Source organism: Rouxiella chamberiensis, from assembly GCF_026967475.1.
GTDB lineage: Bacteria > Pseudomonadota > Gammaproteobacteria > Enterobacterales > Enterobacteriaceae > Rouxiella > Rouxiella chamberiensis.
The window spans coordinates 1,554,748-1,612,418 of the sequence record NZ_CP114058.1 but is presented as its reverse complement, the minus strand read 5'-3'; the positions used below and the strand labels follow the sequence as shown (position 1 = coordinate 1,612,418).

The window sequence follows — 57,671 nt, the reverse complement described above, 5'->3', positions numbered from 1 at the left end:
CCAGAACGGCATCATTATTCCGGATGACTGGTTCAAAATCGTTTTCAATCCTTCCTTCCCGTTCCGTTTACTGCATATGTCGACGGCGGCATTCCTTGCCAGCGCCTTTTTCGTCGGCGCGTCGGGCGCCTGGCATTTATTGCGGGGCCATGATAATCCGGCCATTCGCAAAATGTTTTCCATGGCGTTGTGGATGGCGCTGATTGTCGCGCCCGTACAGGCGCTTATCGGCGATGCGCACGGATTAAATACCCTCGAACATCAGCCCGCCAAAATTGCCGCCATTGAAGGGCACTGGGAAAATAAACCCGGCGAAGCCTCACCGCTGATTCTGTTTGGTATTCCCGACATGGAAGAAGAGCGCACCAAATATGCTATTGAAGTGCCTTATCTGGGCAGTCTGATATTAACCCACAGCCTAGACCGGCAAATTCCGGCGCTGAAAAGCTTCCCGAAAGATGACCGGCCCAATTCGACCATCATCTTCTGGTCATTTCGCGTGATGGTCGCACTAGGCTTGCTGATGATTACGCTTGGCGTAGTCAGCCTGTGGCTGCGCTATAAAAAACGTTTATACCAGTCACGCCCCTTCCTGTGGTTTGCGCTGTTTATGGGACCGTCTGGCATCATTGCCATTCTGGCCGGTTGGTTCACCACCGAAATAGGCCGCCAGCCGTGGGTAGTGTACGGACTCCAGCGCACGCGCGATGCCGTCTCCGCGCATGGCACGCTGCAAATGAGCATCAGCCTGATCGTCTTTATTGTGGTGTATTCGTCCGTCTTCGGTGTGGGGTATCACTATATGATGCGCCTGATTAAGCAGGGTCCCGAAACGGGCGAAGGGAAAATCGTCGAGCATGGCGGTCCGGGTACCCGTAAAACCCCGGCTCGTCCACTTTCTGCGGCAACAGACAATCCCAACCCGCAAAATGAGGGGAATAAACATGTTTGATTACTCCATAATCTGGTTCGGCATCATCGTGTTCTCGACCCTGATGTATATCGTGATGGACGGCTTCGACCTGGGTATCGGCATCCTGTTTCCGTTTAATCAGGATCCCGACGAACGCGACATGATGGTCAATACGGTAGCGCCCGTGTGGGACGGCAATGAAACCTGGCTGGTGCTGGGCGGAGCCGGTCTGTATGGCGCGTTTCCGCTGGCGTATTCCGTGATTGCCGATGCGCTGACCATTCCCTTGACGGCGATGCTAATCGGCCTGATATTTCGCGGCGTCGCCTTCGAATTTCGTTTCAAGGCCGTGGAGGTTCACCGTCCGGTTCTGGGATAAATCCTTTGTGGCCGGTTCGATTCTGGCGACCTTCAGTCAGGGCATTGCGGTCGGCACCGTGTTGAATGGCTTTGAAGTCACCGGTCGTGAATATACCGGCTCGGCATTGAGCTGGTTGGCGCCGTTCCCGTTATTTTGCGGACTCGGCCTGGTGATTGCCTACGCATTGCTGGGCTGTACCTGGCTTATCATGAAAACCGAAAATGAGCTGCACGCCAAAATGTCGGCGCTCGCCACGCCGCTGGTGCTGTCGTTATTGGTGGTGGTCGGGATTATCAGCATCTGGACGCCGCTGAGTCATGCCGATATCGCCGACCGCTGGTTTACGCGGCCCAATATCTTCCTGTTCATGCCGGTGCCCATTCTGGTTCTGCTCTGTTCGTGGGGAATTATGCGCGGGGTAAAACGTCAGGCGCATTACACGCCATTCCTGCTGACTCTTGGTCTGGTGTTTCTCGGATTCTCGGGATTGGGCATCAGTATCTGGCCGAATATCATTCCGCCGTCGATTTCTATCTGGCAGGCCGCATCGCCGCCACAGAGTCAGGCCTTTATGCTGGTCGGCAGTCTGTTTATCATTCCGGTGATTCTGGCCTACACCGCGTGGAGCTATTACGTGTTCAGAGGGAAAATAAAAGTGGATGCCGGTTACCACTGAGAATAAATGTTATAAAAAACGCCGCCCTGAACACAGAGGCGGCGTTTTTATATGGGGATTGCAGGGCGTTTAACTGTCGATCAGTGCGTCAAACTTGCCGGCCTGATAATCCAGAATTGCCTGATCAATCTCCTCGACAGAATTCATGACAAAAGGTCCGTGTGAGACGATAGGCTCCCGGATTTTATCGGCGTGGCCAAACAGCAGCACGGCATCCTCCAGCGCCTTGACCGTCACGCTGTCTTCGCTGTCATCCAGTTCAATCAGATGCCACGCCTGCGCTTCCTGCCCGGCAATCTCGACGCGTCCTTTTACGGTATACAGGAACACTTCGCGCGTGGCTGGAGCAGGCAGGGTTATCTCGCTTCCTGCGGCCAGTTGAACCGTCATCATCGTCACGCCGGTCAACGTTTCGACAGGGCCTTTGATACCTGAAAGCTCTCCTGAAATCAGGCTGACGGAACCTTCACCCTGATTTAACGGAATCTGCGGAATATCGCCAGCCTGCAGCCCTACGTAACTCGGCGCACTCATTTTCAGATTGGCGGGCAGGTTGACCCATAACTGGAGGATCTCGAGCTCGCCGCCCTTTTTCTTGAAGGATTCCGGTGAAAGTTCCGAGTGAACCAGTCCTGAACCGGCCGTCATCCATTGCACGCCGCCTGCGCCAATGATGCTTTCATGGCCGCCGGTGTCGGCATGCGAGAGTTCGCCGCGAAGAATAAAGGTCACGGTTTCAAAGCCGCGATGCGGATGGGGGCCGAAAGGCAGGCCGAGATTGTCTGGAGCGTAGACCTGCGGGCCGTGATGATTCAGAAACAGAAACGGGTCGAGATGGTCAATCTCCGGACCCGGAACCGGCCTGCGCGTCTGTAAATCACGAATATCATCGCGATAGGCTTTGTACTGTTTTTTGATACGGCGGGACATAGCGTTCTCCATTTCCTGCGGGTGTAATGTTTAAAATTAGTTCAAAAAGGCCCCTTTCGCGAAGTTGAATGACAATCCCACATCACGCGAAGAGGCCATTAACCTGATTTTTGCCAATAATTTATCCGTGGCTTTCATGGCGTTGCACCAAAAAAGTGCGCGCTCGGGCGCAAGGCACCTTATTAACGCCTGATTTAGAGCTTCTTATCAAATTGTCATTGGTAAAACTTATGTCCGCCGCCTGATTTATCACCTAATTGCATGTTAAATCTGCACACGCCAGTGAATAAGTCATTGCTGGCCCGTTTATTGCTTTAACTCATCCTGAGAATTGTGCAAATGCAAGCGGGGCGACAATGAATTTAAGACGTTTGAAATATTACGTAAAAATCGTGGAAATCGGCAGCCTGACGCAGGCGGCGGAAGTGCTGCACATCGCGCAACCGGCGTTGAGTCAGCAGTTGGCGGCGCTTGAAAGTGAACTGGATCAGCAACTGCTTATTCGTACCAAGCGCGGCGTCACGCCCACCGAAGCCGGTAAAATTCTTTACACCCACGCGCAAACCATTCTGCGTCAGTGCGAGCAGGCGCAGAGTGCGGTCGACAACGCGGGCAGCGCGCTGAGCGGGCACGTGTCTGTCGGACTCGCGCCTTCCACCGCCGCCTCCATGCTGGCGATGCCGCTGATACAGGCCGTGAAAGCCCAGCATCCGGCCATTGTACTCTATCTCAACGAAAACTTTGGTTCGCCGATGAGCGAACAAATCATGAACGGGCGCATGGATATGGCGGTGATTTACGGCGATCGTCCCGTGCATGGCCTGTCATTTGTTCCGTTGATGAAAGAAGAACTGTTTCTTGTCGGCTCGGCGCAGGTGCCGAATCCGGGACCCGGCATTGAACTTGCCGAGGTCGTTAAGCGCGACCTCTTCATGCCGCGTCCTTATAACGTGGTTCGCCGACTGGTGGATGAAACCCTGTCGCGCGAGAAACTCAAGGCCAACATCATCGCCGAAATCGAATCGCCGTCGACCCTGAATGCCGCCGTGCTCAACGGGCTAGGGGTGACCATTCTGCCCGAATCCGCCGCCCGCGCGATGGCGGCGCAGACCGGCGTCTGGCTGTCGCGCGTGACATCGCCCGGCATTCAGGCCCCGCTGTCTTTCTGTATGTCCGATCATCTTTCCCTGTCGCCCCCGGCGCAGGCGGTGAAAGATATTCTGCTGTCGCTGATGGTTAAACGCACGCAGGATAATCGCCCGTTGATGCTGGTGCACTGAGTGCGGAATCACGAATAAGAGATGCTTATTACCACACACGGAAACCCTCTTTTGGGCTGATAAAACGGCAGGCTACAGTGGCCGTATTATCAGCCGAATACACTTGAGGGTGAGTTAAATGCATTCACAGCAGAACGAAACGACCGATTTCACCGCAGCAGAAGCCGTGCTTCGCATCGAGCGAACATCTCTGCGGGTTCAGCAGCCCGCGACGACCGCCGAAATGATCTCGCTTGCCGTGGGCGAGCCTGATTTCGCCACGCCGCCGCGCATTATTCAGGCCGCCGCCGATGCCCTGACACAGGGACTCACTCACTACTCTCCACAACGTGGGGAAAAACCCCTGTGTGAAGCGCTGGCAAAACGTGTGTCTGCACAGTCTGGCGTGGACGTGAGCGCCAACGAGATTCTGGTGACGCACGGCGGCACCGGCGGACTCTCGGCAGCCATCCTTTCTATCGTCAATCCGGGCGACCGCGTGGTGATCCCCGATCCTACCTATTCGCTGTACGCGGATTTGGTCAATATGGCGGGCGGGATCTGCGTGCCGGTGCCAAGCCGGGACGATCTGCACTGGGATATGGCGGCGCTGGCAGAGGCCATGCAGGGCGCACGACTGTTCGTGGTTCTGCAACCCAAGCAACCCGACCGGCATTGTGCACAGCCGCGAAGAGATGCAGGCGCTGGGCGATATTGTCAAAGAGAGCAATACGCTGGTGATTGCCGATGAGGCCTACAGTGACCTGGTCTTTACCGACAAACCGTTCACCTCGGCGCTGGAAATCCCTGCGCTGCGCGGTCGCACCCTCTATTGTCAAACCTTCTCGAAAAGCTACGCCATGACCGGCTGGCGCATTGGCTATCTCGCGGGTCCGGCGAAGATGATTGCCGCCGCTGCCCGCGTCCACAACTCGGTGAACAGCTCCGTCAATACTGCCGTGCAATATGCCGCGCTGACCGCTCTCGAGGAGTGCGAATCGGACGTGCTCGCGATGCATGCCGTCTATGCCGAGCGCCGCGCGCTGATGATTGCCGGTCTCAACGATATTCCCGGCTTAACCCTTAATGAACCGGAAGGCGCGTTTTACTGCTTCCCGTCCTACCGCGCCCAGGTTTCGTCAGTGGAAATGGTCGGCATCCTGCGCAGTTTCGGCATTGCCGTGCGTCCTGGCTCCGAGTTTGGCGCTGCGGGCGAATCGCATATTCGACTTTCCTATGCCGCCAGCAAGGAGGTTATCGCAGAAGGTCTTGTGCGCCTCAAGCAGGGGCTCGCCTCACTGTCCTGAGCGAGGTGAATCATGATGTCTATCGAGAGTTTGACGCACCCCGTAATCAGTCAGCTTGGCAGTCGCGCCATGCTGTTCGAGGCACCCGGCGAGCTGGGGCTTGCCAACCAGCAGCGCATCTGGGCGCTGTCGGCTCAGGTCGTTAACTGGCCGCTGGTGGCCGAAGCGGTGCCCGGCATGAATAACCTGATGCTGACGTTTCATCAGCCGCCGCAGGAGTTGGAGGCATTGTACGAGGCGCTGCGCCGTGAATGGCAACGCGGCGAGGCGCAAACATTGCAGGGCCGAGTCATTGAACTGCCGGTTTATTACGGCGGTGAATATGGACCACATATGACGGATGTTGCCGACCATACCGGCTTGAGTGTCGCCGAGATAGTGCGCCGTCACGCCGAACCGCTGTACCCGATTTATGCGCTCGGCAGCCATCCGGGGTACTGCTATCTGGGGGGAATGGACCCCTCGATTGCCACGCCGCGCCGTCAAACGCCGGTCATGAGCATTCCGGGCGGTGCTGTTTCTATCGGCGGCGTGCAAACCGGCGTCTCGGCATCGGCGGGGCCAAGCGGCTGGAACACCATCGGCCACACGGAATATGTGTTTTTCGATGCCAAGGCGTCGCCACCGGTCATGCTGCGCCCCGGCGACAGTCTGCAATTTCGCGTAGAGAAGGTGCTGTCATGATTGAAATTGAAAAAACGACGGCGCTGACCAGCGTGCAGGATCTTGGCCGCAGCGGTTGTCTCAACTATGGCGTGGGTCGCGCAGGGGCGATGGATCCGCTGGCGCTGCAACTCGGAAATCTGCTGCTGGGCAACGCGCCGGGGGCAGCGGCGGTAGAGATTCCGCTGTTTCCTTTTCGCGTGCGTTTTCTTGAAGACTGCGCCTTTGCCGTGAGCGGCAATGACGGCGATATTCTGCTCGATGACGAGGTGCTGCCGCCGTGGTGGGTGGCGCAGGCCAGAGCCGGACAGACACTGACGGTAAACGCATCGCGCTATTCGGCACGCGCCTATCTGCACTTGCCGGGCGGTGTCGATGTCCCCGAGGTGCTCGGCTCCCGCAGTACCCAGCTTCGCGGCGCATTTGGCGGTTTTGAAGGCCGTGGATTGCAGAAGGGCGATAGGCTGCGGGCCGCCGAACCGGCGCGGGCAATGAAAACCGACGTCGGGATTGCCTCGCCGTGGCTGCGTTTTGCCGACCTGTCTTCACAGGTGCAGCCGGTGCGCGTGCTGCCCGCCGGTGAACATCTGGCTTATACCGCCGACTCGCGCGCGCGATTCTGGCAGCAGGACTGGAAGATAACACCACAGAGCAACCGTTACGGCTATCGCCTCGAAGGAGAACCGCTGGTCGCGCGGCAAACGATGGAGATGCGCTCGCACGGCATTGTGCCCGGCGTGATTCAGGTGCCGCACAACGGCCAGCCGATTATCCAGATGAGTGATGCGCAGCCCAGCGGCGGGTATCCGAAGTTCGCGACCGTGATTGAGGCCGACCTGTGGTTGCTGGGGCAGATCCCGCCCGGACGACGCATTCGTTTTATCGAGTGCAACTTCGAACAGGCGCGTGAAGCCTGGCATGCGCAGCAGGCCTATCTGCAACAGGTCGATAAACAGATTAAACAGCTTCGTCAGGCTTGATCAGGGTGAAAAAAGATGATAGCCATTAACGATATACGCCAGATTGCGCGCCAAATGCAGAATTCTGGACTGGGCAAGATAGAGATTAACGGCAAGGACTTTTCACTGCGCCTTCGCTGTGAGGGCAAAGACTTTTCCGGCAGCGAAAATCAGCCACGCAGTCAGACCTCGTTCACCGTTAAAGCTGCGGTCAAGGGGCAGTTCTGGGCCTCGCACCCGATGCAGGAAAAGTCTGCTCTGGCCCGAGGTGCGCAGGTCAAGGCTGGGGATTGTCTCGGCTTTTTGCAAACGGGTGACCTGATGACGCCCATTCGCAGCCCGCAGGATGGCGAAATACGCGTGCTGAACGTGGCAAATGGCGAACAGGTTGGGCGCGGTCGCGTGCTTTTTACCCTGCAACCGGCGGCACAAACAGTGCGTCATGAGGAGGCGGAACATGCGCTTTATTGATTTAAATGCCGACCTCGGCGAAGGCTTTGGCGATTACCGCATCGCCGACGATGCCTCGCTGATGTCCGTCATCAGTTCGGCCAATATTGCCTGCGGTTTTCATGCGGGTGACGCCAGCATTATGGCGCAAAGCGTAGCGCGCGCAAAAGAAAAGGGCATTGATCTCGGCGCGCACGTCGGTTTTCCGGATTTATTGGGTTTTGGCCGCCGCCGGATGCAGATAGACACGGCGACGCTTGCAAATTATGTGATTTATCAACTGGGTGCGCTCGCTGCCTTTGCCCGTCTGGCCGATTATCCGCTGACCCATATGAGTTTTCACGGGGCGCTCGGCAATATGGCGGCAGAAGACGAGGCGATGGCCATGCCGCTGCTGCGCGCGGTACAGGCCTTTGATCCTGAGTTGATTATCAGTACCACCGCAGGCAATGCAGTCGAGCGTTGCGCCCGTGAACTGGGGATGACCGTTGCCTGTACGCTGCTGGCCGATCGCGCCTATCACGCCGATGGCATGCTGGTGAGTCGCCTGAAACCGGGCGCGGTTATCCATGATCCGCAGCAGGTTCGCGCCCGTGTTCGCCAATGGTTGCAGGAAGGCACCTTGACCAGCATCGAGGGCGAGCGCATCCCGATGCCTATTTCTTCGATTCTGCTGCACGGCGATACGGAAGGCGCAGTGGCGCTGGCAAGAGAGATTCGCCAGGAAATCGAAGACACGCCGGGCTGCGAAATCAGGCCGATTTCCCGTCAGCCATTAAATAAAAGCATTGATTAACAACAATATACTCAAGGTGGGAGTGTTTCATAAGCGGGCCTTATTGCCACACACCCTTTCTGTCTTATCCGTCACTGACATTACCCGATACATTCGATTTATACCGACCGCAAGCCGCGTTGACAAGCTTGCAGCAATATTGATGAGGAATCGTTATGCCGTTTTCAGATTATAAAACCGCGTTGGTTACCGGCGCTTCTGCCGGAATGGGTGAAGCTATCGTCGAACGTCTGTGCCGCGAAGGGCTGACCGTTCATGCCGTGGCGCGTCGCGAAAGCGAACTCAAGGCGCTGGCCGAGCGTACCGGCTGTATTCCTCACGTGATAGACGTCAGTGATATCGATGCACTGACTCGCCTTTGCAGCGAAATCGAAGTCGATGTGCTGGTCAACAATGCCGGTATCTCTCATCCCGGTTCGATTGCCAATGCCAAAGAAGAGTACATCGACCTGCAAATCGACGTGAACCTGCGTGCCGTGCTGCATCTGTGCCGCCTGACTGTGCCGGGCATGATGGCGCGTGACCGCGGCCACATCATCAACATCACTTCTATCGCGGCCATCTACAACTTTGGCGGCAACTCGATTTACCACGCAACCAAAGCCGGTGTTCATGCGCTGTCGCGCCAGTTGCGTGTCGACTGCTATGGCAAACGCGTGCGGGTCACGGAAATCTGTCCGGGGCGCGTGGCGACCGATATTTTCGGCAATGTGTCCGGTGACAAAGAGGGTGCAAAAAAACAGTTTATCGACGGTTTCGAGCTGCCGACCGCCAAAGATATCGCCGACACGGTGGCCTTTGCACTCGCCATGCCGGTGGCGGTCAATATCGGCAATATCGAGATAACGCCCACGCTACAGGTGCCGGGCGGACTTTCCACCATGCGCCCCGGCGAACCGCGTTAAGCATGACAACGGATTTCTGGTTGAGAGGAGAACCGCGATGGCGGTAACTAACGGCTTTGATATCGGTGCAGTGATGCAGGGTCAATATGGCGACCTGCTGATAAATGGCATCGAGCTGACCCTGAAACTGGCGGTGGGCGCATGGATTTTCGCCATGATTCTGGCATTGCTGCTGGTTGTCATCCGCCTGACGGACAGGCGCATTGCCTTCGCGCTTGTCAGTATCTATGTCTCCTATCATCGCAATGTCCCGACGTTGGTGCAGTTGATGATGTGGTATTTCGCCATCCCGACAATGCTTCCCGAGGCCCTGCAAGACTGGATAAACGACCAGAATGCGGAGTTTATTTTCGCATTGGTGGCCCTGAGTTTGTGTCAGGCCGCCTATTTCTCGGAAGATATTCGCAGCGGTTTGCGCGCCATTCCGGCGGGACAGACGGAAGCTTCGCGGGCGCTTGGCATGAGTTACGTGAAGTCGATGCGGCTCATCATTCTGCCGCAGGGTCTGCGTAATGCCTTGCCGTCACTTATCAACCACACGGTGTTGCTGTTCAAGAACACCAGTCTGGCCATGGTTATCGGCGTGGCGGAATTGACCTACGTCACCCGTGAAATTGAAAACCAGACCTTTAGAACTTTTGAAATCTATCTGGTGGCGTCGGTGGCCTATCTGTTCTTCTCTTTGCTGTTGATGGGCGGTGGCGCGTTGGTCGCCAGACGTTTTCAACGCGCGATGGCGAGGTAAGCGCTCATGTCTGATTTCTTCGACATTATTCATCAATACTGGATGCTGTTTCTCGTCGGCCAGTACCCGCATGGCGCACTCGGCGGGTTGGCCAACACGTTGCTGCTCTCCGTGGTTGCCATGCTGTTTGCCTTCCCGCTCGGGATTGCGCTGGCGATGGCGCGGATATCCCCGTTCCGGACGCTGCGTGTGGTGTCGGCGGTCTGGGTGTATGTATTCCGTGGCATTCCGCTGATGATGGTGGTGTTCTGGACCTACTTCTGCGTTCCGATGCTGCTGGGTCACGACATCAACGGATTCGCCACCATGGCCTGTACGCTGGTTATCTATGAAAGCGCATATATTGCCGAGATCGTGCGCGGCGGCATTCAGGCACTGCCTTCCGGCCAGTATGAGGCGTCCCGGGCACTTGGCATGAGCTACTTCAAGACCTTCCGGCTGATTATTCTGCCGCAGGCTCTTTACAACATGCTGCCCAGCCTCATCAGCCAGCTGGTTTCCATCATCAAGGACAGTACGCTCGGCTATGTCATCAATGTGCAGGAACTGACCTTTGCCGCCAATCAGGTGAGCAATCAGCTGCTGACCAAGCCGTTTCAGGTGTTTGCCATCGTCGCGCTGAGCTATTACGTGATCTGCTTCAGTCTGACCTGGCTTGCCAATACGCTGGAAAAACGGATTGCCCGCCAGCGTACTCGTCATCAAGGGGCGCAGGCATCGATACCAACCCCTGCATTAACCCCTGAAATTACACAATAAGGAGCCGTCATGACCCCGCTGATTATGTTTAACCAGGTCAATAAATGGTACGGCGATTATCAGGCCCTGACGGACCTGAGTGCCGAAATCCGCAGTGGAGAAGTGGTTGTCGTCTGCGGGCCCTCAGGTTCCGGTAAATCGACCCTGATCCGCACCGTAAATCGTCTCGAACCCATTCAGGACGGACAGATACTGTTTGAAGGCCTGGATATCAACGGCACCAGCACGCGACTGAATCAGCTGCGTACCCGCATCGGTTTCGTGTTTCAGAACTTCAATCTGTTCCCGCATATCTCGGTGCTGGAAAACGTGATGATTTCACCGATAAAAGTGCTCGGCGTGCGCAAGTCGCAGGCTCGCAAAGAGGCGATGGCGCTGCTCGAACGCGTTGGGCTGGCGCATAAGGCCGAGGCCTATCCGCTGCAACTTTCTGGCGGACAACAACAGCGAGTGGCGATTGCCCGGGCGCTTGCCATGAAACCGCCGGTGATGTTGTTTGATGAACCCACGAGTGCGCTTGACCCTGAAATGGTCGGGGAAGTGCTGAGTGTCATGCGCGGGCTGGCGCAGGAAGGGATGACCATGATGTGCGTGACGCACGAGATGAACTTTGCCCGTGAAGTCGCCGACACTATCTGGTTTATGGACGAGGGCAAAATCCTCGAAAAAGCGCCGCCGGAGCGCTTCTTTACGCAGCCCAGTCATGCGCGTGCTCAGCGATTCCTGAGTGATTTACGCCAGCACTGAATGTTTATACGGGTCACACTTTTTACCGTTTTTTGGCTCGACTTATGCGCACAGCGCGTGACGCTGTCACAATTATATTTGACAATTTTCGGGGTAAAGTTATGAAATTGAATAAATTCTCGTTAGCGCTGCTGTTAAGCCCCCTAGTGGCTTCAACCTTCGCCGCCCATGCCGATTCGCTGAGTGACATACAGGCGCGGGGTTCGCTGAACTGTGGCGTGTATTCAGACGTACCGCCGTTTTCTTCACCAGATCAGCAGACGCGTCAACTCGTCGGCATGGATGTCGACCTTTGTACTGCACTGGCCAAACAGATGGGATTAAAGCTGAATCTGATGCCCACCTCGGTTGAAGCCCGTATTCCCGTGCTGACGACCGGTCGTGTCGATGTGCTTATCGCAAACCTGGCCTACACCAAGTCCCGCGCCGCGCAGATTCAGTTCAGCGATCCGTATTATGTCGCGAAAGAGATGCTGGTGGTGAAAGACAAGAACGCCGCAGAGCCTATCACTTTCTTTAAAGGCAAGCGTTTGAGTGCGACCAAAGGCACGACGTCCGAGCAATCTATCTATCTGGCCGGTGCCAAGGCGATTACTTTCCAGGATACGGCATCCGCCTATCTGGCCTTGCAGCAGAACAAATCCGTCGGTTTTGTCACCAACACCATGACGGCCATCAAGATGATCGAGCAGGCCAAAAAGGGCGGGGTCAATCTGGCGATGACGTCGTTCCCGATGGCGCTGGAACCCATCGGCATCGGCATGAAGCAGGGCGAACCTGCGCTGCTGGCAAAAGTGAACACCAGCCTGAAGGCGATGGATGATGCCGGTGAAATCGACCAGATCTGGGACAAATGGATAGGCACCAAAACGGATTACAAGATGGTGCGCGAAGACAAGGTACAGCCCTTATCGAACCTGAAGTTCCAACCACTGGAGTAAGGGAGAGACGGCTCGGGCCGGTTTTAGATTTGAAAAATCTAAAGGCAAAGTTTGGTTTTGATTTCAAATTTGTTTTTAATTTCAAATCTAAGTTCAAGTTCAAAGGCATGCGCTGCGCTTAATGGGCGGCGGCCCAGAGGCGCGGCTTAAATGCCAATGTTCAGGGCAACAGGCTCCGAGGAATTTTTCCGGTTTCAAAGCTTCAATGGGCATTTAACCCACAGCGCCGGAACCGGGCAAGAGGTGGAAGGCGCCACCTCTTGCATCTCTGCGCCTTTTGTCCTCGCCAAGCTGTGCCATTCTCAAGTTTGTAGATCTTTCCAGACGCGCCCGCGCGTGGCGTAGGTCGCGCCGCGCCGCGGTCCCTTCACTTCGTTCGCAAGCCAAAAACGTCTTGCTCAACTTCACTCAGCGCCGCCCCGAATCCGCCAGTATCAGCTTCTACCCAAAATCGTGTTCATCCTTCCGCGTCGCCTGCCCACAAACGGCTTATTTCTGGAAGCGAAAATATGAAAGACCTTACTTACCCCCATTTCCAGAATAATTAAAACTCAAAAGGGTTAGGCCATCTCTGTTCAAAGAAAATAGGTTTCGCCTTTGGAGGGAACGGGTCTTGACCGCGGGCGGGTTGCCGGTTTTGGGGTAGAGGCTGTGATTGGCGGTATCAGGGCGGCTCGGAACGGCGTGAGCGAGACGTGTTTGGCTCGCGAGCGGAGTGACGGGAGCGCGGAGCGCCGCGACCCACGCCACACGGCGGGGGTAACTGAAACGATGTCGTTATTTTGCACTTATCGCGTCGCGAGGGCAAAGGGCGCGGGATTCCAAAGGGTGTGGGCCCAGGCACACCCTTTGGGCGGTCTGGGCCGCCGCCCAGTAAGCGCAGCGCATGCCGTTGAACTTGACCTTGACCTTGAATTTGTATTTAAAAAGTTGCCTTAGATTCCCAATCTAAAAAACCAAACTTTGCCTTTAGATTTCCCAAATCTAAAACCGCCTTGATCGGTCTATCCCAAAAAACCGGCTTGTTCCGCTCCCCGGTGGCGCGGCACGGTGGCATGGCAGGGCCGGGCTTTGGAAAAGCAGGGCGTGGCTTCGACATCGACCACGGGTTGAGTGGCTATCTCGCCCTCATGAATGTCGATTTTTGGGCAAAGACCCTGCACAGGCCAGTTCTCGAGACGTCGATACACCGCAGGCGTGGTTTTAAACTGCTTTTTAAAGGTGCGGGTAAAGGTCTGCTGAGAATCGAACTGATACTTGTCGGCGATGCGCAACACGGAGTTCTGGGTAAGACGCAGTTCGGTTGCGGCCATCGTCAATCGGCGCTGGCGCGTGTAAGTGCCTAATGTCTGGCCGGTAAATGATTTAAACAGGCGTTGCAGATGCCATTTCGAGTAGCCCGATTTCGCGGCAATGGTATCCAAGGTCAAGGATTGATCCAGGTTATCTTCAATCCAATCCAACAGTTCACTGACAATGCTTTCGTGATACATATTTTGATTCCCCCGTTAAGGCTGACATTTAGCCACCACTCGTGCTGGACTACAATGCGCAATTCAGCCATATTATTTATCAAACCAGCCAAATATTTAACGAGCCTTAAACAATTATGCCGATCATTCAATGTCACCCGGGAGATTGCAGTAAAGTTTCCATCGACGCTATCGATCGTCCCGTTATCGCGGTGGGCGCAGCGCGCGCCAACGGGGCATGGGAACTGGCGATGCACCGTCATCGCAAGGCACAGCTTATCTATACGCTCAAAGGCATCATCAGCTGCGAACTGGAGCAGGGCGTGTGGGTGGTTCCGCCGCAGTGCGCCGTCTGGATCCCGGGGGCGTGATGCATTCCGCACGCGGCACCGGCGTCAATCAGTGTTACAGCCTGTTTGTCGAACCGGATGCCAATCTGGCCTTGCCGACCACCTGCTGTACCTTGTCGGTCACGCCGCTGCTGCGCGAACTTTTACTGCATGCAGCCCACTTTCCGCTGCTCTATGACGAGCAGGGGCCGGAAGGCAATATCGTCAATGTGCTGCTCGACCAGTTGGCCGTGGCGCGTGTCGAAAACCTCTATCTTCCGTTACCGCGAGATGCTCGCCTGCGCCAGTTGACCGACGGCATGCTGCAAAATCCTGCCGATAAATCGACGCTGTCCGAATGGGCCGGGCGTATCGGCATGAGTGAGCGCAGCCTGAGCCGAACCTTTGCCAGTCAGGTTGGCGTGAGCGTACACCGTTGGCGCAAGCAGCTGCACGTGATCCTTGCGTTGCAGAAACTGTCGTCAGGGATTAGCGTGCAGACCGTCGCCCTAGATTTGGGCTATGAAAGCGCCAGCAGCTTTGTCACCATGTTCCGCAAGGCGCAGGGTAAACCCCCGGCGCGCTACCTTTCCGATTGCGCCAACAGTCCCGATTTTCCTATCCAGGGATTCTCGCTGACGGAAATTGTCGCCTGAGTGGTGTAAGCTGTAAAAACGTTATCTTTCAATTGGCAAGGAAAAGACCGCGCAATGTCTATCGGCAATATGGTATTGATTCCCGGTTACATGACTGACGACCGCCTGTGGGATAAAATCGCGGGGCCGCTGGAACAGCAGGGTGCCGTTCTGACGCTGGCGCAGCTTGACGAAGGCGAAACGATGGCCGAGATGGCCGAACGGATAATCGAGAGTTGCCCGCCACGCTTTGTGCTGCTGGGGTTCTCGATGGGCGGCTATATTGCCCGCCAGATTCTGCGCCGCATTCCCGAACGGGTGTCGTCGCTGATTCTGGTCGCCACCTCAAGCCGTGCAGACTCGGAAACGCAGCAGCGCATCAAGGCCGCCGCCGCGAAGGCGGTGACCGCAAAATCCTATAACGGCCTCGGTAATCAGTCGCTGGGCTATTCATTGCATCCCGATCGCAGCCATGATCCCGACCTGCTGCAACAGCTTAAAGGGATGGGCCAACGTCTGGGTTATGAGGTGTTTGTGCGCCAATCGCGTCTTGACCGCGACAGCGATACCCAGACCTTGTCGCAGATTACCTGCCCGACGCTCATCATTGCCGCGCAGGATGACAGAATGCGCAGTTTCGAAGAAGCCGCTGAATTACAGGAACATATCGCCGGTGCCATGTTGCGCGTTATCCCGGATTGCGGTCATATGATCCCGCTGGAACAACCGGCCGCACTGTGTCAGGAAATTATCGACTGGCTGGCAGACAGGCCGCAAGCGTAATCTTCACAAGGATTCTCAATTCAATGACCGATGTTGTTCGCTCCGCCGCCCGCGTTCTGGATTTACTGGAATATTTTGCCAATCAACCGCATAGCCTATCGCTGGCAACAGTCGCTGCCCGCTTCGAGCTGCCGAAAAGCAGCGCGCTGGGTTTGCTGCGAACCTTGACCAGCCGGGGATATCTTCTCAAGGATGCGCAGGGCCTGTATTACATCAATGACACCTTCAAGGCGCACGGTTTTGGCTGGGGCGGCAATGCCTTACGGCGACTTGCCGCCGTGGCGCGTCCTGTGATGGACGAGATGGCATTGACGTTGGGCGAGACTATCAGCATGGGCGTACTGAACGGCGAGGGGCAGATTACGCTGATTCTGCAATCCCTTTCTCATCAACCCATCCGCTATGAAGCACGCCTTGAACAAATCCTGCCGATTCATTGCACGGCAATGGGCAGAGTCTTGCTGGCACACCAATCCGAGGCGGAATGCCTTGAAACCCTGAAACGCCATCCGCTGACTCGTCATTCCGAGTTAACTATCATTGACCCGCAGGAAATCTTGAAGCGAATACGCGCTGCGCGTGACAACGGATATTGCAGCGTTATCGATGAATATGACGTGGGCGGAACCGGTATTTCTGCGCCGGTATACGATGCATACGGAAATCCTATCGCTGCGCTAAATGTTTCCTGTGTGACCGCGCGATTTGAAGACAAAAAAACGACGATTATTCAGACATTGCTTGCCGAAGCCGAAAAACTGACGGCCTACATGAAATTAACTGCCTGATAAACTGATTTTTTTCTGATTTCTTCTTAAATTGCGATCCTCCTCTTAGTTGTATCTCTGAACACCACACCTTTGGCGGGCATTGTTAAATCTTATGCCTCGCCAGCGAACACTTTTTGCTCCTCTGGACGATAAATAGCCGACATGCTAGGGTAAATTCATATATAAAAACATCGTTCATATATATGAACGACAGGCGTTTATTGAAAACACGACCCTTCAGGGAGACAAGATGACAAAAGATATTCTGGTTTGGGGCGCAGGGGCTATCGGCGGCACCTTGGGTGCGTATCTGTTGCGCGCCGGGTACGACGTGACCTTTGTAGATATCGACGAGGCGCATGTGGCTGCCATTCGAGATCCCCTTCAGGGGCTGACGATTTCCGGCCCGATTGATGAATTTACCGTTCAGGCCGAGGCCTTTACGCCAGCCGAACCGAACACGGCGCACTCGACAACGCGCTGGTCGCGCATTTTTCTGGCGGTGAAATCTCATCATACTCAGATCGCAAGCGAGGCACTTTTGCCGTTTCTGGCAGAAGAGGGTTTTGTGCTTTCCGTTCAAAACGGCCTGTGCGAACCCACCATAGCCGCCGTAGTGGGTGAAACGCGTACCCTCGGCTCTTTTGTCAACTTTGGCGCAGACTGGACCGAGCCGGGTCAGGTCACGTATTCCAACCGCGCCGCCGTGGTGGTCGGAGAACTCGACGGCGCAATCACGCCACGCGTCGTGACCTTGCATCAGGATGTGTGTCACTTCGAGCCGGATGCCATTCTGACTGCTGATATCAATGCCTATTTATGGGGAAAACTGGGCTACGCCTCGCTTCTGTTTGCGCAGGCAGTGGGTGAAGTCGGTATCGCCGACTCTCTGGCGCGCCGCGAGCTTTGGCCCCTGTGGAGGCAGTTGGCGGGTGAAGTGGTGGCGGTCGGTCGCGCCTGCGGCATCGCCATGAAAAGCTTTAACGGGTTCAATCCTGACGCGTTCGACCCGCAAGCTCCCATTGCGCTTACCGAGCAGAGCATTACTGACATGGTGGCGTTTAATCGACCCAATGTGAAAACCCACTCCGGCATCTGGCGTGATCTGGCGGTGCGTAAACGCGCCACCGAAGTCGAGGGGCAGCTGGGCGAAGTGGTGCGTATCGGCGCGGAAAAGGGCATTGCCTGCCCGAAGGTTTCGGGATTAATCACCCTTATCAAAGAGATTGAAGCGGGGAAACGCCCGTTGTCAGACAGCAATATTCTGGAGCTTGCCGACAAATGATGAATTTCAACAATATCAACGTCGTGGTCAGCGGAGCCGCCATAGGATTTGGTCGCGAAATCGCCAAACGGTTTTCTAGTGCCGGCGCTACCGTATTTGCCTGCGATATTCAGCAGGAAAGATTGGCCGAGTTGCAGGCTTTCGGCATTCATACCGCAAAGGTCGACTTATGCGACAGGCAGGCGGCACAGCGGTGGATTGAAAAGGTCGGCGCCGACACGGGCGGGCGCATCGACGTGCTGGTCAACAACGCGGGCGGCGTTGCCGGGCAGAGCGGCAAACCCATCGAGACAATCACGGACGAAGAGTGGGACAGAATAATCGCCATTAATCTCGGCGCGGCCTTTGCGTTGAGTCGTGCCGTGGCCCCGATGATGAAAAAGGCGGGTAAGGGGGCCATCATCAACATCAGTTCCGGTGCCGCCTTGAAGGCATCACTGACCGGTGTTCAGGCCTACTGCGCCTCGAAACATGCGGTATTGGGCCTGACGCGTCAACTGGCGCATGAACTTGGCCCGTTCGGCATACGCGTCAATTCGGTAGCGCCGGGTTTTGTTATCACCAACGAGGCGACACAAAAGCAGTGGGAGGCCATGGGCGAAGAGGTGCAAAAACGTCTGCTCGCAAGCATTGCGCTGCGCCGTCTCGGCACGCCCGCAGAAATCGCCAGCACCGCATTGTACCTGGCTTCGGAGCTTGCCAGCTTCGTTAACGGGCAAATCATTTCGGTCGACGGCGGCCAGTAAGGGCGTATTTATGACTTTCAAACGAGGCACCGTTGCTTCGTTTGAAATGCTTTAATTAGTTACAACATACTTATTAATTTAAACTTAACTTATTTGCACATTGTGCCTCGTGGCGTCTGGCAGGGATTCATGAGCGGAAATCCGTCTACAGCACACAATGGCACGTCCGACGCGCATTATCCCTTGACCTTGTGACTTGCTTCACGTTTTATAGCCACAAAATACCTGCCGGGAAATAAAAAAATGTCGCAATGCTCCACTTTGGGTGCAGAACCCACCACCTCGTCATTAAAACGCTGGTTAGGCGTGCTTTCACTCGCCTTTGGCACCTTTGCACTGGTGAACACCGAATTCCTGCCAATCGGCCTGCTTTCGCCCATTGCTCATGCGCTGAATGTCTCTGAAGGACAGGCGGGGTGGGCTATCATGCTGCCGGGTCTTATCGCCGCCATCGCGGCACCGCTTATCATGCTGCTCGCCCGTCAGCTTAATCGCAAGACGCTGCTGCTGATTCTGACCGGCTGCATCATTCTTTCCAATGCTATCGCGATGATGGCGCATACCTTTCCGGCGCTGCTGCTTGGCCGCCTGATTTTAGGCTTTGGCGTTGGCGGTTTCTGGGCCTTTGCCATTCCAGCGGGCAGACGGCTGGTTTCCGAAGCGCAAAGTGCGCGCGCCATCTCTTTGATAAGCGCAGGGGTGGCGGTCGGCACGGTCGCCGGTGTCCCTGCGGGCGCATTTATCGGCGAACTGTTTGGCTGGCGCATGGCGTTTACCGCCAATACGGTGCTTGCTATCGGTGTGTTTATCTTCCAGTGGCTGGCGCTGCCGTCTCTACCGGCGAAAAATTCACTCGGCCTTGGTTCGCTGCTTACCGTTGCTAAAATCAAGGGCGTGCGCCGTGGGTTGATTATCGGCATCTTTATGGCGGCCGCACAATTCTCGGCCTACACCTACCTTGAGCCGTGGCTGCGCTTTCAGGTCAGGCTTTCCGCCTCGGACATCTCTCTGCTGCTGATGGGCTATGGCATTGCAGGTTTGGCGGGGACTTTCCTGACCGAAATCACCGTGCGCGAATTTGGCGTCAAGCGCGCCTTCCTCGGCAACATCTTGATGCTGGCCTTATCCGTGTTGATTGCCTCGCAGTTGAGCAGCAACGTGGCGGCCGCCTCGACGTTGGTGGTGATTTGGGGACTCGCCTTCGGCGCGCTGCCGGTGTGCCTGAATATCTGGATTTACCAGGCGTCGCCCGCATTGTTTGAAAGCGGCTCTGCGTTGATGGTCAGCGTATTCCAGATTGCCCTGGCGTGCGGTGCCTTCTTTGGCGGCATGCTGGCGGATACGCAGGGCACCTCTGCCGCGTTTATTCTCGGCGGTGTGCTGGCGCTGCTGGCCGGGCTGAGCATTTTTATCTCCCGCCCCCAGTACAAGCAGGATCCTGCATAAGTAATGCATTTTAAATCCTTAAGGACGCCCGTTTAGCGGTGATAGAGTGGAATGAGATTAACTAGGGAGTCAGTTATGCCTCATTCTACAGCCACTTCAATTCCTGTTATTGACCTGTCCAAACTCGACGGGAGTCCTGAACAGCGCGCGGAGTTTCTAAAAGAACTCCGCGTTGCTGCGCGGGACATCGGATTTTTTTATCTTGTCAATCATGGTGTCGATTCGCAGTTGCTGGCCGACGTGCAAGAGACGTCGCGGCAGTTCTTTGCGCTGCCGGAGCAGGAAAAAGACCGCGTAGCGATGATTCATTCCCGCCATTTTCGCGGCTATAATCGCGCCGCCTCCGAGCGCACACGCGGTCAACCTGACTGGCGTGAACAGTTTGATCTTGGGGCCGAACGCCAGCCTATTCCGCAAACCGAGACATCGCCCGCATGGTCGCGTTTGCAGGGGCCTAACCAGTGGCCCGAGTCGTTGCCTGAACTTAAACCTCTGCTGCTGAACTGGCAGCAAACCATGACCGCCATGTCATTGAAAATCTTGCGCGCCTTTGCCGAAACGCTCTCCTTGCCCATTGATGCTTTCGACCCGCTGTACGGCGACAAGCCCAACGAGCATATCAAACTGATTCGCTATCCGGGCCGTGGCGACGGCGAGAGCAATCAGGGCGTGGGCGCTCACAAGGATTCCGGTTTTCTGAGCTTCCTGCTGCAGGACCGGCAAAAAGGGCTTCAGGTGGAAGTCGAAGAGGGGCATTGGGTCGATGCACTGCCGATTGAGGGGGCATTTGTCGTTAATATCGGCGAATTGCTGGAACTGGCCACCAATGGCTATCTACGCGCGACGGTGCACCGCGTAGTAGCGCCGCCTGCCGGGCAGGAACGCCTGTCGCTGGCCTTCTTCCTCGGCGCGAAACTCGACGCTGTGGTGCCGGTATTCCAGCTTCCCCAAGACCTGGCGGCGCAGGCCAACGGGCCGGAAAGCGATCCGCAGAATCCTCTGCTGCGCGACGTGGGCTGGAACTATCTCAAAGGCCGTCTGCGTTCGCATCCCGACGTGGCCGAGCGTTATTACGCCGATATTCTGGTGTCCTGACAAGCCCGTCCGAATCCGGCGGCGAAGTTAGATAATAAATGGCTTAGCTATGCGCTTTTAATTGTTTAGCTCCCGAAGGCCGATATGATTGGATAGCCCTTGACGATTAACAATCAAAAAGGGCTATTTTTTTATGTCGAAAGCTAACAAGACGTTATTGGCATCTTTATTAATCATGGCAGCGAGTTCTGCCGTTCATGCCGCGGACAATAATCAAAAAACCATTACGCTGGGCTTTAATCCGGGGCCTTATCAGGAGCAGTTTGCCAAAGGTGTCGGGCCGTTCCTCGAAGCAAAAGGGTACAAGCTGGTCTACAAGGATTTCAGCGACGGCATTCAGGTGAATAATGCAGTGGCGACCGGCGCGATTGACGGCAACATCATGCAGCATCCTATTTATCTGCAATCCATCAACGATCGTCTGGGCACAGACAATATCGGCATTGTTCAGGTTCCGACGCCGCCGATGGGACTCTATTCCAATAAACATAAAGCCGGTGATAAGCCGCAGCCCGGAGAAACTATTTCCGTGCCGAATCAGGCTTCCAATGAATATCGCGCCGCCTTGCTGCTTCAGGATCTCGGCTGGATAAAAATCTCGCCGAAATCCGATCCCGCCACTTTCTCGCAAAAAGATATCAGCGAAAACCCGTACAAACTGGTTTTCAAGGAAATGGACAATGCCCAGCAGGTTCGCGCCTTACCTGACGTCGACTACGGGGCGATTCAAGGTAATTTCGCCGTCTCGAGCGGTATGAAGTTAAACAGCGCTCTGAAGCTCGAGAATCCGGTCAAAGGCTTTATCAATGTGGTCACTATCGCAGGCAAAAATAAGGACGCGCAATTCGCCAAAGATATTATCGCAGGCTATCACTCCGCCGAATTCAAGCAATATATCCTTTCGAATGCACAGTATCAGGGCTATTTGTTGCCTGATTATCTGAAGTAATTCCCAACGTATAACGAGAATCCACCGACTCGTCGCCCTGGGCGGCGAGTCTTGAGCCAGATATTTTTTATCGGGGCAAGGCAATGATTGAACTTCAAGACGTTGATAAAATTTTTCAACGCAAAGGCAAAACCACCCGGGCACTCACTCATATCAATCTGAAAATCGAACAGGGCGATATTTACGGCATTATCGGCTACAGCGGCGCAGGTAAAAGCACGCTGGTCAGGCTTATCAATGCGCTGGAAACGCCCAGCTCGGGCAACGTGATTGTGAAGGGCAACACCATCAGTCAATTTAATGCCCGGCAATTAAGGGAGATGAAGAAAGACATCGGCATGATATTTCAGGGTTTCAATTTGCTGGAGTCTAAAACTGTCTGGAAAAATGTTGCCATTCCGCTGATTCTGGCCGGAAAGGATAAAGCCTTTATCGACAGCCGCGTCAACGAATTGCTGGAACTGGTCGGCCTCGCCGATCGCGGCGGCAGCTATCCTGCCGAGCTGTCGGGCGGGCAGAAACAGCGGGTCGGCATTGCGCGTGCGCTGGCGACGAATCCCTCCATTCTGCTTTGCGATGAAGCCACGTCGGCGCTGGATCCGCAAACGACGGTGCAAATCCTGATGCTGCTCAAGCGCATCAGCCTCGAGTTTAACGTCACGCTGGTCCTCATTACCCACGAGATGTCGGTGATTCAAAAAATCTGCAACAAGGTGGCGGTGATGGACAATGGCAGCATTGTCGAGCACGGCAATGTGCTTGAGGTGTTCGGCCAACCGCAGCATCCCACTACCCTGAATTTCGTGCGCACGCTTATTCGCGACAGCCTGCCGGAGAGTATCGACCGCGCATCGGATCATGACCGCCATGTCAGGCGCTATCGTCTGGAGTTTCTGGGGGAAACGGCAGGGCAGCCAGTGATATATCAGATGATGAAAACCTTTGATATCGAATTCAATATTCTGTTTGCCAGTATGTCGGAAGTGCAGGATACCGTGCTGGGCTTTATGATTATTCAGTTAACCGGCGACGGGGAGTTATTGGGGAATGCCATTGGTTTCCTGCAAAATTCCGGCGTGCGCGTCGAGGAGTTACACTAATGTTTGAAACCGCCATTACTCTGGACCAGTTTCTCGCCGCGATGCACGACACTCTGTTGATGGTCAGTATTTCGTTACTCCTTGGCTCGCTGCTCGGGATTCCACTTGGCATATTACTGGTCATTACCCGTCCGGGCGGCCTGGTGCATAACCGATTCTTTTATCGCGTCATCAATCCGATTATTAATGTCGTGCGTTCGCTGCCGTTTATTATTTTACTGATTTCCATTCTTCCCTTTACCCGCCTGGTAGTGCATACCACCATTGGCACAGCGGGCGCCATTGTTCCGCTGATTATTTATATTGCGCCGTATATTGCGCGACTGGTCGAGAGTTCATTACTGGAAATCAATCCCGGCATTATTGAAGCCGCCAAATCGATGGGCGCAACCCCGCTTCAGGCCATTTGGCATTTTCTGTTACCCGAAGCGCTGGCCTCTCTGGTTCTGGCGTTAACCACGGCGACCATTGGTCTGATTGGCGCGACGGCCATGGCCGGTACGGTGGGCGGCGGCGGGATAGGGGATTTGGCAATTACCTATGGCTATCAACGGTTTGACACCTTTGCGACTGTCTCGACCGCGTTGGTGCTCATTATTGTGGTGCAAGGCTTGCAGTCTTTGGGGAATGTTATTTCCCGGCGTCTTCGTCGCGAGTAATCCCTATTCATGCCGTTTTATACTTTTCGCGGGAATTGTGAAACCTCATTATTCACAGAGGGCGGCAAATGCACTTTTCCTGATAAGCAAAGATAAAAGGTTTAGTTCTGTAAGGGGCGGAATATTGGTTTACTGTCATCAGTCGACGGGGAATACGCCCCTAACGCAGACCGCAATAAGGAGTGAATGATGGCCAAAAACAGTTCCGCTAATTCCCTATGGCAACGTGTTAAACGTCGATGTTCGGCGACATTCTTTTCGCAGTCTACGGCGGACAGTTCACGTTTGGTCGAATCGCTTCTTGTAACAGGATCGTTATATGGCATCGAACTCGGAAATATTGACCCTTCCTGGTATCGCCAGAAGTAGTCAATATCAGCGGCTATTACGTCGCAGTTACTGGAATGAGCTGTGCTAGGTTACAGCGCGGTAAATGATTTTCTCCTGAAGTAAGAGCAGTAAAGTTGTAAAGATCTCCCCGGTCTTGTCGAATGTGATTTTTATCCCACTTGTGGAGCCTATGACTTTCCTGAGTCATAGGTTTTTTTATTTCATGCCTTCAGCCATTCACGCGCGGCAGACTTCCCATACATTTTGTCTTAACCGTCGAAAATAATTCAGGCCGCCGGGGATTACAGAATCTTGATGACCTGGGTCGCGTCGTCTCCCGGTGAGTCGGAAGTCTCGGGATCAAAGTTTTTATACACGCGGCGAACCAGACTCAGCAATTGTTGATGTTCTGCGTCGCTGAGGCCCGAAATGCCGAGCTGGGTGAGTCGCTGACCTTCGCATTTCATGATATTTCGGATATGTGCGCCCTCGTCGGTCAGGGTCAGGCGTGTGCTGCGACGGTCCTGCGGATCGATATCGCTTATCAGCAACGCCTTGTCACGCAGGCCTTTTATCAGCCGCGCCAACTGCGCCTTGTCGCGTTCCATAAAGCGCGACAAATCGCCCTGAGTCGCGCCCGGAAAGCGGCCGACGTAACTCAGCACCTTGGCTTCCATATGGGTGATGTCATAGTGGCCATCACGCAGCATTTCAAACTGCCTCGCGCGGTAGCGATGCATAATCATGTGCATTATCCAAAGTACATCATCGTTGTGCGAGTCGTTCATTAGTTGACAATGTCTCCTATAAAATTGTAGATTGTTGATATTATCAACTAAGCGGAAACATCTTACCATGACCGACAACACAACCACTAGCCGCGTACAGCTTATCCGCCATGAAATCGTGCGCCGCACGCTGGACGTGGTCCGCGTTGAAGACATCAGCCCAAGTTTCAGGCGCATCACACTCTCCGGCGACTCTCTGGATACCTTCATCAGCGCGTCTTTCGACGATCACATCAAATTCTTCTTCGACAACGGGTCCGACGAACCGGCAAAGCGTGATTACACGCCACGAAGCTACAGCAACGAGAAAAAAGAGCTGGTGGTCGAATTTGCGATGCATGGCGAAGGTCCCGCCAATGCGTGGGCCGAAAACGTCAAAGTGGGTGATATCGCCAAAATCGCCGGGCCGCGCGGCTCTCGCGTGATCCCGATGGATTATGACTGGCAACTGATGTTTGGCGACGAAACCGCGTTTCCGGCCATCTCGCGCCGTCTTGAAGAGTTGCCGCACGCGGCGCGCGTCACCGTGGTGGCGCTGGCCAGCAATGCTCAGGATCGCCGGGAATTCCCGACGCAGGCCAAGGCAGAAATTATCTGGGTCGAGACTGCCGAACAGCTGGTCGAATGGGCCAAAGCTCATCAGCTTGCTGCGGGAGAAGGTTTTGTGTGGTGTGCGGCCGAGGCCTCAATCATCAAGGCGCTGCGCGCGATTTTCGTCGACGAGAAAGGCCACGACGTGAATGCCATCCGCACTTCCGCCTACTGGAAAATGCGCACCGCCGCATTCCACGAAGAAGTGCAATAAAGCGAACGCCGCTCGAAAAAGAAGGGCGATTCGTGTTTCAAAGCCGATCGCCCACCTTATTCTCTAGCCCTCGAGCAGGCTGACCATCGCTTTCTGATTGGCTGATGCTGCGCCCTTGCGCCACATCAGCCAGATTTTGATTTTCCCCATCTCCTCGCTCAACGGATAAACTTTTACCCCGCGCTTACCGGGCATGCTGGCAAGCATGCTGGCGGGCACCAGCGCCAGTCCGGCACCTGCCGTCACGCAGGCGACTATGCCGTGATAAGACTCCATTTCATAGATTTTGCCGGGCACGGCGTTGTCCTGCGCAAACCAGTTTTCGAACAACCGTCGATAAGAGCAGTTGGCGCGAAAGGCGTAGATAGTTGCGCCGGAAATGTCCTGCGCGCGGGTAACGGCGGGATGGTTGAGCGCCGAAATCAGCACCATCTCTTCATCGAATGCGGGTACGCCTTCGAGTTCGGGATGCCTGGGCGGTCCGTCAACAAAGGCGGCGCTATAATCGCCAGCCAGAATGCCGTCAATCATATCGCCCGACGGACCGGTCGACAGGTCGAGTTCGACATCGGGATAAGCCTGATGATAACGCGCCAGCACGGGGGAATGTGCACGGCGGCGCAGCTTTCAATGGCTCCGAGGGTAAAAATGCCGTTGGGTTTCTGCCCGGAAACGCTCTGTTTTGCCTCGTCGGCCAGCGCAAGAATACGTTTGGCATAGCCAAGAAAGGTTTTGCCAGGATCAGAGATATGCAGCCGCAGCTTTTCACGATGAAATAGCGGTGTGCCCAATTCTTCTTCCAACTGTTTTATACGGGTAGAAATATTTGACGGCACACGATGCAGTCGGTCGGCGGCCGCCGTCACGCTGCCTTCATCGGCTACCGCGACAAAGACTTCAAGCTGGGTTAAATCCACTGTGCTCTCCTCATCCGTCTATCCGCTTAACCTTCTCAAATCGAGACGGTTATTTTCATTATTATTCATTTTTCAATAGGCTTTAACAAGTCTAGTATGAGCGGCAGATAGCATTCATCCTCATTGTTAAAAGGTGGCTTAGATGACGAATTCAGCAACAGCAGCGCCAGCGGGCGCATTCTCCCGCAATCCGACCAATGGCGAATGGGTAAAACAGTATCCTTTCGCTACCCCGGCAGAGGTGGACGCCGCACTGCAAGGAACGCGCGATGCCTTTGACGCGTGGAAAAACAGCGCGATGAGCGATCGCGTCGCCTTGCTGCGCAACATCGCACAGGGTTTGAGAAACAATGCCCGTGCGCTGGGCGAGATGATGACGCTGGAGATGGGCAAACCTATCACTCAGGCGTTGGCCGAAGTCGAGAAGAGCGCCAAACTCTGTGAATGGTATGCCGATCAGGGTCCGGCGATGCTGGCACCCGAGCCGACGCTGGTTGAAAACGATAAAGCCTGGGTCAACTATTTGCCGCTGGGTCCCGTGTTGTCTGTGATGCCGTGGAACTTCCCGATTTGGCAGGTGCTGCGCGGTGCGATTCCTATCCTCCTCGCCGGTAACAGCTATCTGTTGAAACCTGCGCCAAATGTGATGGGTTGCGCCTATCTTTTGCGTGACGTTGTCACCGAGGCGGGCTGTCCTAAAGGGTTGTTCAACGTTTACAACGCCGATAACGCCGCGGTAGCCGAGAGCATCAAAGATGACCGCATAGCGGCCATTACGCTTACCGGCAGCGTGCGCGCAGGTGCGGCGATTGCGGCGATGGCCGGTGCCGCATTGAAAAAATGCGTGATGGAACTGGGCGGCTCCGATGCGTTTATCGTGTTGGCCGACGCCGATATCGATGCCGCCGTACAGGGCGCGATAGCGGGTCGATTCATGAATAATGGTCAGATTTGTATCTCTGCCAAACGTATTATCGTTGAAGAGTCTGTGATGGCCGAATTCACCGAAAAATTCGTGGCGGCGGTAAAAGCGTTGAAAATCGGCGATCCGCGTGACGAAAGCACCTACCTTGGCCCAATGGCGCGTTTTGACCTGCGCGATGAGCTGGACGGGCAGGTTAAGGCGACGCTGGCAGAAGGTGCGACGCTGTTGCTCGGCGGCGAGCCGATTTCAGGCGAGGGCAATTACTACGCGCCTACCGTGCTGGGCAACGTCAAGCCGGGAATGACCAGCTTCAAGCAAGAGTTATTCGGTCCCGTCGCCTCGCTGATTGTGGCCAAAGACGCCGCAGAAGCCGTCAGCATGGCCAACGATTCCGAGTTTGGTTTAGGCGGCAGCCTGTGGAGCCGTGACCTCGATGCGGCCAAGGCATTGGCCAAACAGATTTACACGGGCGGCATGTTCATCAACGCGCCAAGCTTCTCCGACCCACGCGTGCCTATCGGCGGTGTGAAGAAGAGTGGTTTCGGACGTGAACTGTCACACTTCGGGATCCGCGAGTTTACCAACCCGCAGACCCTGTGGGTTGAAGGGTAATCGACCGCGAGGTCAGCCCGTTTCCGCCAAGTATTGATAGCGGGGCGCGGGCGTTTTAGGTCGATTTCTCAAGGGCTACGCGCGAGTCGCCCCCTGAAATGTAAAAAAGCGCGGTGTTCAGTCGAGCACCGCGCTTTTTATTTCACGTCGTTTTGCCTTTAATCACTAATGTACTGCCAGCCTCAAACCCCACCGCCTATGGATTCCCAAAGCGTAATGCGATTTTCGAAGTCGGTCTGTTGCAGCGCCACCAAATCGAGCTGAGTCGACCACAACGTGCGTTGATCGGTGAGAACCGGTGAGGTAGTCGCCGGTGCCCACTTCATAACTGCGTTTTGCAATGTCGAAACTGCGCTGGGCGGAGGCAACGGCCTGCTGCTGGGCGTCCATTTGCTCGTCGAGGGTATTGCGGCGGGCAAGGGCGTTGGCGACATCCTCGAAAGCCGTTTGAATGGCTTTCTGGTAGGCGGCAATCAGGCCCTTCTTCTCTGCCTGCGCATAATGCAGTTGCGCAAGGTTGCTGCCGCCGGTAAACAGCGGCAATGAGACGCTGGGTGCAAACGACCATACATTGGCCCCGTGACTGAACAGGCTGGACAGCGAACTGCTGCCGACGCCCGCACTGGCGGTGAGGGAGATGGTCGGGAAGAAGTTGGCGCGTGCGGCCCCGATATCGGCGTTTTCGCTTTTGAGATTGTGCTCTGCTTCGATAACATCCGGGCGGCGCAGCAACAGCGTCGACGAGGTTCCGGCGGGCACGATGGCGATTGCCTGCGGCGAAAGGCTTTCGAGGGTGCCCGGTAGCAGGTTGTCGGGTACCGTTTCGCCGACCAGCAAATTCAGCGCATTGGTGTCTTGCGCAACCAGCGTTTGATAGCTCGCCACGCTGGCGCGCGCCTGTTGGTAGGTCGTCATGGCTTCACTCACGTCGCCTGCCGCCGCCGTCCCTTCCTTGAGCTGTAACTGCGTGATGCGCAGCGTATCGGCGGCGCTCGCCATCGTCTCCTGACCCAGCGCCAGATTGCTTTTATCGGCGGCAAGCGTAATCCAGGCGGTAGTGGTCTCGGAAACCAGCGTAATGCGGGTGTTTTGCGCCGTGGCTTCGCTGGCAAGCCAGGTCTCTTTGGCGGCGCGTGCCAGACTGCGATTGCGCCCGAACAGGTCGAGTTCAAAGCTGCTTACCGCGCCGTCGGCTTCTGACGAACTGCTCACGCCTTCCGACGCAGTGCGGGCGCGGGTGTGCGTCAATTCGGCGTCAACGGTCGGGAACAGCGAGGCGCGCTGCTCGCCGTACAGCGCCCGCGCAGCCTCGATATCGGCAATCGCTTCCTGCAAATCGCGGTTGCTGACCAGCGCCCGTTTCACCACGGCGTTGAGTCGTTGATCGGTCAACACATGCTGCCAGTCGGTCAACACGGTGTCGGCCGCCGCCGTCTTGCCCTGCTGCGGCCAGACGGCGGGGACTGCCGGTGCAGGCCGCTGATAATGGGGATCCAGCGAAATACAGCCTGCCAGCAGCATCGACAGGCTGATAATACTCAGGCGACAAAAAGATTTAGGCTGAAACATCCATTACTCCTCGGAAACATCGCGGCGAGTGAAGAAATGTTTCACCAGCACAAAGAAAAGCGGAACAAAGAAAATCGCCAGCAAGGTGGCCGTTACGGTGCCGCCGATAATGCCGGTACCTATCGCGATACGGCTATTGGCCCCGGCCCCGGTCGACAACGCCAGCGGCATGACGCCTGCAATAAATGCAATCGAGGTCATCAGAATAGGGCGCAGACGGGTTTTGGCCGCCGAAATGGCCGCCGCAGACAGCGTCATGCCCTGTTTGACCGCCGCTTCGGCAAACTCGACGATCAGAATGGCGTTTTTCGACGACAGGCCAATCGTGGTCAACAACGCGACCTGGAAATAGATATCGTTGTTGAGTCCGCGCAATGAAGCCGCCAGCGACGCGCCCAGAATGCCGAGCGGAATAACCAGAATGACCGAAAACGGCACGGACCAGCTTTCATAAAGCGCGGCCAGACACAGGAACACCACCATGATGGAAATGGCATACAGCACAAGGGTTTGCCCGCTGGCGAGCTGTTCCTGCAAGGACAGGCCGCTCCACGCGAAGGTCGAGCCTTTGGGCAGTTTGGCGGCGAGGTCGGCCATTTTATTCATTGCCGCGCCGGAGCTGTAACCGCTGGTATTTTCACCATCGATTTCAAAGGCGGTGACGCCGTTGTAGCGGGTCAGCGTTTGCGGGCCGTAGGTCCAGTGCGTGGTGGCGAACGCGGAGAACCGGCGTCATGACGCTGTCACCGCTGCTGTTGGTGCCCCGCACAAACCATTTGCCGAGATCGCCAGGCTGGGAACGGAACTGACTGTCGCCCATGATATAGACCTCTTTGACGCGGCCGCGGTCGATAAAGTCATCGACATAGGTTCCCCCCAGGCACTGCTCAGCGTCGCCGTGACATCGCTGAGATCAAGGCCCAGCGCCACGGCTTTATTGTTGTCGATATCGACTTTCAGCTGCGGCGTTTCAGGCAGATCGGCGGCTCGCACCGATTCGAGTTCGGGGCTTTTATTGGCGGCGGCAATCAACTGGTTGCGCATTTTCAGCAGATCGTCACGCGAGGTGCCGCCCGCCGACAGCAGCTCGAACGTAAAGCCGTTGCTTTGACCCATGCCCGAAACGGCAGGCGGGGTCATGGCAATTACCTGCGCATCGGTGACTTTGGCAAGATCCTGATTGGCGCGCTGGACAATAGCCTGTGCCGTATTGGCGTTGCCCGGCCGCTTGTCCCAGTCTTTGAGCGCCACAAACGCCATGCCGACGTTGTCGCCGTTACCGCTGAAGTTAAAGCCGGTTATCGAGAATACCGCTTCGGTATTGGCTTTTTCATGGGTCAGGAACCAGTTGGTCACCTCGGAATTGACCTGATTGGTCCGATTAACGGTCGCGCCCGCCGGCAGAGTAAACTGCACCATGACCTGCCCCTGATCTTCATTGGGCAGGAAACTGGTCGGCAGGTGCATCATCAACATGCCCATGGTCGCGGCAAGCGCGGCATAGACCACCATCATGATTGCCGGACGACGCAAACCCTTTAAAACGCCGTGTTTATAGCGATGCTCAGTACGGGAATAACCCCGGTTGAACGCGCCAAAGAAGCCTTTTTCATGGGGTTTGCTGTGACGAAGCAGCGAGCCGCACAACGCAGGCGTCAGGGTCAGCGCCACCACCACCGACAGGGCCATGGCCGAAATCAGCGTCACGGAAAACTGGCGATAAATCACCCCCGTCGAGCCACCGAAGAACGCCATCGGCAGGAAGACGGCAGACAGCACCACGGCAATGGCGACCAGCGCGCCCGAAATTTCGCCCATCGATTTTTCGGTCGCTGCACGGGCCTTGAGGCCTTCCTCGCTCATGATGCGTTCGACGTTTTCGACCACCACAATGGCGTCATCAACCAGTAGCCCGATGGCCAGCACCATGGCAAACAGCGTCAGCGTGTTGATGGTATACCCCAGCGCCGAGAGGACGCCAAAGGTGCCGAGCAGCACGACAGGCACCGCCAGTGCAGGGATCAACGTTGCACGAATATTTTGTAAAAACAGGTACATGACGGCGATAACCAGCGCAATCGCAATCAGGAGCGTCTCGACGACATCCTGAATGGAGAGCTTGATGAATTCGGTCGTGTCCTTGGGATAGGCGACGTCATAACCGGCGGGCATGCTGCTGCGATATTTCTCGATAGTGGCTTTGACGGCATTGGCGGTGTCGAGCGCATTGGCCCCCGCCGCCAGCATCACGGCCACCCCTGCGGCCGGATGACCATTCAGTCGCGAAGAGGCCACGTAATCCTGACTGCCCATCTCGACGCGGGCAACATCCCCAATACGCACCACGGAGCCATCGGCCTGACTTTTAACGATAATATTGCGGAACTGTTCCGGCGTCTGCAAACGCGATTCGGCCTGTACCGTGGCGGTTATCTGCTGCTGGGAAGAGGTCGGCGACGAGCCGATGCTGCCCGCCGAAAGCTGAATGTTCTGCGACGTAATGGCCGTTTCGACATCGGAGGGCATAAGCGAATAGGAGGCAAGCTTGGTCGGGTTCAGCCAGATACGCATGGCGTACTGGTTGCCGAACACGTTGAGATTACCCACACCCGCCACGCGCGCCAGCGGATCCTGCATATTACTGACCAGCCAGTCGGCAATGTCATTGCTGGTCGCCTTGTTGGTCTTGTCGTAGAGCGCCATGATCATCAGGAAGTCGGACTGCGACTTGGTGACGGTCAACCCGGCTTCCTGCACCTCTTCGGGCAGACGGGATTCGGCCTGTTGCAGTTTATCCTGAACCTGAACCTGCGCGGTGTCGGGATTGGTACCGAGTTTAAAACTGACGGTTATCTGCACCGTGCCGGAGGAGGAGCTGGTGGACGTGAAGTACAGCAGGTTGTCGAGGCCGGTGAGCTGTTGCTCGATGACCTGCGTAACACTGTTTTCAATCGTCTGGGCAGACGCGCCCGTATAGGTCGCCTTGATCCTTACGGAGGGCGGAGCGACTTCGGGATACTGCGCAACGGCCATTGACTTGATGGCAATAACGCCCGCCATCATGATGAGCAGGGCAATCACCCATGCAAAGACCGGGCGGCGAACAAAGAAACGCGAAAACATCAGGCGGCTCCTTGTTTCGTGTCGGTTGCGGCAGGCGTGGAGGTCGACGCGTTACCCAGCCGGGTTTCAACCGGTTTGACCGTATCCCCGGCATTCACTTTGGTGGTGCCTTCGACGATAACGCGGTCGCCGGAATTCAGGCCGCTGACGATGAGATAATCCTGTCCCGAACCGGTGGCGGTCACCACATTTCTCAGCACCACTTTATTGGTCGCATCGACCACCATCGCGGTGGCGTTGCCCTTGGGATCGCGAATAATCGCCTGTTGCGGCGCGAGCACGGCATTCTCGATCACGCCTTCATCCACATTGGCATGCACAAACATGCCGGGCAGCAGCAGGTGTTGCGGGTTCGGGAACACGGCGCGTAACGTCACGGAACCGGTCGCTTCGTCGACAGAGACTTCCGTCAGCTCCAGTTTGCCTTTTTCGGCGTAAGTAGAGCCGTCTTCCAGCGTCAATGTCACGCTGAGCGTATTGCTGTTGGTGGCGAGGGCGCGTTTACGCAGTTCCAGCAGGTCGACGCTCGAACGGGTAAGGTCAACATACATGCTGTCGAGGGCGGTGATGGTCGTGAGCGCCGTGGTCTGATCGGCGGTCACCAGAGCGCCGGGCGTCACGGTAGAGATGCCGATACGGCCAGAAATAGGGGCTGCCACGCGCGTCCAGTCGAGATTGATTTTGTCGGACTCGAGCGCGGCGGTTTTCTCGGCGACGCTGGCCTTGTCTTCACCGCAGGTGGCAGCGGCGTCTTCCGCATCCTGCTGCGACACGCCTTGTTCCTTGACCAGTATCGAATAGCGACGGGCTTTCTGGCAGTCGGCAATCACCAGCGCCCTGGCACTTTGCAGCGCCGCCGCAGCCTGATCGTACGTTGCCCTGTAACTGGACGGGTCGATTTGATACAGCGCCTGACCAGCCTTGACCTCGTCGCCTTCCTTGAACAGGCGACGCTGAATAATGCCGCCGACCTGAGGTAATACGCTCGATGTCAGGGTGGCAGTGGTTCGCCCCGTCAGGTCACTGGAATAGGTAAAGGGCCGGGCTTTCAGGGTTACGATGCCCACCTGCGTCGGCGCGGGTTTCTCCTGGGAGGACGGGGTGTCGTGGCAAGCGGTCAACCCCAAAAAGGTCAAGACACAAAGAGTGCGTAATGGCATAGCAAGAGTCCAAATAAAAAGTGTGGATTATTTCGGTGTGCAGACATTCACGACAAAGTGCCGATGTGCCGCACGCGCCTTTATTTTTGAAAAGGGTGAGGAGCAACCGTTTATCGTTAACGCGCATAATGAGCAGGGAGATCTTTCCCTATGCCGCCAGCGACGGTCTAGAAACGTGACGTTAATTAGCCATTTCATTGAAACAGATCTGCTTAAAATAAGTTTTTCCACGTTGCGATGATTCAAAGCCTAAAGTTTTCATCAAATTAAGGGGCGACATCTGCTCTGTGTTGGCAAAAGCGTCTTTACCAGGGCAATCATGCCATTCAGGTTGAAGATATCTTTGGCACCACGGGTGGTCAAGTCGTTACATGGCGAGAAAAATTTTTATAAAATATTGATTTTAAATACTATTTATCAATTGTGAGAATACTGTGAGGCAAGTTTGACGAGGAAGAATAAAGACAGGTCAATGCGATGTATCATTATGATTTATATCGTTTTACTGGCGAGCATGTAAAAGCGCCCGTCGCTGACGCTTTATGAATAAATTGATATTGTAAGCACTTCGAAAAGATTGCGTCTTTTTATCATCAAGAATAAAGACAAACATTATTAACCGTGAATTAGCTTGCGGTGAAATTAATAATCTCTACACACTTTGTTGCATGCACTGTAATAAATATTACCGCCGTCTTATAAAAGACTATGATTACTTTGTTTCAAACATCATATAATTATCGACAAATAACATCGCCCATCAAGGAAGGGTAATTATGATTTTAAAAAGATTTAATGGCTTGTGGCGGGCGACCGCGATGGTCTCGATGCTGATGATAAGCGGAGCGTCTTTCGCTGCTGCGCAACAAGATAACAGCACTCAACCTGTAACAAACCGTACTTCATCAAATGTAACTGCCGCCACACAGTCCGCCGGCATTGACTTGCCCGTGGTGAAACCGGTGATTCAATGTGCGGCATTGGCGCAAAACAGTCTCTCCGCTATCGGGGGCGCTGGCAGTCGCGTGACGTCGGCAAAGGAGGTCAACTACAATGGCGCGACCTTCTGCCAGATTGATGGCGAATTAAAGCCGACCATCGGGTTCCAGGTGCTGTTGCCGAAAGACAGCTGGATCCAGCGCTATATGCAGATTGGCTGCGGCGGTTTGTGCGGCACTATTGGTCTGCAAATTGGTGCGGCAGCCGGATGCACTCCGCTCAATGCCAACGGATTTGCCATAGCCGCAACCGACATGGGGCACAAGATGCAGGAAGCCGATTTCGGCAATCAGCCGCAAAAGCGTGTCGACTTCGCCTATCGCAGTCAGCATTTAACTGCGCAGGTCGCCAAACAGCTGATAAAGGCCTATTACGGCCAGTCACCCCACTATGCCTATTTCAACGGCTGTTCCGACGGTGGACGCGAAGCCTTGATGGAAGCACAGCGTTTTCCGCAGGATTTCAACGGCGTGATTGCCGGTGCGGCGGCGATGAACTTCCAGGTGCAGAATGCGGTCTATCATGCCTGGCAGGCACTCTCCAATACGGGTCCCGATGGCAAGGCGGTGATTGTGGCTTCACGTCTGCCGCTCATTCACAAGGCCGTACTGGCGCAGTGTGACGCAAAAGACGGGCAGGTCGATGGCCTGATTGCCGACCCGCAGAGTTGCCACTTTGATCCCGGGGTTTTGCGCTGCAAAGCCGGAACTCAGGATACGCAGCAATGCCTTTCCGCTGCCGAAATGGAGACGCTACAACGCCTTTATGACGGACCTCGAGATCCGCAGACGGGCGAGAAACTCACCCTAAGCGGCCCGATGCCGGGTTCCGAGCTGGCGTGGGCCGGGGTTTTTGTGCCCGAAAAGGCGGATGACCCGATTTTCAGCCAGATGATTGCGCTTTCTTCACTGAAATATCTGAACTACGTGAAAAATCCTTCCAGTGCATTCAGCCTCAAGGATGTGCAATTTACCAAAACGGCCTTTGCCGAACTGGCGAAACTGCATCCTTTATATGACGCCACCAATCCCGACCTGAAAGCGTTCAAAGACGCCGGAGGCAAGCTGATTATCTGGCATGGCTGGGCAGACCCGCATATCTCGCCGTTGAACTCCGTAGCCTATCATCAGGCTGTGGGCAGCGTAATGGGTGCCGCGAATCGCGATGCCTTCGAGCGCCTGTACGTGGTGCCGGGCATGCATCACTGCTCGGGTGGAGAGGGGCCGAGTCAGCTTGACTTGCTGACGCCGATGATGAACTGGGTCGAGAAGGGGCAGGCTCCGGATGCTGTCATTACCTATCAGGCGGCCAAAGAGGCGTCGACAAGCTTTGGTCAGCCGGGCGGCGGCAAGCCGATGCAAAAAGGCGGGGCAGACGGCAAAGCTTTGGGCGCGCCACCGAAGGGCATGAAGCCGATGGCGCAAGGCCTCAAGCTTGAAACGCTTGCGCCGAATGCGGCATCGCGACCGGTATATCCTTACCCTGATTACGCCGTTTACAGCGGCAAGGGCGATGTCAATGCCGCCTCGAGCTATGTGCGTAAACGTCTCGGCACCGTGCCGGAGAGCTATCACTGGCTGGGTGAAGATTTCTACAAGCCTTATAAATTCATGAATTAATCCTCCCCCTGAGTGACGCCTTTCTTTGTTGTCGAACAAGAAAGGCGTCACTGTTTTATCCCACGTCATAAAACCGTCATCTCCGCTCGCTAGCTTAATCCTTTCATCCGTTGCAACGATGCCGAGCGCCAGCCATCTGGCAGGAGAATGATGATGACCCTTTCACTCACCCCCGAACAGCAGCAGGCTCTGGGTAAAGTCAGTACGCTTTACACCGTTCCGTCTGTCGCGCAAGCCTTACACTCTTCCACCACGCTGCGCTTCGGGCTGATTGCCGACCCGCAATATGCCGATGCCGAGCCCGGCACGCATCATCCCCGTTATTACCGCAACAGTCTGTGTAAGCTCGACAGGGCTATCGCAGAACTCAACGATCACCGGCTTGATTTTGTCGTCACGCTAGGTGATATGGTCGATCGCGACTGGGCCAGTTTTGATGCCGTATTGCCGCTTTATGAAAATCTGCGCCATCCTCATGCGATGGTTATCGGCAATCACGATGCCCAGGTCATCAGCGAACACCTCGCCACACGGACTCCGGCCATCGGACTGCCGAAAAGCTATTACCAGTTCAGCCTGCCGGGCTATCGATTTATTGTGATCGACGGTAATGACCTGAGTCTTTACTGCACGGCAGGTAATGGCGAACAACGCCAGCAGGCGCAGGCCATGCTGAATCTGCTTGAGCAGGAAAAGCGTCCGCAGGCGCAGCCGTGGAATGGCGCGGTAGGACTGCGTCAGCTTGAATGGCTGGAAAATACGTTGCATCACGCACGCCTGCACCATGAAACCGTACTGGTGTTCGGACATTATCCGTTGGCACCCGAAAACAGGCATAACCTGTGGAACTGCGAGCAACTGGTCGAAATGCTCTGCCGCTATCAGGTCAGGGCCTATTTTGCGGGTCATGATCATGAGGGAAACTACGCCAGAATAGGCAACACGGATTTCATTACTCTCAAGGGAATGGTGGATGGGGCTGACCGCCTGCCATTTGCCAGAGTAGAAGTGAAAAACGGTGAGTTGACGGTAAACGGTTATGGACCCGAAATCAGCCGCGTTTTACCGCTTGAGACGCCGATTAACGCCTATTAACGCCGTCGAGGTACCTAAAACATCTCGGCTAGCCATTTGACTTAAAACGAAGAATTCCTAAAGTTGAAATTTGTTTAAAAATTCGGCAAAAAAACGGCATGGTGCTATTGCGTATGTAGCAGTACAGGAGTACAAATTTATTAACGTGATAAGCATCACGTTTGTGAAGCTAACCCTCATGGCAATTGTGATCTGTCCTATACTTTCTTTAGGGCACAAATTGGCGCCAATCCAGTGTTTGAGCGCTTTCGTTGCCCCGGATTGTTTGTTTTAAGATGCCATATTGTATTTTAAAAGAGAGTGTATCAGGTGAAAAGGGCTGTAACGACATTCAATCAAATGCTAGGAGGAGGGAGAAATAATGTCTGAATATCATTATTTGCTTCTAGGCGGAAGCCGCCACGGACAAAAACATGTCGATGAAAATCACCAATTTTCCCTGTTCTTCCGCGGAGACGAAGCGGACGAGTTGGCGCAGGCAAAGGCAGAACTGTATGGCGTACAGAATGAACGCTATAAAGTCTGCCCCGAGAAATGTGCAGACGGTAATTGGTATCTGATTGGTTATTGCGGCTCGTGCCCCGAGATACCTATCGACGAGAAAACGAACTTGTTGATCGATAGAAACATCAAACCGATGATGTAAGTTCTAAAAGAAAGTGTTAAACGAAACCTCGCGACTGCGGGGTTTTTTGCTTTTTGGGTATCATGGAGTGAAGTGTCCCGCACTTTAAGAGTGCGGGATTAAAAGGTGCGGGAATCAGATAACATCAAGCAGTCACGTTCTCCACGCGCTGTGCCGTGGCCGAGGCGAACTGGTTTTCCGGTTCGCGCAGACCCAGGTGATCGCGAAGCGTCGTGCCGCTGTAGTCGGTGCGATAAAGCCCACGCTGTTGCAGAATCGGGATAACCTGCTCGACAAAATCGTCAAACGCCGTTGGCGTACCGCCGCGCACGATAAAACCATCGGTCGCGCCGAACGTGAACCAGTGCTCGAAACCGTCGGCGACATCCTCTGCCGTGCCCAGAAACGACGGCCGCGGCGTAGCGGCTTCCAGCGCCGCCTGACGCAGCGTCAAACCGCGCGCTCTGGCATTGTTCTTGATTTCGTCGGTGGTGCTGCGGAAACTGTTTTGCCCCAGATCACCGATTTCCGGGAAGGGCGCATCGAGGTCATGCTGGCTAAAATCGTAATGTTCGAAATAACGCCCCAGATACTCCAGCGCTTTCTCCACCGTAACCAACTGCGCGGTCTGCTGATATTGCTTCTCGGCGTCTTCCACGCTGTCGCCGATAATGACGCTGGTGCCCTGAAAAATGCGAATATCCTCTTCGCTGCGTCCACGCGCTACCAGCTGTCGTTTCACATCCTGATAGAAGGCGCGCGCCAGTTCCGGCGTTTCCTGACGTGTATAGATAGCGTCGGCCGCTTCGGCGGCAAAGGCTTTGCCCTGTTCGGAAGCACCGGCCTGAAACACAATTGGGCGACCCTGCGGCGACCGGCCGACATTCAGCGGGCCTTGTACCGAATAGTATTTCCCCTGATGGTTCAACGTATGCAGCTTGGTTGAGTCAAAAAACTCGCCGCTGGCCTTGTTGCGTACAAACGCATCTTTTTCCCAGGAATCCCACAGTCCTTTTGTCACCTGCAAGTATTCGCTGGCAATGCGGTAACGTTCGTCATGCTCCGGATGCTTGTCACGGGAGAAGTTTTTGGCCGAACCTTCAAGGGGGAAGTCACCACATTCCAGCCTGCGCGACCGCCGCTCAAATGGTCGAGGCTGGCAAACTGGCGGGCGACAGTGAAAGGCTCGCTGTAGGAGGTCGAAAGCGTCGCCACCAGACCTATCTTTTGAGTGACAAGCGACAGCGCCGACAGCAGGGTGAGTGGCTCGAAGCGATTAAGAAAATGCGGGATGGATTGCGCGGTGATGTAAAGCCCGTCCGCAACGAACAGGAAATCGAATTTGGCCTGCTCGGCCTTTTTCGCCAGTTGCTGGACAAACTCGACGTTGATGCTGGCGTCGGCGACGGCATCGGGGTGTCGCCACGCGGACATATTGCCCGACGGGCCTTGAATGATTGCGCCAAGACGCAGTTGTCTTTTGTTACTCATGATGTTTCCTTTGGCAAGGGTCAGGCGAATTAGACAAGCACACGAGAGTCGGCGAAAGTGCGCACAGATTCTTGCTGTTCGTGCTCCCCATAGACTTCCGCATTGAGGATTTTGCGCAGATAAACCAGCTCCACACCCAGCGGATTGATGGCGGTATGAAACGCCTCGTAGCCTCGACGCTGATAGAGGGCGGTCAACCACGGATGACGAATGGCGGTGGCAAGATACACGGCAGGCGCCTTGAGCGTGTCGCGCAGGACTGTCTCTTCGACGTAACCGATAATTTTTGCGCCGTAACCTTGCCCCTTGGCCTGCTCGTGAACGGCAAACCAGTGAATAAACGGCCAGGGGGCAGGCGAGGCGTGATGCGAGAGGGTCCACGGAAAACGCACGGTCGCAGTGGCCGTGATACCGAGTTCCGTTTCGAGCACAAAGGTGCTTTCCCTGCGCAGTACATCCCGCACCTCATCGACGCTGGCGCGGGTAATCGTAAAGTTGATATTGTGTTCCTGAAGCGAGGCGTAGGCCTTTTGCAGCATGGCGTGCAGTTCGGCGGCATCGGCTTCGGTAGCAAGACGAATGTTTTCGCTCATCGGCGACTCCTCAGGCCAGCGCAACGCTGGCGGTGGCAATCAGTTCCAGCGATCGCAGGCGGGCCTGCGGTTGCGTCACGGGTGAATCGATCACGAACTCTTCCACCCCATATCTGGCCTGTAGCGCTTCGAGTTGCTGGTGCACCTCTTCGCCGGTTCCGGCTATTACGGAAGACTTGCGCTCTTCAATCTGGTGCGAGGCGGCTTTCGACTGGCGAATATAGGCATCGGCCTGCTCCAGACTGCCCACATTGACCCGCTGACCGTCGCTTGCGACCACGCGGTAAAGCTGGCCTTCGCCTACTAGTTTCCTGGCCTGCGCGGTGGTATCGGCGGCAATGACCGGCACGGCGAGGATGGCGCGGCGGCCATTGCTGTCGTGCGTATAGGCGGAAAGCGCGCGGGAAATATCGCGTTCGTCGGCATTCAGATGAGCGGCAAAGACAAAGCTCCAGCCGAGTCGGGCTGCAAGACGCGCGCTCTCTTCGCTTGCGCCAAGCAGAAAGCGGGATGCCGTTTGCGGCGGTTGCGGGGTGACGGAAAGCGTGTCGCCGTTCTGTTCCCGAACCGGGACGGAAAGCCAGTCATCCAGCAGTTTCAGCTGTTCGGCAAACTCGCCCTTGCGCGCAGGATCGACGGCATACTGCAAGGCGTGTGTAGACAGCGGCAGGCCGCCCGGCGCTTTGCCGATACCCAAATCGACGCGGCCCGGCGCGAGTGACGCCAACTGATTAAAGTTTTCGGCCACTTTGAAGGGACTGTAATGTTGCAACATTACACCGCCCGAACCGACGCGCAATGTTCGGGTATGCGCCAGAATCCAGGCGATAACGATTTCGGGTGAGGAGATGGCCAGCTTGTCGGTATTATGATGCTCGGCAAGCCAGAAACGGTGATAACCCCATTTCTCGGCCTTTTGCGCCAGTTCCAGCGTACGTTTTAGTGCCCCGGCGGCGTCCTCGTTGTCGTCAATCGGGCTTTTATCCAGCAAACTTAAACGGTATCCCATCTTTTTTCCTTAATTAGGCTCGGGTAATACCGGCGATTATTGAGTTCGGGACAAGCCTAAGTAAAACAACAATAGTTGCTATCAAGTTGCGCAAAATGGATTAGCAAAAGGGCACGCGGTTTGCGGGGCGGGGGATTTACGATAAAGTTGTCGCCACTCTCCTTTAAGGGCTCAATGTTCAAGATGACGGATTCTCTCTTTGATGCGCTCGACAGCGCATTTGCACAGCAATTGCTGGCGCTCGCGCGCACCCTGAAGCTGGACCCGCAGGTGCCCGAAAATCAGGTGCTGGATCGCGTGGCATTAAGCTTTCGCAAACTGCTGAATTATCTGGCGCAGCATGAGGAGGCTACGGCGCGCGTATTGCTGGCTTACCCCGCACGTCACGATATCAGGGCGCAGCTTGTGGCCATCATGCAGGAAAACTGGCAGCAGGCACAGGAGACGTGCATCTTCCGTAAAGATATTCCTATCGCGCTACTGGCCGAACTGTTTACCGCAATGCTGCTGCAACTGGCGCAATTGCCCGCCGACGCGGCAACGCGCCACCAGCAAAGTCTGGCGGCAACGCGGCTATTTTGTGAAGGGGTCTGGCTGGGCGGCGAATAGGGGCTGCACGGCAAGAAGAGGTTGAAGCTTGACGTTGAACCCGAACGGTTATTCGCCTGAGTAATAGGGGCCCTTTGCGAGCGAATCCCGCACAATCAATTCCCCCGCGAAAGGCTGGGGGGCATCGACGACATGGCCTTCCATCCTGTCCACCAGCTGTTTCAACGTGGTTTTTATCATCTCGGCACGCGGCACTCGCACGCTGCTAAGTGACGGAATCACATAAGACGCCATGGTAATGTCGTCGAAGCCGACCAGCGAAACATCCTGCGGAATACGTTTACCGGCGGCGTGCAGCTGTCTGGCTGCGCCGATCGCCATATCGTCATTGCTCGCCACCAGCGCCGAGAACGCGAGGCCGCGTTCGAGCAGCGTTTTCGCCGCCATTACGCCGCATTCCGGCGTCCAGCGACCTTCGACCACCCACGGTTCGCGAAACGCTATCCCGTTGGCCTCGAGCGCCTGCCGATAACCGGCAAGACGGCTGCCGGCCGACGGCGAGCCACTAATGCCGCTGATAAAGGCAATATCGCGATGTCCTTGCTGAATCAGGTAGTTCACCGCATCGAAACTGTATTTCTGGTGGTCGGCATAGACGCAGTGCTGCGAGGCCTGCTCAAGACGGCGATTGACCACGATAATCGGCTTGGGGGCATTGTCGATAATGTCGGTGAGTTCGTCGGCATCAAGAAAACGCGGATACACAATCAGCCCGCCGCAACGCAGGTCGAGCAGAAATTCGATAGCCTGGCGCTCTTCCGCCGCGCTGTGTTTGCCGTCGGCCAGCACCAGCTGTCGGCCATAGCTCTCTGTCAGCGTCGCGGTCTGAAACAGTAATTCGTTGAAATAGGGGCCGTTATACAGCGTGTTGCTGACCATCAGGCCAATACTTTGTGACTTGTTGGTCGCGAGGTTGCGCGCCAGCAGGTTGGGGCGATAGCCCGTTTCTTCGACCGCCTTGAAAACGCGGTCGCGCGTCGTTTTGCTGACATAACTGTTGCCTGCCAGAACGCGAGAAACCGTGGCTTTTGATACGCCCGCCTTATTGGCGACATCGAGCATGGTTATCATTAATAAATTTCCGTTACTGCGTTTTGCATCACACTATCGTACCTTGTTATTTAAGTTACTCACAGTGCATTCCCTCGCGTCCTTAATAATTTCTTTACGAAAAGCGGGAGATAAATTTAAAAACTCCGCTTCTCGCTCGTCGATTAATTCGTTATGCATTCCGTTAAAAAAGAAATAATTCATCGTTAATACTATTCCCAATAATCGATAATTCCATCGATTAACATGATTAATTAACGTCGACATGAACATTCGCGATCGCCATCACAAAGCGAAACAACTAATCTGAAACCGGTTGCAGTTATCTCTCTCGCTTGTATATTTTAATTCAAACACTACGCCGAGGGATAAACGATGAATAAGATCTTACTGTGCTGTGCCGCCGGAATGTCCACCAGTATGCTTGTCCAGCGCATGGAAAAATATGCCGCGCAAAACCATATCGACGTCGAAATCAACGCCATTGCGTTCGATGAATTCAGTGAGCAGATCCCGCACTATGATATCTGCCTGCTGGGTCCGCAAATCAAATACAAACTGGCTGAATTCAAGGCCATCGCCGATGAACTCCACAAACCTGTCGCCGTTATCAACATGATGGATTACGGCATGATGAACGGTGAGAAAATCCTTAACGACTCACTGAAAATGATCACCTCGGAAGAGGCAAAATAATGAGCACAATCAGTGAGTCATTGTTCGGCGTCATTGAAAACAGGATAAGCCCGATTGCGGCAAAGCTTTCAAGTCAACGCCATGTCGTCGCGATTAAAGACGGTTTTATCTCCTCGATGCCGTTTCTTATCGTCGGTTCTTTCATGCTGCTGTTTGCCCATCCGCCTTTTAGCGCAACCAGCGACTGGGCCTTTGCGCAGTGGTGGCTGGGCATGGTCGAACGCCATACCTCACAGATAATGATGCCCTATAATATGACGATGGGCATTATGGCGGTCTATATTGCCGCCGCCATTGCCTATAATCTGGCGCAGAGTTATAAAATGAATGGCTTTATGGCAGCAATGCTGTCGTTAATGGCGTTTCTGGTCGTCGCCTCACCGCAAAATAATGGCGCGTTGCCGGTAGGGTCGCTGGGTGGCGAAGGGATTTTTACCGCCATATTAGTCAGTCTTTACGCGACCGAATTAATGCATTTTCTGCATAAACATAATATCGGATTTAAACTTCCCGAGCAGGTGCCGCCCAAAATTCGGCAATCCTTCGACCTGCTGATTCCCATACTGGCTATTTTCATTACCCTGTTCCCGTTAAGCCTATTTATCCAGCATCAGTTCGGCCTGTTATTGCCGCAGGCGATTATGGCGATATTCGCGCCGATCATTTCTGCCTCCGACTCGTTGCCTGCAATATTGATTGCGGTGCTGCTCTGCCATCTGCTGTGGTTTGCCGGTATTCACGGCGCGGTGATTGTGGGCGGGATTTTACAGGCTTTCTGGCTGACCAACCTCGGGATTAACCAGCAGGCATTAAATGCCGGACAACCTATAACCCAGATTTTCATCGAACCTTTCTGGCAGTTCTTCATCGTCGTGGGCGGTTCCGGTTCCACCATGGGATTGGTCTTCCTGTATCTGCGCAGTCGGTCGGCGCATCTGCGCTCGATTGGCAAACTCGGACTCGTGCCCAGCATGTTCAACATCAACGAACCGGTGATTTTCGGCTCGCCGGTCGTCATGAACCCGCTGCTGTTTATTCCGTTTATCACGGCCCCGCTGGTGAATGCCGTTATCGCCTATACCGCCACCCGCACTCATCTGGTCAATCACGTGATTTCGCTCGCCCCGTGGACAACGCCCGGTCCTATCGGCGCGGCCTGGTCTACGGGCTGGGACGTGCGCGCGATAGTTCTTGTCGGCGTGCTGCTGTGCGTCTCCACGCTTATTTATTATCCCTTCTTCAAAATGTATGAAAAACAGCTGATTGAGCAGGAAGAGCCTGCACTGCAACCGGTGGAGAACTGAATATGGAACTTGAAAACGTCATCATGGAACTGATTATCCACGCCGGAGAGTCCCGTTCCTGCTCGATGGAGGCGCTGCGAGCGGCGCGTGCCCATGATTGGGCGCTGGCCGACCAGCATCTGACGGCGGCAAAGGTGGCCGCCCGAGAGGCGCATCTGATTCAGACCCGCCTTATCGGTGCCGATGAAGGTGTGGGCAAAATTCCCGTCAGCCTGATTCTGGTTCATGCGCAGGACCATTTAATGAACGCCATGCTCTGTCGTGAACTCGCCGAAGAGATGATTCATCTGCACCGCGAAATTTCGGTATTGAAAAACCGCTAATCAAGGAGAACGCTATGGAATACCCGCAGGTCACACCTTTTCCGTCAGGATTTCTCTGGGGTGCCTCGACCTCGGCCTATCAGGTCGAAGGGGCATGGAATGAAGAGGGAAAAGGCCCCTCGGTCATAGACAAGGCGGTTTTCAACGCCGAACTGAGTGACTTCAAGGTCACAAGCGATCACTATCATCACCTTGAGCAGGACGTTGCGCTGTTTGCCGAACTCGGCCTCAAAACCTACCGTTTTTCACTTTCGTGGGCACGTCTCTTTCCGCAGGGCACGGGGGAACTCAACCTGGCAGGCGCGGCGTTTTATGACCGGTTGATCACACTTCTGGTGCAGTATCACATCGAACCGCTGGTTACGCTGTATCACTTTGACCTGCCGTGGGCGTTGCAGGAGAAGGGCGGCTGGTCGGATCCCGCCACAATCGATGCCTTCGAGCGGTATGCGCGCATGGCCTTCGAGCGCTATGGCGATCGGGTGAAATACTGGCTGACCATCAATGAACAAAATATGATGATCCTCAAGGGCGAGGTGATAGGTACCTTGCCGCCGGGCACGCCAGATCCGCAAAAGGCCCTGTATCAGCAGAATCACCACATGATGCTGGCACAGGCCAGAGCGATGATTGCCTGTCATCAGATGCTGCCCACGGCTAAAATCGGTCCGGCACCCAATATTTCCTGCGTGTATCCGGCAAGTGCGCGTCCCGAAGACGTGCTGGCGGCCAATAATTTTTCCGCCATTCGCAACTGGCTTTATCTCGACCTCGCCTGTTATGGCACCTACAACGCCGTCGCCTGGAGTTTCATGCGTGAAAAGGGTTATCTGCCTACCGTCACCGAGCAGGAAATGGCGCTGCTGCGCGCGGGTAAACCCGACTTTATCGCCTTTAACTATTATGCCTCGGCGACGGTAGGAGCAGAACAGTCCGCCCATGCCCGTGAGCAGGGTGAACCGACGCGGGCGGTGGATCAGCAACTGGCCGGCATCGACACCCGCGTTTATGCCGGAATGAACAATCCCTTCCTGAAACGTAATCAATTCAACTGGTATATCGACCCCGTCGGTTTTCGCATTACGGCGCGAGAAATCTATGAACGCTACCGTTTGCCACTTATTGTTACGGAAAACGGGTTGGGCGCCTTCGATACCCTCGAGGCGGGCAATAAAGTCTATGACGATTACCGCATAGCGTATCTGCGCCAGCATCTCGAGCAACTGCAACTCGCCATCAGCGATGGCGTCGAGGTGTTTGGCTACTGCCCGTGGTCGGCTATCGATCTGGTGAGTACCCATCAGGGAATCGGCAAGCGTTATGGCTTTATTTACGTCAATCGCGACGAAAAAGACTTAAAGGATCTGGCACGCTACAAGAAAAAGAGCTTCGCGTGGTATCAGCAGGTGATTGCCAGCGGAGGTCAAAACCTGAATCCGCAGATTGAATACTGATTTTTTCTGATTTATTCATGATTTTTTCTTAAGGAACACGTAATGACATCCAGACAGTTACCCGAGGATTTTTTATGGGGCGGCGCGGTGGCCGCGCATCAGGTTGAAGGCGGTTGGGATCAGGGCGGCAAGGGGCCAAGCATTGTCGATGTGCTTACCGCAGGGGCGCACGGCGTGGCGCGTGAAATTACGGACGGCGTGCAGGCTGGCCAGCGCTATCCCAATCATGAAGCCGTCGAGTTTTATTCCCATTTCAAGGAGGATATCGCGCTGTTTGCCGAAATGGGGTTCAAATGCTTCAGAACCTCGATTGCCTGGTCGAGAATCTTTCCCAATGGCGACGAGACGCAGCCCAACGAAGCCGGACTGCAATTTTATGACGACATGTTCGACGAGCTGCTAAAACACAACATCGAGCCGGTTATCACGCTGTCGCACTTTGAAATGCCGCATCATCTGGTCAGGGAATATGGCGGCTGGCTCAATCGTAACGTGGTGGATTTCTTTGTGCGCTTTAGCGACGTTGTGATGACGCGCTACCAGAAGAAAGTCAAATACTGGATGACATTCAACGAGATAAATAATCAGCGCAACTGGAAGATCCCGCTGTTTGGTTATTCCTGCTCGGGCGTGGTGTTTCTTGAACAACCTCATCCGGAGCAGGCTATGTATCAGGTGCTGCACCACCAGTTTGTCGCCAGCGCCAAGGTGGTAAAACGGGGGCACGCGATCAATCCCGATTTCAAGATTGGCTGCATGTTGGCGATGGTGCCTATCTATCCGTGGTCCTGCGACCCCGAAGACGTCATGTTTGCGCAGGAGCAGATGCGTCAGCGCTATCTGTTTGGCGATGTGCAGATGCGCGGCTATTACCCGAGCTACATTCTGAAAGAGTGGGAAAACAAGGGCTACAGGATAGACATGCAGGACGACGATGCAGCCACGCTGCGTGAGGGCTGCACCGACTATCTCGGCTTTAGCTACTACATGAGCAATGCGGTGCAGGCCGCGGCGCGCGAGGAGCAGGGCGGGATCGAATCCGTTGAAGGCAGCAGGCGCAACCCGCACGTCGCCGCGTCCGAATGGGGCTGGCAGATAGACCCGGTCGGGCTGCGCTACACCCTGAATGCACTCTATGAACGGTATCAGAAACCGCTGTTTATTGTTGAAAACGGCTTTGGCGCTGTGGATACGCCGCTGGCGGACGGCACGATTCATGACGATTACCGCATCGACTATTTACGTGCGCATATCGAGCAGATGAAGAAAGCGGTGATTGACGACGGGGTCGACCTGATGGGCTATACGCCGTGGGGCTGCATTGACTGCGTGTCTTACACCACCGGGCAATACAGTAAGCGCTACGGATTCATCTACGTCGATAAACACGACGACAACAGCGGAAGCCTGCAGCGCTCGAAGAAGAAAAGCTTTAACTGGTACAAACGGGTTATCGCAAGCCGTGGAGGAGAACTTTAGGCGGCATTCTCCTCCGATAAGGGCGAATTGGCGGCAGCTAACTGCTGCGTTTCAACCAGCTGCTGGCCACTTCCGTGAGTGAAAAGGCCGATGACTTCTTCTGCGACAGCTCCGGCTCTTGCAGTGGTGTGGCTTTTTCGGCCGCGCCACTCATCAGCATCTTCATTTGTTGCGCAGTGCTGTCCCACGATGTCAGACTCACAATCTGCTTCATTCGCTGCACCATGCGGGCCGTCTGGGCATCGGTCAAGGCCAGCGCCCGCTCGCAGTGGGCGATGAAACTGCCGGCATCTTTGCCGATAAACACGACATCCCCGTAGGGTTCCGCCACATCCTTGATAGGCGTGCTGACCACCGGGAGCGCTGCTGCCATGTACTCCAGCACCTTGGTCGGGCTGATAAACTGGGTGGACTCGTTAAGCATAAACGGCATCAGGCAGACATCCCATCCGGCGAGAAACTGCGGCAGCGCCTGATAAGGTTGCTGACCCAGATAATGAATATTGTTTCGCACCGGCAAACTGGCGGGATCGATTTTCACGACAGGGCCGACGCAGACTATCTGCCATTCGGGATGTGCATCGGCCAGTTGCGCCAGCAAGGCGGTGTCCATACGCTCGTCGATTACGCCATAGTAACCCAGGCGCGGATGCGAGATATTTTCCTGCAACGGATGTTCATTGGTTCGGTCCAGCGCCTGCTCGAAGTGGACGACATCGACGCTGCTCGGGAAGCAGTAAACCGAAGGGTGGCGGTCTTTCTTGGCGGCATACAGGCTGGGACCGCCGGTAAACACCAGCGAGGCGCGTTTCAGCAGCGCAGATTCCCGCTGAAGCAGTTGACGCGGTGCATTGGCAAAGGCCGCCAGTTCGTCCATACAGTCATAAATGACCGCAGAGGCATTGAAATTGGCGAGCAGCGGAAGCGCCATCGGCGTATAGAACCACACCAGTGGCTGTTCGTCTTCGTGACAAAGTTGCTCCATCAACGGGGTCAACTGAACCAGCTGATCGTCATGGAAACCCGGTTGCTGGATACTGGTATGAGGCCGCGCGACGGTCACATTGGCGGCCGGATACGAGAAATGGAAAGCGGCCTCGCCGGGTTGATAGACCGGCTCCTCAACAAAGATAATCTGATATTCTCGGGCGAGACGGGTCAGCAAATGCTGAGGGCGCTGAAAAACAAAGTCCCAGCGCAGATGAGAGAAAACAATTAATTTCTGGACGGTCATAGGCTTATCCTCGTCGCTATTCCGTTTATCTAGCTGGTCAACAAATTGACGCAGCGACGCTTGTGCTTCCTTGATGGCTACCGCATAAGGCGGGTTGATAACTCTGAGGTAATTTTCAGAGGTGTACTCGGGGACATCCCATAAACCACTCTGGTGCCACCTGTTATTGTCTTCCCAATCCGGCCTGTCGATGATGGGATAAAGACAGACGCCGGTAATCTTGATGCCGTTAAGCAGGGCCTGGGCGATTTCACCCGCAATATGCTGAATCCACGCGCCTCTGCCGCTGCCCACATGGCTGGTTTCGGCGAGCAGAATAGGGCGGCCATAGCGCTGGTGGAGCTTGTGCAGCATCTGATGCAGCGGCGCACGGCGGGCGTCGCCGAGATGCCACCACAGTTTGCGATGGGTCATCATCTCCCACTGGTTATCGTGGTAATAGTTCGCGCCGATAAGGTCGAGATAGCGCATTGCGCCGCCCAGTTCGGGTTCAAGCCTGCCGCAGAGCATGTCCCAGGCCTGATATTGCGCAAGGGAATGCTGTTCCGCTTCATGCTGCAACGCCTCGCCACCCGGCGGCGGCACAATGTTGATAATGGGATCGCAGTGCAGCATGCGCGCCCGCGGGTCGGCGTGCCAGATGGCGTCGCACCCCGCAATGGCGGCGCGCACCAGTTGGCGCTTGCTCTCTACGCCCGCCTCGTGGCTGGGTTCGCGTGACGAGGGAAAAATCCTACCGAAATTGCCCAGCTGGTAAACGAAATCTCGTTAACGGGCGAATAAACGGGCGGTGAATCGAAAAAGGGGGCCAGATAGGTGGCGAGCACGCCGCAAAAACGGGCAAAGCGCGGGACAAAATCTGCCGCAAAGATATCGGTATCTTCAGGCCAGCCGTAATGGGAAATCGTCCAGCAGATTTGAATGCCGGCTTTTTTAGCCGCCAGCATTCGGGTATAAACCGAGCTGAAATCATAGCCTTCGGGGCGGTCACAAAGCCGCCAGCCCACACTTTCACGTACCGTTTTAATGCCGAATTCTTTTAAAGCGGTGTAATCTTCAAATACTTTTTGCAAATGACCGTTGGATTCATTCATGGAAAGTGGAACGTGTTGTCTTGTTATATAATCTGCGCCTTCAAATCCTCCCTGCCAAAATGATGCAAACTCGGTCATATATTTTCTGCTCCGCTGAAACTCAATTTTTATTAACAGCCACGCTCTGCCACGCCATTAAATTGGCAGGCATTAATTCGGGGGCGTAGTGAAAAGGGTACCGCTTAATAATAGCCTATAGAATTTATTACGCCTGAAATTTAATTTTACTTAAAAAATACCCGCGCGATTTATTAAGCCTGCTTATCTTTATTATGATTATTCTCATTAATATCTATGGTTGCTTGTAAATGACAATATATAGGCTAGCTGAGGTCTTTAATTTAAAGGGCAAAAATAAAGCATTATATTTCAAGGCGAGGAGACGTTTTTTTCCAGCTATTTTGATTCCGTTAACATCCGTAAGTGTCGCATGCCGATTTAGCGCGCGTAATGTCCATAGGCTATGATGCCTTTATAACAATCTTGCCAACCTGTAGACTGGCAAAGACAACGTGCCGAGGAGATATTATGGATAATCAAGACACTACCCACTACCTGAACGCTTCCGAGGCCATAGATAGCCTCGAGAGTCTTTACGAAGCGTCACTCGTTGCCTTGCGCGAAGCGATTGGTGAATACATCGAAAACGGCACACTGCCCGACCTGCGTGCCCGCGCCGACGGACTCTTTGCCTATCCGCAACTTGAAGTCAGTTGGGACGGCAGCGCGCAAACCCCTTATCGCACCCGCGCCTATGGCCGCTTTGCCCATCCCGGAAAATATGTCAGCACCATAACGCGTCCTTCGCTGTTCCGTCATTACCTGATGAGCCAGTTGACCATTCTGGAAAAAGACTACGGCGCGTCCTTTATCGTTAGCCCATCGCAGCAGGAAATGCCGTATCCGTTTGTGATTGACGGCTCGGATCTGGTGCTGGACCGCTCCATGACCGCCGGTCTGGCGATGCATTTCCCGACTACCGATTTGGCAAAAATCGTCGATGACGTTACCGACGGCGTACAGACCAACGTCGACAGTTTTCCGCTTTCCCATTTCGATGCCCTGCGCACCGACTTTTCGCTGGCCCGCCTGAAACACTACACGGGCACGCCACCGGAACATTTTCAGCCGTATGTGCTGTTTACCAACTACACCCGCTATGTCGACGAATTTGTCAGCTGGGCCTGCGAGCAAATCCTCGACCCGTCGTCACCGTATCAGGCGCTGTCCTGTGCAGGCGGAAACTACTTCACCGCCGAAGACAGCGATCCGACCCGGACTGCCTCCGACCTGGCCTGGAAAAAACACCAGATGCCGGCCTATCATCTGATTGCCGACAACGGGCAGGGGATTACGCTTGTCAACATCGGCGTGGGACCGTCGAATGCCAAAACCATCTGTGATCACCTTGCCGTGCTGCGCCCGCATGCCTGGCTGATGATTGGTCACTGCGGCGGCCTGCGCGAAAGCCAGACTATCGGCGATTATGTGCTGGCCCATGCCTATCTGCGCGACGACCACGTGCTGGATGCCGTTCTGCCGCCGGATATTCCTATCCCGAGCATCGCCGAGGTACAGCGTGCGCTGTATGACGCCACCAAACTGGTGAGCAACATGCCGGGCGAAGAGGTCAAGCAGCGCCTGCGTACCGGAACGGTGGTGACAACCGACGATCGCAACTGGGAACTGCGTTTCTCCGCTTCCGCCCGTCGTTTCAGTTTGAGCCGCGCGGTCGCGGTCGACATGGAAAGCGCGACAATCGCCGCACAGGGTTATCGATTCCGCGTGCCTTACGGCACACTGCTTTGCGTGTCCGACAAACCGCTGCACGGCGAAATTAAGCTGCCCGGACAGGCGAACCATTTCTACGAGGGCGCTATCTCCGAGCACTTGCAGATTGGCATTCAGGCCATCGATCTGCTGCGTGCAGAAGGAGACAAACTGCACTCGCGCAAATTGCGGACCTTCGACGAACCGCCTTTCCGCTAGAATGAAAGGTTATGGGTTATACACTTTTTAACCCGATGGCGGGGGCAGCACAACGGCTTCCCGCCATGTCTTACTTCTTGTACCTTGTTGTCCTGTCTGCCTTTTTCCCGCGCTCAACCCTTATGCTGAATTCTTTAGAACAAAATTGGATAAGCTTATCTATTTTTAGCAGTTGTAAGGGTTGAGCCGTCCATTGAAAATAAATAATCTGCATTTTTTTTGTATTTTCACCAGGAAAAAGGTTTAGAAATGAAGTTATTAAACATGCTGCTTCCGCTCGTGATTGCCGGAAGTGTACAGAGCGTCTGGGCCGCCGATCAGAATGTCCCATTTTCACCCTCATTCCATGTCTCTGCTGATAATGCATTAAAGAGCAAAGTACCGGCCGACATTCTCAAACGCGGTTACATCATCGCCGGGACCAACCCGAACCACGCCGCCGACCACGTTCTATAAAGAAGATAACAAGACGCTGGCCGGCCGTGAGATAGACATCATGAGCGCCGTATCGGAAAGACTGGGCGTGCCGGTGCAATGGCGTGATACCGGTGGCTTCGACAACATTATTCCGGGCCTGAAATCCGGCCGTTATGACGTGGCGCTCTCCAATATCAATGCTACGAAGGCGCGTCTGAGCCAGGTCGATTTTATCGGCTATTTCGATGCGTCGCGTCTTGGCATTATCTCGCGCAAAGATGCGAACATCGCGCCGTTTACCTCGCTGCAGGATGTCTGCGGCAAGCAGGTGGGTGCCGGTGCGGGCACAACCCAGCTTCTGCGTCTTGACGAAGCCAGCAAGAAATGTGTTGCCGACGGCAAGCCCGCTATCAACATAGCGACTTTCCCGGATCGTCCTGCGGGCGTTCAGGCCGTAGTCAGCGGTCGTGCAGCAATGTTCTTTGGTCCGTATGAAGGCCTGACCTATCAGGTCAGCAAAGTGCCGGTATTGACCATGAGCGGCCAGATTACCGTCAACGACGCCCCGGTTTCCATTGCCTTCCCGAAAGAGTCTCCGCTCGAAGATGCCGTGCAGGCCGCGTTGAACTCGCTTATCAAGGACGGCAGCTACCAGAAGATTCTGGACAAGTGGAATATCGGCTACGGCGCGATGAAAGAAGCAAAACGTAACGAAGAGATTTTTTAATGCCTAAAGCCATACCTGAATCGCAGGACGCGCTACGCATTGTCGGTAAAAAGTACTACGGGCGCTGGTTCAGCGCCTTTATCGTTTTATTGATTTTGCTGGCGGTCGGAAACTCGGTTATCAATAATCCGCGCTTTGAATGGCATGTCATTGCCGAAAACTTCACGGAAGCCTCGATTTTGCAGGGCGTTGTGATGACACTGCAACTGACGGCCATTTCCGTGATCCTCGGCTTTGCGGGGGGACCGTGCTGGCGCTGATGCGTCTGTCCTCCAACCCGGTGCTGTCGGCGGTGAGCTGGGCCTATACCTGGTTCTTCCGCGGCGTGCCGATGCTGGTGCAGTTGTTCCTGTGGTACAACGTCGCGGCGCTGTATCCGAAAATTACGCTGTCGCTGCCGTTTGTGGGCGAACTGTGGACGGCCAATGCCAACTCGCTGATAAGTCCATTCAGTGCGGCGGTGATTGCTCTGGTGATGCACCAGTCTGCCTATGCCGCCGAAATCGTGCGCGCAGGTATTCAGAGCGTCAATCAGGGGCAACTCGAAGCGGCCAAAGCCCTCGGCTATCGCCCGGCGCAGATTTTCCGCCATACCATCTTGCCGCAGGCGATGCGCGCTATCCTGCCTCCTGCGGGCAATGAAGTGATCGGTCAGCTGAAAACCACCGCCGTCGTGTCGGTTATCGCGCTACAGGATGTGCTCTATTCGGCGCAGATAATCTATCAGCGCACCTATGAGGTCATTCCGCTGCTGCTGGTGGCGACACTCTGGTATTTGCTGATGACCTCCGTGCTGTCGGTCGGCCAGTATTACATCGAACGCTACTTCGGGCGCGGCACCGTGCGCAACGAGAAACGGTCGTGGATCAAACGTAAAGCGCCTGCTCTGGCGGTCAACAAAGAGGAGGTGGGCAGCAATGGCTGAGTCTATCGAGTTACGCAATATCACCAAGCGCTTCTCCGGCAACACTATTCTAGATGGCATCGATCTGGATATCGCCGCCGGTTCCGTGACCGTGATTCTGGGGCCGTCTGGCTCCGGTAAATCCACGCTGCTGCGCTGCATCAACCATCTCGAAAAACTGGACGGCGGCACCATTCGCATCGGCGAGAGTCTGGTCGGCTATCGTCAGAAAGGCCACGCGCTCCACGAATTGAACAGTAAGCAGGTTGCCGCGCAGCGCGCTAAAATCGGCATGGTGTTTCAGCAGTTCAACCTGTTTCCGCACCGTACCGTGCTGCAAAACATCATCGATGCGCCGGTGCGCGTGAAGAAACAGTCCCGTCAGCAGGCGATTGAAAAAGCGCGCTCGCTGCTTCAGCAGGTCGGCCTGGCCTCGCGGGAAAATGACTGGCCTGCGCAACTTTCCGGCGGACAGCAGCAGCGCGTGGCGATTGCCCGTGCGCTGGCGATGGATCCGGGGGTCATGCTGTTTGACGAACCCACTTCGGCACTTGATCCTGAATTGGTGGGAGAAGTGTTGCAGGTTATCAAAAAGCTGGCACACTCGGGAATTACGATGGTTATCGTGACCCACGAGGTCGGCTTCGCCCGTGAAGTGGCGGATAACGTTGTCTTTATGGAAGAGGGCAAAATCGTGGCGGCCGGACCGACGCAATCCGTGCTCGACGATACAGAAAACATCCGCGTACGCGAATTCTTGTCAACGGTGCTGTAGAGGGGAATTTCACTCTCCCTGTCCGTTGTTGGCCCCCTTAAGCCAGGACAACCCGCAATAATGACAACCCAATCCAAGACTCACAGCTCCCATTGGGGAGCTTTTACCGCCGTGCTGCACGACGACAAGCTGGCGGTCACGCCTTACTCCGGCGATCCCGATCCTAGTCCTCTTCTGCAAAACTTCGAAAACGTGCTGAATCACAAGGTGCGTATCGCCACGCCGATGGTGCGACGCGGCTGGCTGGAAAACGGCCCCGGCCCTGACTCGCGTCGCGGCGCGGATGAATACATTGCCATCAGCTGGGAAGAAGCCTACGCGCTGGCGTCCGGCGAACTGTCGCGCGTGGCGAAAGCGTACGGCCCGCAGTCCGTCTTTGGCGGATCTTATGGCTGGTCGAGCGCAGGGCGCTTCCATCACGCCCAGAGTCAGGTTCACCGTTTCCTGAATACCACGATTGGCGGTTACGTCCGTTCGGTCAATAGCTACAGTTCGGGCGCAGCGTCGGTGATTCTGCCGCACATTGTCGGCGACATGAACGAAATTGCCCGTCGCGGCGTGAGCTGGGAAGAGATCTCGGAGCACACTGAAGTCATGCTGTCGTTCGGCGGACTGGCGCTGAAAAATTCGCAGGTCGCAAGCGGCGGACTGAGTGAACATACCGAACGCGGTTTTATCGACAAGGCGGCGAAACGCGGCACCCGATTTATCTCTGTCAGTCCGCTTGAAAGCGATATGCCGGATGAAGCGCAGGGCGAGTGGCTGGCTGTCCGGCCGGGCACCGATGCTGCGCTCATTCTTGCCTTGCTGCACGTGTTGAAGGCCAATGGCTGGACCGATGAAGATTTCCTGGCTCGTTACTGTGTGGGCTGGGACAAACTCGTCGCCTATATCAATGGCGAAGAAGACGGTGAAGTGCGCGACGCCCGCTGGGCCGCCGAGATTTGCGGTATCGAGGCCGCGCGTATCGAGCAGCTCGCGAGCGACCTGGTCGGCAAGCGGGTCATGATTTCTGTGGCCCATGCGCTGCAACGTGCCGAGCACGGGGAACAGCCCGTGTGGCTGGGTCTGGTGCTGTCGGCCGCGCTGGGGCAGCCGGGTCTGCCGGGCGGCGGTTACGGCTACGCGCTAGGTGCGCTTGGCCATTATGGCAAGCATCACAATCAGGTGTCATTCCCGGCGCTGCCGCAAGGTCAAAACGGCGTCAAAGACTTTATTCCGGTGGCGCGTATTGCCGACATGCTGCTAAATCCCGGACAACCCTTCCGCTATAACGGCCAGACGCTGCATTATCCTGACATCAAACTCGCGTGGTGGGCGGGCGGCAATCCGTTCCATCATCATCAGGATCTGGCCCGTTTGCGCAAGGCCTTCAATCAGCTGGATACGCTGATTGTGCACGAGATTGCCTGGACTGCCACCGCGCGCCATGCCGATATCGTGCTGCCTGCCACCATGACGCTCGAACGCGAAGACGTGGGCGGCGCGCCGACGGACCGCAATCTGTTTGCCATGCAGCCTGTTGCCAAACCTTTTGGCGAGGCGAAGGACGACTACAGCATCTTTGCCGAGCTGGCCAGACGTCTGGGCCGCGAAGAAGCCTTTACCGAAGGCCGCACCGCCCGCCAGTGGCTCGAGCATCTTTACGGGCAGATGCAGGTCAAATGCCGGCAGCAGAATATCGAGGTGCCGGACTTCGACCGCTTCTGGGAGCAGGGGCATCTTCAGCTGCCGCAGTTGAAAGACGGCGGGCGCTTGCTGCGCAACCTGCGTCTTGATCCGGACAAGCATCCTCTACCGACGCCAAGCGGCAAGATTGAAATCTTCTCGCAGACCATTGCCGATTTCGGCGATGCGGATTGTCCGGGGCATCCGGTCTGGTTGGCCCCGACTCAGGTTCCCGACGCGGCAACACCGCTTTATCTGATTGCCAATCAACCGGCGACAAAACTGCACAGCCAACTCGATTACGGCAAGCACAGTGTCAGTGAAAAAGTGGATGGCCGTGAAGTCTGCCGTATTCATCCCGATGATGCGAAACGTCGCGGCATTCAGCCAGGTGATACGGTTGAAATCCGCAACGTACGCGGCAGCGTGCTGGCGAGTGTCGATATCAGTGAAAGGATTATGCCCGGTGTAATTCAGTTGCCGACCGGCGCCTGGTACGATCCGGTTGACCCGCAGGCCGCACAGCCGCTGTGTCGTCACGGCAATCCAAACGTATTGACGCTGGATGTCGGCACCTCTTCGCTGGCGCAGGGATGCTGCGGGCAGAT

44 protein-coding genes and 9 pseudogenes (2 of these 53 only partly in view) are annotated in these 57,671 nt (G+C 55.3%); 40 read left to right on the top strand and 13 right to left on the bottom strand.

All coding sequences use genetic code 11. The features are described from left to right. Both O1V66_RS07545 and cydB read left to right on the top strand, forming a co-directional pair. Nucleotides 1-952, top strand: partial view of a cytochrome ubiquinol oxidase subunit I gene (locus tag O1V66_RS07545; RefSeq protein ID WP_045047772.1) — the 3' portion only. It extends 482 nt beyond the left edge of the window; 952 of the gene's 1,434 nt are visible here — the last part of the coding sequence; its start codon lies beyond the left edge, outside the window; it ends in the stop codon at nt 950-952. Beyond that, nucleotides 945-1,950, top strand: a pseudogene (cydB, locus tag O1V66_RS07540) (cytochrome d ubiquinol oxidase subunit II). Before O1V66_RS07545 ends, cydB begins: the two are co-directional and overlap by 8 nt. Before the next feature lie 69 nt (nt 1,951-2,019). Here cydB and O1V66_RS07535 read toward each other — a convergent pair. Beyond that, nucleotides 2,020-2,880, bottom strand: coding sequence for a pirin family protein (locus tag O1V66_RS07535; protein ID WP_045047774.1), 861 nt, complete (start codon nt 2,878-2,880; stop codon nt 2,020-2,022). Between the two features lie 356 nt (nt 2,881-3,236). On the opposite strand from O1V66_RS07535, the gene nac reads away from it, so the two are divergent. From nac to O1V66_RS07475, 12 genes are all read left to right on the top strand, one after another. Beyond that, nucleotides 3,237-4,160: a nitrogen assimilation transcriptional regulator NAC gene (gene nac, locus O1V66_RS07530; RefSeq protein WP_045047775.1), complete on the top strand. Its 924-nt coding sequence runs from the start codon at nt 3,237-3,239 to the stop codon at nt 4,158-4,160. A gap of 118 nt (nt 4,161-4,278) precedes the next feature. After that, nucleotides 4,279-4,890 (top strand): aminotransferase class I/II-fold pyridoxal phosphate-dependent enzyme, encoded by a 612-nt coding sequence (locus O1V66_RS07525; RefSeq protein WP_269128240.1) that lies wholly within the window; start codon nt 4,279-4,281, stop codon nt 4,888-4,890. Further along, complete coding sequence (locus O1V66_RS07520) at nt 4,817-5,446, top strand: pyridoxal phosphate-dependent aminotransferase (protein ID WP_269128239.1); 630 nt, start codon at nt 4,817-4,819, stop codon at nt 5,444-5,446. The genes O1V66_RS07525 and O1V66_RS07520 overlap by 74 nt, the downstream gene beginning before the upstream one ends. A 12-nt stretch (nt 5,447-5,458) precedes the next feature. Next, nucleotides 5,459-6,130: a 5-oxoprolinase subunit PxpB gene (gene pxpB / locus O1V66_RS07515; protein WP_241481399.1), complete on the top strand. Its 672-nt coding sequence runs from the start codon at nt 5,459-5,461 to the stop codon at nt 6,128-6,130. Beyond that, nucleotides 6,127-7,089 (top strand): 5-oxoprolinase subunit C family protein, encoded by a 963-nt coding sequence (locus O1V66_RS07510; RefSeq protein ID WP_045047778.1) that lies wholly within the window; start codon nt 6,127-6,129, stop codon nt 7,087-7,089. Before pxpB ends, O1V66_RS07510 begins: the two co-directional genes overlap by 4 nt. A gap of 15 nt (nt 7,090-7,104) precedes the next feature. Beyond that, entirely contained in the window at nt 7,105-7,539 is a 435-nt protein-coding gene (locus tag O1V66_RS07505; RefSeq protein WP_045047779.1) for an acetyl-CoA carboxylase biotin carboxyl carrier protein, read from the top strand. After that, complete coding sequence (locus O1V66_RS07500; RefSeq protein ID WP_045047780.1) at nt 7,526-8,314, top strand: LamB/YcsF family protein; 789 nt, start codon at nt 7,526-7,528, stop codon at nt 8,312-8,314. Before O1V66_RS07505 ends, O1V66_RS07500 begins: the two co-directional genes overlap by 14 nt. 155 nt (nt 8,315-8,469) lie before the next feature. Beyond that, on the top strand, nt 8,470-9,219 hold the full coding sequence (locus tag O1V66_RS07495; RefSeq protein ID WP_045047781.1) for an SDR family oxidoreductase: 750 nt from the start codon (nt 8,470-8,472) through the stop codon (nt 9,217-9,219). A 73-nt stretch (nt 9,220-9,292) separates the two neighbouring features. Further along, a complete protein-coding gene (locus O1V66_RS07490) occupies nt 9,293-9,964 on the top strand; it encodes an amino acid ABC transporter permease (protein WP_414058476.1) in 672 nt (223 codons plus the stop codon). A 6-nt stretch (nt 9,965-9,970) separates the two neighbouring features. Continuing rightward, nucleotides 9,971-10,723, top strand: coding sequence for an amino acid ABC transporter permease (locus O1V66_RS07485; RefSeq protein WP_045047783.1), 753 nt, complete (start codon nt 9,971-9,973; stop codon nt 10,721-10,723). Between the two features lie 9 nt (nt 10,724-10,732). Next, entirely contained in the window at nt 10,733-11,470 is a 738-nt protein-coding gene (locus O1V66_RS07480; RefSeq protein WP_045047784.1) for an amino acid ABC transporter ATP-binding protein, read from the top strand. 101 nt (nt 11,471-11,571) lie between these two features. Then, nucleotides 11,572-12,411, top strand: a complete 840-nt coding sequence (locus O1V66_RS07475; RefSeq protein WP_045047785.1) for an ABC transporter substrate-binding protein — start codon at nt 11,572-11,574, stop codon at nt 12,409-12,411. Nucleotides 12,412-13,582: 1,171 nt separating this feature from the next. Here O1V66_RS07475 and O1V66_RS07470 read toward each other — a convergent pair. Beyond that, nucleotides 13,583-13,904, bottom strand: a pseudogene (locus O1V66_RS07470) (helix-turn-helix domain-containing protein); the annotation flags it as partial. A gap of 116 nt (nt 13,905-14,020) precedes the next feature. Here O1V66_RS07470 and O1V66_RS07465 point away from each other — a divergent pair. The 10 genes and pseudogenes from O1V66_RS07465 (at nt 14,021) to O1V66_RS07420 (ending at nt 23,680) form a co-directional block, all read left to right on the top strand. Continuing rightward, a pseudogene (locus O1V66_RS07465) lies at nt 14,021-14,868 on the top strand (AraC family transcriptional regulator). A gap of 54 nt (nt 14,869-14,922) precedes the next feature. Next, nucleotides 14,923-15,630: an alpha/beta fold hydrolase gene (locus tag O1V66_RS07460; RefSeq protein WP_045047787.1), complete on the top strand. Its 708-nt coding sequence runs from the start codon at nt 14,923-14,925 to the stop codon at nt 15,628-15,630. A 23-nt stretch (nt 15,631-15,653) separates the two neighbouring features. Continuing rightward, nucleotides 15,654-16,418: an IclR family transcriptional regulator gene (locus O1V66_RS07455; RefSeq protein WP_045047788.1), complete on the top strand. Its 765-nt coding sequence runs from the start codon at nt 15,654-15,656 to the stop codon at nt 16,416-16,418. Between the two features lie 232 nt (nt 16,419-16,650). Next, a complete protein-coding gene (locus O1V66_RS07450; RefSeq protein WP_269128238.1) occupies nt 16,651-17,685 on the top strand; it encodes a ketopantoate reductase family protein in 1,035 nt (344 codons plus the stop codon). Continuing rightward, entirely contained in the window at nt 17,682-18,431 is a 750-nt protein-coding gene (locus O1V66_RS07445; RefSeq protein WP_045047790.1) for an SDR family NAD(P)-dependent oxidoreductase, read from the top strand. Before O1V66_RS07450 ends, O1V66_RS07445 begins: the two co-directional genes overlap by 4 nt. 243 nt (nt 18,432-18,674) lie before the next feature. Then, nucleotides 18,675-19,877: an MFS transporter gene (locus tag O1V66_RS07440; protein WP_045047791.1), complete on the top strand. Its 1,203-nt coding sequence runs from the start codon at nt 18,675-18,677 to the stop codon at nt 19,875-19,877. A gap of 75 nt (nt 19,878-19,952) precedes the next feature. Beyond that, nucleotides 19,953-20,972 carry an isopenicillin N synthase family dioxygenase gene (locus O1V66_RS07435; protein ID WP_045047792.1) on the top strand — a complete coding sequence of 340 codons (1,020 nt, stop codon included), beginning with the start codon at nt 19,953-19,955 and terminating at the stop codon, nt 20,970-20,972. Between the two features lie 175 nt (nt 20,973-21,147). Continuing rightward, complete coding sequence (locus tag O1V66_RS07430; protein WP_152623629.1) at nt 21,148-21,921, top strand: MetQ/NlpA family ABC transporter substrate-binding protein; 774 nt, start codon at nt 21,148-21,150, stop codon at nt 21,919-21,921. Between the two features lie 83 nt (nt 21,922-22,004). Further along, nucleotides 22,005-23,021: a methionine ABC transporter ATP-binding protein gene (locus O1V66_RS07425; protein WP_045047794.1), complete on the top strand. Its 1,017-nt coding sequence runs from the start codon at nt 22,005-22,007 to the stop codon at nt 23,019-23,021. Beyond that, complete coding sequence (locus O1V66_RS07420; protein WP_045047795.1) at nt 23,021-23,680, top strand: methionine ABC transporter permease; 660 nt, start codon at nt 23,021-23,023, stop codon at nt 23,678-23,680. The genes O1V66_RS07425 and O1V66_RS07420 overlap by 1 nt, the downstream gene beginning before the upstream one ends. A gap of 632 nt (nt 23,681-24,312) precedes the next feature. On the opposite strand, the gene O1V66_RS07415 is transcribed toward O1V66_RS07420, so the two are convergent. Next, nucleotides 24,313-24,756 (bottom strand): MarR family winged helix-turn-helix transcriptional regulator, encoded by a 444-nt coding sequence (locus O1V66_RS07415; RefSeq protein ID WP_241481400.1) that lies wholly within the window; start codon nt 24,754-24,756, stop codon nt 24,313-24,315. A gap of 109 nt (nt 24,757-24,865) precedes the next feature. On the opposite strand from O1V66_RS07415, the gene O1V66_RS07410 reads away from it, so the two are divergent. Continuing rightward, nucleotides 24,866-25,603 (top strand): siderophore-interacting protein, encoded by a 738-nt coding sequence (locus tag O1V66_RS07410; protein WP_045047797.1) that lies wholly within the window; start codon nt 24,866-24,868, stop codon nt 25,601-25,603. 63 nt (nt 25,604-25,666) lie between these two features. Here the strand turns inward: O1V66_RS07410 and ptrR are convergent. Continuing rightward, nucleotides 25,667-26,520 (bottom strand): annotated as a pseudogene (gene ptrR, locus O1V66_RS07405) (putrescine utilization regulator PtrR). Between the two features lie 142 nt (nt 26,521-26,662). Between ptrR and O1V66_RS07400 the strand changes: the two are divergent. Continuing rightward, entirely contained in the window at nt 26,663-28,057 is a 1,395-nt protein-coding gene (locus O1V66_RS07400; RefSeq protein WP_045047799.1) for an NAD-dependent succinate-semialdehyde dehydrogenase, read from the top strand. A 182-nt stretch (nt 28,058-28,239) separates the two neighbouring features. Here O1V66_RS07400 and O1V66_RS07395 read toward each other — a convergent pair. The 3 genes and pseudogenes from O1V66_RS07395 to O1V66_RS07385 form a co-directional block, all read right to left on the bottom strand. Continuing rightward, a pseudogene (locus tag O1V66_RS07395) lies at nt 28,240-29,626 on the bottom strand (efflux transporter outer membrane subunit). Nucleotides 29,627-29,629: 3 nt separating this feature from the next. After that, nucleotides 29,630-32,749, bottom strand: a pseudogene (locus O1V66_RS07390) (efflux RND transporter permease subunit). After that, the gene (locus tag O1V66_RS07385; protein ID WP_045047802.1) at nt 32,749-33,909 is read right to left on the bottom strand and encodes an efflux RND transporter periplasmic adaptor subunit; all 1,161 of its coding nucleotides are present in this window, start codon (nt 33,907-33,909) and stop codon (nt 32,749-32,751) included. The pseudogene O1V66_RS07390 and the gene O1V66_RS07385 overlap by 1 nt, the downstream one beginning before the upstream one ends. 776 nt (nt 33,910-34,685) lie before the next feature. Here O1V66_RS07385 and O1V66_RS07380 point away from each other — a divergent pair. From O1V66_RS07380 to O1V66_RS07370, 3 genes are all read left to right on the top strand, one after another. Then, a complete protein-coding gene (locus tag O1V66_RS07380) occupies nt 34,686-36,527 on the top strand; it encodes a tannase/feruloyl esterase family alpha/beta hydrolase (protein ID WP_052673411.1) in 1,842 nt (613 codons plus the stop codon). A gap of 147 nt (nt 36,528-36,674) precedes the next feature. Beyond that, on the top strand, nt 36,675-37,622 hold the full coding sequence (locus tag O1V66_RS07375) for a metallophosphoesterase (protein WP_187329803.1): 948 nt from the start codon (nt 36,675-36,677) through the stop codon (nt 37,620-37,622). A gap of 361 nt (nt 37,623-37,983) precedes the next feature. Beyond that, nucleotides 37,984-38,268: a hypothetical protein gene (locus O1V66_RS07370; RefSeq protein WP_045047804.1), complete on the top strand. Its 285-nt coding sequence runs from the start codon at nt 37,984-37,986 to the stop codon at nt 38,266-38,268. 124 nt (nt 38,269-38,392) lie between these two features. Here O1V66_RS07370 and O1V66_RS07365 read toward each other — a convergent pair. The 3 genes and pseudogenes from O1V66_RS07365 to O1V66_RS07355 all read right to left on the bottom strand — a co-directional run bounded on the left by O1V66_RS07365 (nt 38,393) and on the right by O1V66_RS07355 (nt 41,340). Beyond that, a pseudogene (locus O1V66_RS07365) lies at nt 38,393-39,738 on the bottom strand (LLM class flavin-dependent oxidoreductase). A gap of 29 nt (nt 39,739-39,767) precedes the next feature. Further along, nucleotides 39,768-40,331, bottom strand: coding sequence for a GNAT family N-acetyltransferase (locus O1V66_RS07360; RefSeq protein ID WP_045047806.1), 564 nt, complete (start codon nt 40,329-40,331; stop codon nt 39,768-39,770). Between the two features lie 10 nt (nt 40,332-40,341). After that, nucleotides 40,342-41,340, bottom strand: a complete 999-nt coding sequence (locus tag O1V66_RS07355) for an LLM class flavin-dependent oxidoreductase (RefSeq protein ID WP_045047807.1) — start codon at nt 41,338-41,340, stop codon at nt 40,342-40,344. 183 nt (nt 41,341-41,523) lie between these two features. On the opposite strand from O1V66_RS07355, the gene O1V66_RS07350 reads away from it, so the two are divergent. Next, complete coding sequence (locus tag O1V66_RS07350; protein ID WP_045048200.1) at nt 41,524-41,949, top strand: hypothetical protein; 426 nt, start codon at nt 41,524-41,526, stop codon at nt 41,947-41,949. Between the two features lie 48 nt (nt 41,950-41,997). Here the strand turns inward: O1V66_RS07350 and O1V66_RS07345 are convergent, their stop codons facing one another. Next, on the bottom strand, nt 41,998-43,020 hold the full coding sequence (locus tag O1V66_RS07345; RefSeq protein ID WP_045047808.1) for a LacI family DNA-binding transcriptional regulator: 1,023 nt from the start codon (nt 43,018-43,020) through the stop codon (nt 41,998-42,000). Nucleotides 43,021-43,374: 354 nt separating this feature from the next. On the opposite strand from O1V66_RS07345, the gene O1V66_RS07340 reads away from it, so the two are divergent. Genes O1V66_RS07340 through O1V66_RS07320 form a run of 5 tightly spaced genes read left to right on the top strand, consistent with a single transcriptional unit; the run spans nt 43,375 to nt 48,255 of the window. Next, entirely contained in the window at nt 43,375-43,695 is a 321-nt protein-coding gene (locus tag O1V66_RS07340; protein ID WP_045047809.1) for a PTS sugar transporter subunit IIB, read from the top strand. After that, the gene (locus O1V66_RS07335) at nt 43,695-44,999 is read left to right on the top strand and encodes a PTS sugar transporter subunit IIC (RefSeq protein WP_045047810.1); all 1,305 of its coding nucleotides are present in this window, start codon (nt 43,695-43,697) and stop codon (nt 44,997-44,999) included. Before O1V66_RS07340 ends, O1V66_RS07335 begins: the two co-directional genes overlap by 1 nt. Before the next feature lie 2 nt (nt 45,000-45,001). Further along, entirely contained in the window at nt 45,002-45,322 is a 321-nt protein-coding gene (locus tag O1V66_RS07330; protein ID WP_045047811.1) for a PTS lactose/cellobiose transporter subunit IIA, read from the top strand. 14 nt (nt 45,323-45,336) lie between these two features. Beyond that, a complete protein-coding gene (locus O1V66_RS07325; RefSeq protein ID WP_045047812.1) occupies nt 45,337-46,776 on the top strand; it encodes a glycoside hydrolase family 1 protein in 1,440 nt (479 codons plus the stop codon). A 42-nt stretch (nt 46,777-46,818) separates the two neighbouring features. Continuing rightward, on the top strand, nt 46,819-48,255 hold the full coding sequence (locus O1V66_RS07320) for a 6-phospho-beta-glucosidase (RefSeq protein WP_045047813.1): 1,437 nt from the start codon (nt 46,819-46,821) through the stop codon (nt 48,253-48,255). Nucleotides 48,256-48,292: 37 nt separating this feature from the next. Here O1V66_RS07320 and O1V66_RS07315 read toward each other — a convergent pair whose 3' ends face one another. Next, complete coding sequence (locus O1V66_RS07315; RefSeq protein WP_269128237.1) at nt 48,293-50,161, bottom strand: glycosyltransferase; 1,869 nt, start codon at nt 50,159-50,161, stop codon at nt 48,293-48,295. A gap of 17 nt (nt 50,162-50,178) precedes the next feature. After that, complete coding sequence (locus tag O1V66_RS07310; protein WP_269128236.1) at nt 50,179-50,661, bottom strand: hypothetical protein; 483 nt, start codon at nt 50,659-50,661, stop codon at nt 50,179-50,181. Nucleotides 50,662-51,111: 450 nt separating this feature from the next. On the opposite strand from O1V66_RS07310, the gene O1V66_RS07305 reads away from it, so the two are divergent. The 5 genes and pseudogenes from O1V66_RS07305 to O1V66_RS07285 form a co-directional block, all read left to right on the top strand. Then, on the top strand, nt 51,112-52,572 hold the full coding sequence (locus O1V66_RS07305; protein WP_045047814.1) for an AMP nucleosidase: 1,461 nt from the start codon (nt 51,112-51,114) through the stop codon (nt 52,570-52,572). Nucleotides 52,573-52,821: 249 nt separating this feature from the next. Continuing rightward, nucleotides 52,822-53,716: pseudogene (locus O1V66_RS07300) on the top strand (ABC transporter substrate-binding protein). Beyond that, nucleotides 53,716-54,641 (top strand): annotated as a pseudogene (locus O1V66_RS07295) (amino acid ABC transporter permease). The pseudogenes O1V66_RS07300 and O1V66_RS07295 overlap by 1 nt, the downstream one beginning before the upstream one ends. After that, on the top strand, nt 54,634-55,395 hold the full coding sequence (locus O1V66_RS07290) for an amino acid ABC transporter ATP-binding protein (protein ID WP_045047817.1): 762 nt from the start codon (nt 54,634-54,636) through the stop codon (nt 55,393-55,395). The pseudogene O1V66_RS07295 and the gene O1V66_RS07290 overlap by 8 nt, the downstream one beginning before the upstream one ends. Before the next feature lie 60 nt (nt 55,396-55,455). Next, on the top strand, nt 55,456-57,671 hold the 5' portion of the coding sequence (locus tag O1V66_RS07285; protein ID WP_045047818.1) for a molybdopterin-dependent oxidoreductase. 82 nt of this gene lie beyond the right edge of the window; the window shows 2,216 of its 2,298 coding nt (coding positions 1-2,216); it begins with the start codon at nt 55,456-55,458; its stop codon lies beyond the right edge, outside the window.

Excerpts from the sequence above, each read along its gene's own strand:
- O1V66_RS07440 (WP_045047791.1), top strand. The coding sequence starts at position 18,675 with ATGTCGCAATGCTCCACTTTGGGTGCAGAACCCACCACCTCGTCATTA.
- O1V66_RS07415 (WP_241481400.1), bottom strand. The coding sequence starts at position 24,756 with ATGATTATGCATCGCTACCGCGCGAGGCAGTTTGAAATGCTGCGTGAT.
- O1V66_RS07420 (WP_045047795.1), top strand. The coding sequence starts at position 23,021 with ATGTTTGAAACCGCCATTACTCTGGACCAGTTTCTCGCCGCGATGCAC.
- O1V66_RS07330 (WP_045047811.1), top strand. The coding sequence starts at position 45,002 with ATGGAACTTGAAAACGTCATCATGGAACTGATTATCCACGCCGGAGAG.
- O1V66_RS07310 (WP_269128236.1), bottom strand. The coding sequence starts at position 50,661 with ATGACCGAGTTTGCATCATTTTGGCAGGGAGGATTTGAAGGCGCAGAT.
- O1V66_RS07320 (WP_045047813.1), top strand. The coding sequence starts at position 46,819 with ATGACATCCAGACAGTTACCCGAGGATTTTTTATGGGGCGGCGCGGTG.
- O1V66_RS07455 (WP_045047788.1), top strand. The coding sequence starts at position 15,654 with ATGACCGATGTTGTTCGCTCCGCCGCCCGCGTTCTGGATTTACTGGAA.
- O1V66_RS07375 (WP_187329803.1), top strand. The coding sequence starts at position 36,675 with ATGATGATGACCCTTTCACTCACCCCCGAACAGCAGCAGGCTCTGGGT.
- O1V66_RS07400 (WP_045047799.1), top strand. The coding sequence starts at position 26,663 with ATGACGAATTCAGCAACAGCAGCGCCAGCGGGCGCATTCTCCCGCAAT.
- O1V66_RS07350 (WP_045048200.1), top strand. The coding sequence starts at position 41,524 with ATGACGGATTCTCTCTTTGATGCGCTCGACAGCGCATTTGCACAGCAA.
- O1V66_RS07475 (WP_045047785.1), top strand. The coding sequence starts at position 11,572 with ATGAAATTGAATAAATTCTCGTTAGCGCTGCTGTTAAGCCCCCTAGTG.
- O1V66_RS07425 (WP_045047794.1), top strand. The coding sequence starts at position 22,005 with ATGATTGAACTTCAAGACGTTGATAAAATTTTTCAACGCAAAGGCAAA.
- O1V66_RS07305 (WP_045047814.1), top strand. The coding sequence starts at position 51,112 with ATGGATAATCAAGACACTACCCACTACCTGAACGCTTCCGAGGCCATA.
- O1V66_RS07340 (WP_045047809.1), top strand. The coding sequence starts at position 43,375 with ATGAATAAGATCTTACTGTGCTGTGCCGCCGGAATGTCCACCAGTATG.
- O1V66_RS07485 (WP_045047783.1), top strand. The coding sequence starts at position 9,971 with ATGTCTGATTTCTTCGACATTATTCATCAATACTGGATGCTGTTTCTC.
- O1V66_RS07385 (WP_045047802.1), bottom strand. The coding sequence starts at position 33,909 with ATGCCATTACGCACTCTTTGTGTCTTGACCTTTTTGGGGTTGACCGCT.
- O1V66_RS07325 (WP_045047812.1), top strand. The coding sequence starts at position 45,337 with ATGGAATACCCGCAGGTCACACCTTTTCCGTCAGGATTTCTCTGGGGT.
- O1V66_RS07460 (WP_045047787.1), top strand. The coding sequence starts at position 14,923 with ATGTCTATCGGCAATATGGTATTGATTCCCGGTTACATGACTGACGAC.
- O1V66_RS07450 (WP_269128238.1), top strand. The coding sequence starts at position 16,651 with ATGACAAAAGATATTCTGGTTTGGGGCGCAGGGGCTATCGGCGGCACC.
- O1V66_RS07410 (WP_045047797.1), top strand. The coding sequence starts at position 24,866 with ATGACCGACAACACAACCACTAGCCGCGTACAGCTTATCCGCCATGAA.
- O1V66_RS07435 (WP_045047792.1), top strand. The coding sequence starts at position 19,953 with ATGCCTCATTCTACAGCCACTTCAATTCCTGTTATTGACCTGTCCAAA.
- O1V66_RS07490 (WP_414058476.1), top strand. The coding sequence starts at position 9,293 with ATGCAGGGTCAATATGGCGACCTGCTGATAAATGGCATCGAGCTGACC.
- O1V66_RS07535 (WP_045047774.1), bottom strand. The coding sequence starts at position 2,880 with ATGTCCCGCCGTATCAAAAAACAGTACAAAGCCTATCGCGATGATATT.
- O1V66_RS07380 (WP_052673411.1), top strand. The coding sequence starts at position 34,686 with ATGATTTTAAAAAGATTTAATGGCTTGTGGCGGGCGACCGCGATGGTC.
- O1V66_RS07510 (WP_045047778.1), top strand. The coding sequence starts at position 6,127 with ATGATTGAAATTGAAAAAACGACGGCGCTGACCAGCGTGCAGGATCTT.
- nac (WP_045047775.1), top strand. The coding sequence starts at position 3,237 with ATGAATTTAAGACGTTTGAAATATTACGTAAAAATCGTGGAAATCGGC.
- O1V66_RS07480 (WP_045047784.1), top strand. The coding sequence starts at position 10,733 with ATGACCCCGCTGATTATGTTTAACCAGGTCAATAAATGGTACGGCGAT.
- O1V66_RS07335 (WP_045047810.1), top strand. The coding sequence starts at position 43,695 with ATGAGCACAATCAGTGAGTCATTGTTCGGCGTCATTGAAAACAGGATA.
- O1V66_RS07525 (WP_269128240.1), top strand. The coding sequence starts at position 4,279 with ATGCATTCACAGCAGAACGAAACGACCGATTTCACCGCAGCAGAAGCC.
- O1V66_RS07430 (WP_152623629.1), top strand. The coding sequence starts at position 21,148 with ATGGCAGCGAGTTCTGCCGTTCATGCCGCGGACAATAATCAAAAAACC.
- pxpB (WP_241481399.1), top strand. The coding sequence starts at position 5,459 with ATGATGTCTATCGAGAGTTTGACGCACCCCGTAATCAGTCAGCTTGGC.
- O1V66_RS07345 (WP_045047808.1), bottom strand. The coding sequence starts at position 43,020 with ATGATAACCATGCTCGATGTCGCCAATAAGGCGGGCGTATCAAAAGCC.
- O1V66_RS07290 (WP_045047817.1), top strand. The coding sequence starts at position 54,634 with ATGGCTGAGTCTATCGAGTTACGCAATATCACCAAGCGCTTCTCCGGC.
- O1V66_RS07370 (WP_045047804.1), top strand. The coding sequence starts at position 37,984 with ATGTCTGAATATCATTATTTGCTTCTAGGCGGAAGCCGCCACGGACAA.
- O1V66_RS07505 (WP_045047779.1), top strand. The coding sequence starts at position 7,105 with ATGATAGCCATTAACGATATACGCCAGATTGCGCGCCAAATGCAGAAT.
- O1V66_RS07495 (WP_045047781.1), top strand. The coding sequence starts at position 8,470 with ATGCCGTTTTCAGATTATAAAACCGCGTTGGTTACCGGCGCTTCTGCC.
- O1V66_RS07500 (WP_045047780.1), top strand. The coding sequence starts at position 7,526 with ATGCGCTTTATTGATTTAAATGCCGACCTCGGCGAAGGCTTTGGCGAT.
- O1V66_RS07360 (WP_045047806.1), bottom strand. The coding sequence starts at position 40,331 with ATGAGCGAAAACATTCGTCTTGCTACCGAAGCCGATGCCGCCGAACTG.
- O1V66_RS07445 (WP_045047790.1), top strand. The coding sequence starts at position 17,682 with ATGATGAATTTCAACAATATCAACGTCGTGGTCAGCGGAGCCGCCATA.
- O1V66_RS07355 (WP_045047807.1), bottom strand. The coding sequence starts at position 41,340 with ATGGGATACCGTTTAAGTTTGCTGGATAAAAGCCCGATTGACGACAAC.